The sequence below is a fragment of the Prevotella sp. khp1 genome, assembly GCF_900102205.1.
GTDB lineage: Bacteria > Bacteroidota > Bacteroidia > Bacteroidales > Bacteroidaceae > Prevotella > Prevotella ruminicola.
This window is the reverse complement of the sequence record NZ_FNJZ01000002.1, coordinates 1-57,671: the sequence shown is the minus strand read 5'-3', so window position 1 is coordinate 57,671 and position 57,671 is coordinate 1. Positions and strand designations below refer to the sequence as shown.

40 protein-coding genes, 1 tRNA gene and 1 pseudogene (1 of these 42 running past the window's edge) are annotated in these 57,671 nt (G+C 49.2%); 34 read left to right on the top strand and 8 right to left on the bottom strand.

Annotation, left to right across the window (positions count from 1 at the left end):
- The 14 genes and pseudogenes from BLR73_RS06315 to BLR73_RS06255 all read left to right on the top strand — a co-directional run.
- Positions 1–845, top strand: partial view of a SusC/RagA family TonB-linked outer membrane protein gene (locus tag BLR73_RS06315; RefSeq protein ID WP_091860261.1) — the final stretch only. The gene continues 1,957 nt to the left of window position 1, outside the view; the window shows 845 of its 2,802 coding nt (coding positions 1,958–2,802); its start codon lies beyond the left edge, outside the window; the stop codon is at positions 843–845.
- A 13-nt stretch (positions 846–858) separates the two neighbouring features.
- Entirely contained in the window at positions 859–2,628 is a 1,770-nt protein-coding gene (locus BLR73_RS06310) for a RagB/SusD family nutrient uptake outer membrane protein (RefSeq protein ID WP_091860257.1), read from the top strand.
- A gap of 33 nt (positions 2,629–2,661) precedes the next feature.
- Entirely contained in the window at positions 2,662–3,696 is a 1,035-nt protein-coding gene (locus BLR73_RS06305) for a DUF5627 domain-containing protein (RefSeq protein WP_013065175.1), read from the top strand.
- A gap of 19 nt (positions 3,697–3,715) precedes the next feature.
- Positions 3,716–5,839, top strand: coding sequence for an endo-1,4-beta-xylanase (locus BLR73_RS06300; RefSeq protein WP_091860254.1), 2,124 nt, complete (start codon positions 3,716–3,718; stop codon positions 5,837–5,839).
- 137 nt (positions 5,840–5,976) lie between these two features.
- A complete protein-coding gene (locus BLR73_RS06295; RefSeq protein ID WP_233456480.1) occupies positions 5,977–7,635 on the top strand; it encodes a DUF6057 family protein in 1,659 nt (552 codons plus the stop codon).
- Entirely contained in the window at positions 7,619–9,103 is a 1,485-nt protein-coding gene (locus BLR73_RS06290; protein WP_091860248.1) for a TolB family protein, read from the top strand. Before BLR73_RS06295 ends, BLR73_RS06290 begins: the two co-directional genes overlap by 17 nt.
- 9 nt (positions 9,104–9,112) lie before the next feature.
- On the top strand, positions 9,113–10,336 hold the full coding sequence (locus BLR73_RS06285; protein WP_143010894.1) for a DUF6057 family protein: 1,224 nt from the start codon (positions 9,113–9,115) through the stop codon (positions 10,334–10,336).
- 11 nt (positions 10,337–10,347) lie between these two features.
- The gene (locus tag BLR73_RS06280; RefSeq protein ID WP_091860242.1) at positions 10,348–11,799 is read left to right on the top strand and encodes a TolB family protein; all 1,452 of its coding nucleotides are present in this window, start codon (positions 10,348–10,350) and stop codon (positions 11,797–11,799) included.
- Between the two features lie 116 nt (positions 11,800–11,915).
- Positions 11,916–13,271: pseudogene (locus tag BLR73_RS06275) on the top strand (glycoside hydrolase family 43 protein); the annotation flags it as partial.
- Positions 13,272–13,328: 57 nt separating this feature from the next.
- A complete protein-coding gene (locus BLR73_RS14345) occupies positions 13,329–14,678 on the top strand; it encodes a family 43 glycosylhydrolase (RefSeq protein ID WP_176763656.1) in 1,350 nt (449 codons plus the stop codon).
- A 9-nt stretch (positions 14,679–14,687) separates the two neighbouring features.
- On the top strand, positions 14,688–16,835 hold the full coding sequence (locus BLR73_RS06270) for a glycoside hydrolase family 31 protein (protein WP_091860239.1): 2,148 nt from the start codon (positions 14,688–14,690) through the stop codon (positions 16,833–16,835).
- Positions 16,836–16,854: 19 nt separating this feature from the next.
- On the top strand, positions 16,855–18,783 hold the full coding sequence (locus BLR73_RS06265) for an alpha/beta hydrolase-fold protein (RefSeq protein WP_091860236.1): 1,929 nt from the start codon (positions 16,855–16,857) through the stop codon (positions 18,781–18,783).
- 17 nt (positions 18,784–18,800) lie between these two features.
- Positions 18,801–19,985, top strand: coding sequence for a glucuronyl esterase domain-containing protein (locus BLR73_RS06260; protein WP_143010893.1), 1,185 nt, complete (start codon positions 18,801–18,803; stop codon positions 19,983–19,985).
- Positions 19,982–20,926 (top strand): alpha/beta hydrolase, encoded by a 945-nt coding sequence (locus tag BLR73_RS06255; protein ID WP_233456479.1) that lies wholly within the window; start codon positions 19,982–19,984, stop codon positions 20,924–20,926. The genes BLR73_RS06260 and BLR73_RS06255 overlap by 4 nt, the downstream gene beginning before the upstream one ends.
- 102 nt (positions 20,927–21,028) lie before the next feature.
- On the opposite strand, the gene pulA is transcribed toward BLR73_RS06255, so the two are convergent.
- From pulA to rnr, 5 genes are all read right to left on the bottom strand, one after another.
- On the bottom strand, positions 21,029–22,900 hold the full coding sequence (gene pulA, locus BLR73_RS06250; RefSeq protein WP_176763655.1) for a type I pullulanase: 1,872 nt from the start codon (positions 22,898–22,900) through the stop codon (positions 21,029–21,031).
- A 36-nt stretch (positions 22,901–22,936) separates the two neighbouring features.
- Positions 22,937–25,150 (bottom strand): glycoside hydrolase family 97 protein, encoded by a 2,214-nt coding sequence (locus BLR73_RS06245; RefSeq protein ID WP_091860228.1) that lies wholly within the window; start codon positions 25,148–25,150, stop codon positions 22,937–22,939.
- Positions 25,151–27,829 (bottom strand): 4-alpha-glucanotransferase, encoded by a 2,679-nt coding sequence (locus BLR73_RS06240; RefSeq protein WP_091860226.1) that lies wholly within the window; start codon positions 27,827–27,829, stop codon positions 25,151–25,153. It lies immediately after the preceding gene.
- A 117-nt stretch (positions 27,830–27,946) separates the two neighbouring features.
- Positions 27,947–29,530 carry an ATP-binding protein gene (locus tag BLR73_RS06235; RefSeq protein WP_091860223.1) on the bottom strand — a complete coding sequence of 528 codons (1,584 nt, stop codon included), beginning with the start codon at positions 29,528–29,530 and terminating at the stop codon, positions 27,947–27,949.
- 105 nt (positions 29,531–29,635) lie between these two features.
- Positions 29,636–31,777 carry a ribonuclease R gene (gene rnr / locus BLR73_RS06230; RefSeq protein ID WP_013064580.1) on the bottom strand — a complete coding sequence of 714 codons (2,142 nt, stop codon included), beginning with the start codon at positions 31,775–31,777 and terminating at the stop codon, positions 29,636–29,638.
- A gap of 159 nt (positions 31,778–31,936) precedes the next feature.
- Between rnr and BLR73_RS06225 the strand changes: the two genes are divergently transcribed.
- The 4 genes from BLR73_RS06225 to BLR73_RS06210 all read left to right on the top strand — a co-directional run bounded on the left by BLR73_RS06225 (position 31,937) and on the right by BLR73_RS06210 (position 34,907).
- Positions 31,937–32,932: an NAD-dependent epimerase/dehydratase family protein gene (locus BLR73_RS06225; RefSeq protein ID WP_013063410.1), complete on the top strand. Its 996-nt coding sequence runs from the start codon at positions 31,937–31,939 to the stop codon at positions 32,930–32,932.
- On the top strand, positions 32,923–33,879 hold the full coding sequence (locus BLR73_RS06220) for a phosphatase PAP2 family protein (RefSeq protein WP_091860220.1): 957 nt from the start codon (positions 32,923–32,925) through the stop codon (positions 33,877–33,879). The genes BLR73_RS06225 and BLR73_RS06220 overlap by 10 nt, the downstream gene beginning before the upstream one ends.
- Positions 33,880–34,023: 144 nt before the next feature.
- Positions 34,024–34,491 carry a transcription elongation factor GreA gene (greA, locus tag BLR73_RS06215; RefSeq protein WP_013064600.1) on the top strand — a complete coding sequence of 156 codons (468 nt, stop codon included), beginning with the start codon at positions 34,024–34,026 and terminating at the stop codon, positions 34,489–34,491.
- Positions 34,492–34,514: 23 nt separating this feature from the next.
- The gene (locus tag BLR73_RS06210; RefSeq protein ID WP_013064248.1) at positions 34,515–34,907 is read left to right on the top strand and encodes an HIT family protein; all 393 of its coding nucleotides are present in this window, start codon (positions 34,515–34,517) and stop codon (positions 34,905–34,907) included.
- Here BLR73_RS06210 and BLR73_RS06205 read toward each other — a convergent pair whose 3' ends face one another.
- Positions 34,908–36,005 carry a mannose-1-phosphate guanylyltransferase gene (locus BLR73_RS06205; RefSeq protein ID WP_091861228.1) on the bottom strand — a complete coding sequence of 366 codons (1,098 nt, stop codon included), beginning with the start codon at positions 36,003–36,005 and terminating at the stop codon, positions 34,908–34,910.
- A 156-nt stretch (positions 36,006–36,161) separates the two neighbouring features.
- Here BLR73_RS06205 and BLR73_RS06200 point away from each other — a divergent pair.
- From BLR73_RS06200 to pdxT, 10 genes are all read left to right on the top strand, one after another.
- Positions 36,162–36,246: transfer RNA gene (locus BLR73_RS06200), tRNA-Leu, on the top strand.
- A 149-nt stretch (positions 36,247–36,395) separates the two neighbouring features.
- Positions 36,396–37,775 carry a glycoside hydrolase family 28 protein gene (locus BLR73_RS06195; protein ID WP_233456478.1) on the top strand — a complete coding sequence of 460 codons (1,380 nt, stop codon included), beginning with the start codon at positions 36,396–36,398 and terminating at the stop codon, positions 37,773–37,775.
- A 47-nt stretch (positions 37,776–37,822) separates the two neighbouring features.
- Positions 37,823–38,470, top strand: coding sequence for a PAQR family membrane homeostasis protein TrhA (locus BLR73_RS06190; protein ID WP_028906842.1), 648 nt, complete (start codon positions 37,823–37,825; stop codon positions 38,468–38,470).
- Positions 38,471–38,552: 82 nt separating this feature from the next.
- Positions 38,553–40,058: a succinate CoA transferase gene (locus tag BLR73_RS06185; protein ID WP_091860216.1), complete on the top strand. Its 1,506-nt coding sequence runs from the start codon at positions 38,553–38,555 to the stop codon at positions 40,056–40,058.
- A gap of 25 nt (positions 40,059–40,083) precedes the next feature.
- Entirely contained in the window at positions 40,084–42,177 is a 2,094-nt protein-coding gene (locus BLR73_RS06180) for a PP2C family protein-serine/threonine phosphatase (RefSeq protein ID WP_143010892.1), read from the top strand.
- A gap of 341 nt (positions 42,178–42,518) precedes the next feature.
- Positions 42,519–43,517: a LacI family DNA-binding transcriptional regulator gene (locus BLR73_RS06175; protein ID WP_091860213.1), complete on the top strand. Its 999-nt coding sequence runs from the start codon at positions 42,519–42,521 to the stop codon at positions 43,515–43,517.
- A gap of 27 nt (positions 43,518–43,544) precedes the next feature.
- Positions 43,545–46,448, top strand: coding sequence for a TonB-dependent receptor (locus BLR73_RS06170; RefSeq protein ID WP_091860210.1), 2,904 nt, complete (start codon positions 43,545–43,547; stop codon positions 46,446–46,448).
- Positions 46,449–46,548: 100 nt separating this feature from the next.
- Positions 46,549–47,439 carry a bifunctional hydroxymethylpyrimidine kinase/phosphomethylpyrimidine kinase gene (locus BLR73_RS06165; RefSeq protein WP_091860207.1) on the top strand — a complete coding sequence of 297 codons (891 nt, stop codon included), beginning with the start codon at positions 46,549–46,551 and terminating at the stop codon, positions 47,437–47,439.
- Between the two features lie 7 nt (positions 47,440–47,446).
- On the top strand, positions 47,447–48,322 hold the full coding sequence (gene pdxS / locus BLR73_RS06160) for a pyridoxal 5'-phosphate synthase lyase subunit PdxS (RefSeq protein ID WP_073045808.1): 876 nt from the start codon (positions 47,447–47,449) through the stop codon (positions 48,320–48,322).
- Positions 48,323–48,344: 22 nt separating this feature from the next.
- The gene (gene pdxT, locus BLR73_RS06155; protein WP_091860204.1) at positions 48,345–48,905 is read left to right on the top strand and encodes a pyridoxal 5'-phosphate synthase glutaminase subunit PdxT; all 561 of its coding nucleotides are present in this window, start codon (positions 48,345–48,347) and stop codon (positions 48,903–48,905) included.
- Here pdxT and galA read toward each other — a convergent pair.
- Together galA and BLR73_RS06145 are read right to left on the bottom strand one after the other, a co-directional pair.
- Positions 48,889–51,336 (bottom strand): beta-galactosidase GalA, encoded by a 2,448-nt coding sequence (galA, locus tag BLR73_RS06150; protein WP_176763636.1) that lies wholly within the window; start codon positions 51,334–51,336, stop codon positions 48,889–48,891. The two genes, pdxT and galA, sit on opposite strands and share 17 nt — an antisense overlap.
- 122 nt (positions 51,337–51,458) lie before the next feature.
- A complete protein-coding gene (locus BLR73_RS06145) occupies positions 51,459–52,589 on the bottom strand; it encodes a DUF4421 family protein (protein ID WP_091860201.1) in 1,131 nt (376 codons plus the stop codon).
- 259 nt (positions 52,590–52,848) lie between these two features.
- On the opposite strand from BLR73_RS06145, the gene BLR73_RS06140 reads away from it, so the two are divergent.
- The 6 genes from BLR73_RS06140 to BLR73_RS06120 all read left to right on the top strand — a co-directional run bounded on the left by BLR73_RS06140 (position 52,849) and on the right by BLR73_RS06120 (position 57,587).
- Positions 52,849–53,178, top strand: a complete 330-nt coding sequence (locus BLR73_RS06140; RefSeq protein ID WP_091860198.1) for a hypothetical protein — start codon at positions 52,849–52,851, stop codon at positions 53,176–53,178.
- Positions 53,179–53,444: 266 nt separating this feature from the next.
- Complete coding sequence (locus BLR73_RS06135; protein ID WP_233456477.1) at positions 53,445–53,915, top strand: D-Ala-D-Ala carboxypeptidase family metallohydrolase; 471 nt, start codon at positions 53,445–53,447, stop codon at positions 53,913–53,915.
- A 91-nt stretch (positions 53,916–54,006) separates the two neighbouring features.
- Positions 54,007–54,672, top strand: a complete 666-nt coding sequence (locus BLR73_RS06130) for a hypothetical protein (protein WP_091860192.1) — start codon at positions 54,007–54,009, stop codon at positions 54,670–54,672.
- The gene (locus tag BLR73_RS06125; protein ID WP_091860189.1) at positions 54,648–56,528 is read left to right on the top strand and encodes a bifunctional DNA primase/helicase; all 1,881 of its coding nucleotides are present in this window, start codon (positions 54,648–54,650) and stop codon (positions 56,526–56,528) included. The genes BLR73_RS06130 and BLR73_RS06125 overlap by 25 nt, the downstream gene beginning before the upstream one ends.
- Positions 56,529–56,541: 13 nt before the next feature.
- A complete protein-coding gene (locus tag BLR73_RS14145; protein WP_143010891.1) occupies positions 56,542–56,724 on the top strand; it encodes a hypothetical protein in 183 nt (60 codons plus the stop codon).
- Positions 56,725–56,951: 227 nt separating this feature from the next.
- Positions 56,952–57,587: a type IV toxin-antitoxin system AbiEi family antitoxin domain-containing protein gene (locus BLR73_RS06120; protein WP_091860186.1), complete on the top strand. Its 636-nt coding sequence runs from the start codon at positions 56,952–56,954 to the stop codon at positions 57,585–57,587.
- The last annotated feature ends 84 nt before the right edge of the window (positions 57,588–57,671 follow it).

The following is a 57,671-nucleotide window of genomic DNA, read 5'->3' as shown; positions in this document are numbered from 1 at the left end:
ACTTCCAGACTTACTGGCCTGTATCTACTTTCCTGGCTAACACCAACTACAACAATCAGCGTCGTACTGGTGTTGACCTGACCTTGAACGTACATCAGAAGTTTGGTGAGTTTGATACTAACTTCGGTGTTTCGGCTATGTACTATACTTCGAAGAACACTAAGTGGGACGAGAACGTAGAGTACGACTGGTTGAAGGCTGAGGGACAGAGCATCGAGGCTATGCGTGGTTACGAGTGCCTTGGCTTCTTCAAGGATGCCGACGATGTAGCTAACTCTGCAAAGATTAATAACAACACCAAGCCTGGCGACCTGAAGTATAAGGACCAGAATGGTGATGGTATCATCGACTCTAAGGACCAGGTGGTAATCGGTAAGTGGACTGCTCCATTCCAGATGGGTGTACACTTCACTGTAAAGTATAAGGACTTTACCCTCTTTGCTCAGGGTTCTGGCACCTTTGGTGGCAATGGCCTGAAGAATGGCAAGGATACGTGGGTATATGGCGACGGCAAATACTCGGATGTAGTGCTGAACCGTTGGACTCCAGAGACAGCCTCTACGGCTACTTATCCTCGTCTGACCACAGAGAGTGGCGACCTGAACTTCGTCGCTTCTGACTTCTGGAAGTACTCTACTTCTGCATTCCGTCTGAACAAGGTTCAGCTCACTTATGATCTGCCTCAGTCAATCTTCGCTGGCGATTCATTCGTGAAGGGTGTTTCTGTATATGTAAGTGGCAGCAATCTGCTGACTATTGCCAAAGAGCGCAAGTATATGGAACTGAACGTAGGTACTGCTCCTCAGACACGTATGTATAATCTTGGTGTGAAGGTAAATCTCTAAAGATAAGATAAATATGAAAAAGATTATTAATATATTGACTCTGGCCGCAGTATCGGTAGCATTCACATCATGTGATGACCTGTTTGAGCCTGCTATTGAAAACAACCTCGGTCTGGACTATATGTATGAAAACCCACAGTACGCTGAAGGCGTATTGGGTAATGCTTATACACGTATCCCCTGCGCTGACTTCCCATTCAGCGAGGTGGCTACCGACGATGCTGTGAGCAATGACGCTACAAACGACTGGCGTAAGATTGCTTCAGGTACATGGACTTCGAACGAGAACCCATCAGAGCGTTGGCGTAACTGCCGTGCTGCCATCATGTATCTCAACCTGTTCCTGGCTAATGCCGACAAGGTGAACTGGGCTAATGACGAGATGGCTTCGCGTATGTTTAACGACCGTGAGAAGGGTGAGGCCTATGGTATGCGTGCTATGTATATGTACTATCTGTTGCAGGCTCATGGTGGTATGACTGCCGATGGTCAGTTGCTGGGTGTGCCCATCGTAACTGAGCCAGAGGATGCAAGTAGCGAGTTCAATCTGCCACGTAACACATTTGCAGAGTGCCTGCAGGCCATCTATGATGACTGCGACCGTGCTTTGGAATTGTTGCCTACTAATTATAAGGATATTAAGAATGCCAGTGAGATACCTTCAAAGTATCAGGGTGCAAACGTTGGTCAGTACAACCGTGTGTTCGGTGCTAACTTCCAGCTCCGTATGTCGGGTGCCATCGTTGAGGCTTTCCGTTCTAAGGCTGCTCTGCTGGCTGCCAGCCCTGCTTTCGAAAAGTCGGGCGCTACCATGGCTCAGGCTGCCGATTATGCTGCAGTAGTTCTGGACCGCATTGGTGGTGTAGCTGGTATGGATCCTAATGGTTGGACCTGGTACTGCAACAATGAGATCGACGCCCTCTCGGCTGGTCAGCTGCCAAAGGAAATCCTTTGGAGAGGTGAGGTAGAGAAGAGCGGTAGCAACGACCGCGAGGCTGATATGTTCCCTCCATCACTCTATGGTAAGGGTCGTATCAATCCTACTCAGAACTTCGTCAATGCCTTCCCAATGGCCAACGGTTATCCTATCGACAACGAAAAGAGTGGATTCAATGCTGCTAATCCTTATGCTGATCGTGATCCTCGTCTGACTGCGTACGTTGTTTATGATGGCAACGGTGCAGGTAAGGATAACACAGCTATCAACACTACAGTGGATGATTCACAGAACCGTGATGGTTTGAACAACGAGGTTGGTTCTTCTACCCGTACAGGTTACTATATGCGTAAGCTGTTGCGTCAGGAGATTAACCTTGATCCCTCGGCAAAAACCACACAGAAGCACTACAATGCTCGTATCCGCTTCACCGAGATCTTTCTGAACTATGCTGAAGCTGCGAACGAGGCTTGGGGCCCAACAGGTAAGGGTAACCACAGCTATAGTGCTTACGACATCATCAAGGCTCTGCACGAGCGTGCTGGTGTAGGTAACGACTATCTGGAGAGCATTAAGAACGACAAGGATAAGATGCGCGAGATGATCCGTAATGAGCGTCGTATTGAGCTGAGCTTCGAGGGCTTCCGTTTCTGGGATCTCCGTCGTTGGAAGGCTAACCTGACAGAGCCCGCCAAGGGTATCAGCATTAAGACCGTTGATGGTAAGAAGACCTATACCACCATCGAGGTTGATAAGCGCGACTATAAGGACTACATGATCTATGGTCCAGTACCTTACTCTGAGATGCTGAAGTTCGATGAATTGAAGCAGAACCAGGGCTGGTAATAAAACAATGTAAAACTAAAAAGAAAAAAGAAAATGAAACGAATATATGCATTCATTTGTGGAATCTGCGCGCTGAGTGCTTTCACATCTTGTGAAAACAAGGAGGTGGAGTTTGACGACTTTGACTATCAGACCGTCTACTTTGCCAAGCAGACTCCTATCAGAACGATTGTACTGGGTGACAATGTTTATCCTACAGAACTTGACAACCAGCATCAGTTCGAGGTATATGCCACTGTAGGTGGTGTATGGAAGAACCGTCAGGATCGTACCATTCAGGTGGCTGTGGATAACTCACTGGTTACCGGTAAGACCTTCGAGAATGGTTCTCCTGTCCAGGCTTTGCCCGAGGATTATTATGAGTTGCTGAGCAACACACTGACCATTCCTTATGGAAAGGTGATGGGTGCAGTGAAGGTTCAGCTCACTGACAAGTTCTTTGACGATGCTAAGGCTACAAGTCTGAATTATGTACTGCCTTTGCGTATTGTAGGCGCTAAGGACTCGGTACTGACAGGTAAGGACTATATCCTTTACGGTTTGAAGTATATCAACAAATATACAGGCGCATGGATTAGTCATGGTACTGATGAGATTGATCTGAATGGTGTGAAGTCGACCGAGACACGTGAGGCTGAGTACCTGGAGAAGAACGAGATCCGCTACCTTACTACCGAAGGACTGGCAGTAAGCAACTACTCTGTTCCTACAACAGTAGAGGCTTACAGATATGATGATGCTGCGAAAGCGTATAAGAAGACCATCGTATCACTGCCATGTAACCTCAAGTTGACCTTTGGTCAGGACGAGAGTTGCACAGTAGTTCCTACTACTGCTGGCTGCACCGGTTCTGGTTCAGGTAAGTGGACTTTGAAGGGCGCTAAGAATGCATGGGGTGGTAAGGATCGCGACGAGATCGTGCTCAACTATACCATCGATTATGAGTACACTGACTATGATCCCAATAACAATTGGGCTGCTGTTCAGCGTCATAAGATTGTGAAGAGCGCTGATACGCTGGTTATGCGTGATCGTCAGACCAAGCTCGAAACTTTCGTAGTAAAATAAAAAATAATTCTGAAAGATTATGAAACGTAATATTTCAAATATCATCTGTGGTGTTGTCGCCGTCTGTGGCCTCGCTTCATGTGCCGACACAGACATGATCAACATCTTTAAGGATAAGACTAAGAATCTGAAGGACTATGAGTACCTGAATGATTACGATGCGCTTAAAACATTTTCTAACCCTAAGGCATCTCCCAATTTCAAGTTGGGAGTGGCCTTGGAGGCAGATGACTATAATGCCAACGGTCTTGTTACACGTCTGGCTAATGCCAACTTCATGGAGCTGACAGCAGGAAATGCAATGAAAATGGCTTCGTGTGTGGATGAGAATGGTAATCTGAACTTCGAGAATGTTCAGGCATTTGTTGATAATGCTGAGGCCAATGGTGTGTCGGTTTATGGTCACACACTGGCTTGGCATGCTCAGCAGCCCCTGAAGTGGTTGGAGAAGCTGCTCAAAGATAAGGAGCTCGACATCGATCCTAATGCGAAGCTTGAGAAGGAAGACTATTCTGGTGACTTTGTGGGCATGTCAAAGTTCCCTTATTATGTGATGGGTTATGAGCCATCTATTGTTAATGGCTGTCTGCATTCAGAGAACCCTGGTTCATGGTATCAGTATTTTATTGCTGATGGTATTTCTATCCCAGCCGATGGCAATTATACTGCTATTGTAAAGGTCAAAGGTTCTGTTGCAAATGATGGTCTTACCCTGAACTGTGGCTGGGGCTGGGGCTCTGGCGAGTCAGCTTCGGGTAAACTGAAGATTACAACAGACTGGACTGAGCAGAAGGTCGACTTTACCGGAATTCCTGGTGGAAAGAAGTGTAACCTTGTACTTCAGCCTGGTAGCTATGACGGTACTCTTGATATTCAGACCGTTCGTCTGGTTCATTACGAATCACCTGCTATCGAGGTTGCAGTTAACGATTATGATTACTCGTTCAAGGATGTTAGTAAGTTCCCATATTATGTGATGGGTTACGAGCCAACAATTGTTAATGGCTGTCTGCATTCAGAGAACCCAGGTTCATGGTATCAGTACTTCATTGCTGATAACATTCCGCATCCTATCGAGGGTACTTATGTTGCAACCGTACGTGTAAAAGCTTCAAAGGCTGGCAGCATGGCTCTTAATATGGGCTGGGGCTGGGGCTCTGGCGAATCTGCATCTGGAACTTTGAAGGTTGATACTGAATGGAAGGATGTGAAGGTTACCTATGATAATATCCCTGCCAAGTCATGTAACCTGGTACTCCAGCCTGGTAGCTTCGATGGTGTTATTGACATCGCATCGGTGAAGGTTGACCACATCGTAAAGATGAACACACTGCCTCTGACAGAGAAAGAGAAGAAGGATACACTGACTTATGCTCTGGATAAGTGGATCGGTGGTATCATGACTGCTTGTGATGGTAAGGTAAAGGCTTGGGACGTAGTAAACGAGGCACTCTCAAGCGGACATGCCGATGCTGAGGGCGTATATGCTTTGCAGCACCTGAAGGATCAGGAAGATCCTGAAAAGGCTGCAACCGAGAGCTTCTTCTGGCAGGATTATCTGGGCGATATCGACTATGTTCGTACTGCCGTTAAGCTGGCTCGCAAGTATGGTCCACAGGATATGAAGCTCTTCATCAACGACTATAACCTTGAGGCTGCTTGGGATCAGAACAACAAGGCCAAGAGTCTGGTTGCTTGGATTAAGCGTTGGGAGGCTGACGGCGAGACCAAGATTGATGGTATCGGTAGTCAGATGCACGTAACCTGCAGCATGAATGCCGACAAGCAGAAGGCTAATGAAGAGGCTGTTGTGAACATGCTGAACATTCTGGCTGGTAGCAAGAAGCTGGTTAAGATCTCTGAGCTTGATATGGGCTGCGAGGATGAAGCCGGCAATGTTATTAAGACAGAGAATATGACCGAGGAGCAGCATAAGGCTATGTCTGCTTACTATAAGTTCATCATCGAGAAGTACTTTGAGATTATCCCTGCTGACCAGCAGTATGGTATCTGCCAGTGGTGCATTACCGATGCTCCAACTAACTCAGGTTGGCGCAAGGGTGAGCCTGTAGGTCTCTGGGATCTCGATTATAACCGTAAACATACCTACGGCGGATTTGCTGATGGTTTGAACGGTAAATGATATTGTTTGTCTATGAGCAGACAATTTTAGAACTTTACATTGTTTTTGGAGCCTGGGCTTGTGAAAGTCCAGGCTTTTTTCTTGGTAGATTCAATAAAAATGTGTAATTTTGCAGGGTTTTTTGAAAGATCAGATTTATGAAGCCTGAATACATCAATAGATATCTCCAGACGGCTGCCAAAAAGAATTGGATTTTGTCAGTTTTTCTTGGCGCTTTGATCTTTTTGTTTTGGGGAGGATATCTGCCGCATGCACTTTCTTACGCAGAGCAATACCAACTGTTTTTGTGGACGCCTGACTATCTGTTAGGATGTTTGGGGCATCCAGGAGGGGCTGCTGAATGGCTCGAAACATGTCTGGTGCAGTTTTATTACCTGCTGTGGTTGGGGGCAATGATTCTGGCTTTGCTTTTTATCGGCTATCAGCGGATGGTGGCAAGCTGGTTAAAAGCAGAGTCTTTTCTGCTGAGTTTGATTCCTGCTATTTTGCTCTTTTGGGCGATGGGCGATCTGGATGTGCTTCTTTCGTTTCCTATCGCTATTATGGCTTCTCTGGCGATGGCTAAGATTGGTGTTGCTAATCGTTGGTTGGATATCTGCAAGGAAATGGTTCTGACACCATTGGTATATTGGCTGATTGGTCCGATGGCTTGGCTGTATGTAGCATTACGCATTGTGGTGGATTACAAGCGCTTTATCTGGCTGCCATTATGGTTGTTGGCCATACAACTGGTGTTGTGGCATACGTTGCTGGAGCAGTTACCCTTACACTCGGTGATGTGTTCTATGGGCTATTATCGTAGTCCATCGGTGGTTCCCTTGCTATGGATAGTGCCACTATCCGTGCTGTTATGTGTGTTGGCTGACCGACTATATATAAATAAGGTATTAAAGTGGCCTGTTCAGGCGATTGCCGTTGTGGTGTTAGGTTGGCTGGCTGTGACACGTGGTTATGCCGATGAGCGCTACGAGTTGGTATGGCAAGACTATCAAATCAGAAACGAACACTGGGACGACATCATCAAACGGGCCGAACAGAAAACGGTGGAAACGGCATTCTGGTCTAACAGCGTGAATCTGGCATTGGCAGAACGTCGCCAGTTGGCTGATAGAATGTTCGACTTTTACCAGAGCGGTATCGATGCCTTGTTAATGAATATGGTACGCGATCCATTCTCGAATATACCAGCTGCCGAGGCTTTCTATCGTTTGGGTATGGTTAATTCTGCACAACGGTATATGTTTGATATGCAGGAGTCGATTAATAATGGCAGAAAGAGCGGACGTTTTACCCAGCGTATCGCTGAGTGCTATATTATCAACGGGAAATACGATTTGGCCAGGAAACATCTGGCGCTCCTGAAGAACAGTCTGTTTTATAAGAACTGGGCAGAAGAGGCAGAGCAATATCTGGGCGATGAGGCTAAGATTAATGCCCATCCTGTTTGGGGAAAGTTGCGACAATATCGACAGAAGCAGGATTTCCTGTTCTACTACCCGGAGATGGCTTCGATGCTGGGTAGCTTGTTTAATGGAAACAGATCGAACACCATGGCGTTGGATTATTTCGTGGCGCAGGTCCTGTTGAACGGCGATGCGCCCACCTTCCAGCAGGCATTGCCATGGGTAGAGCAGTGTGGAGGCTATATGCAGATGCCTCGTGGTTATCAAGATGCCTTGAACTGTATCCAGCGCCAGGGTAATGTGCCAGGTTCGCCGTATGCCGCCTTTATCAGTAGGATGTTAGCGAAAGCACAGCAACAACAAAACAATCAAGTGTATGAAACAGCTCATTAATCATATTTCTATTGTCTTGACAGCGATCTTCTGTCTGGTCATGCTGGAGGGCTGTCGTCATCAGGTGGAGCATGCAACTCGTGTGCATCAGGTGCCTGCTGTCTATCCCGACTATGTAGGGGTGACTATCCCAGCGGGTATTGCTCCCTTGGATTTTAATTTCGTGGGTGGCAATGTGGATCTGTTGGATGTAACGGTGCGTGGCTCCAAGGGAGGCGAACTGCATGTACAAGGTGAATGGGCTGACTTTGATATTGAAGCATGGCAACAGCTGACCCAACAGAATGCAGGTGGTGAGTTGCTATTTACTGTTTGTGTGGAGCATGATGACCAGTGGACACAGTATGATGATTTCAAGGTGTATGTGAGCAAACTGCCCTTAGAGGATTATGGCCTGACTTATCGTAGAATTCCACCTGGTTATGAGGTGGGTGGCGCTAACATCGGTATCTATCAGCGTGATTTGCACAGTTTCGACGAGACTGCCATTTTGAAGGTGAGTGCTGTTTACGGCCATTGCATCAACTGTCATACAGCTAACCAGACCGATCCTTCTACGCTTACCATGCAGTTCCGTGGCGAAGGTGGTGGCACCCTGGTGCAGAAGAATGGCAACCAGCAATGGCTGAACACCCGTACCGATTCTACCAAGGCTGCTGGCAGCTATGCCTACTGGCATCCGTCGGGGCGTTATTGTGCTTACGCCGTGAATTCGGTGCATCAGAATTTCCATGTGGGTACCGAGAAACGTATCGAGGCTTATCACCGCTTTAGCGATCTGATTCTCTTAGATACTCAGACCAATCAACTGATACTCTCGCCATTGTTACAGACGGAGGATCAGGAGATATTCCCCGCATTCTCGCCCGATGGTAAGTATCTGTATTACAGCACTTCGAAACCATGCAATCTGCCTGCTGAGTACGAGAAGGTGAAGTGTAGCATCTGCCGGATTGCCTTTGATGGGAAGACAGGCACTTTCGGTAACGAGGTTGATACACTGGTAAATACTGCGGCTACCGGTAAGAGTTATACGTTGGTTCGTCCTTCTTACGATGGACGCTGGCTGATGTTCTGTGTGACTGATCATAGCAATTTCCCGGTGTTCCAGAATGATGCCGACTTATGGCTGATGGACTTGAAAACTGGTGAGATGCGTGAGTTGAAGGAGGTAAACAGTCGTAAGACGGAGAGCTTTCATAACTGGAGCTCAAACAGTGGATGGTTTGTGTTCTCGTCGAAACGCGAGAATGGCGAGTATGCCCAACTTTACCTGGCATCTATAGATGATAAAGGCCGTGTTACCAAGCCGTTCTTGTTGCCACAGCGTAATCCCAAGAAATACTACGGTGAATTGTTCGACTCGTATAATGTGCCCGATTTCACCAAGTCACCAGTAAGTCTGGATGTACATGAGGTTCACAGACAGGTGTTTGATGGCAAGCGACAACAGGTAACAATTAGATAACCAAACGAAATGATGAAAAAGAATTGGAAACTATATCTGACAGCCCTATTTGGTTTAGCAGTGTTCTGTTTCTGGGGGTATGTGCGGCCTGAAGTGATATTGGCGCGTGAGTCGTTTCAGCTGTTCCTCTATCAGGATGATTATCTGATGGAGCGGTTGGCTTTTCCTGGTGGCATGGCGCGCTATGTTGGAGAGTTCCTGGTACAGTTCTTTCGATTCGTGACGCTGGGAGCCTTGCTGTCTGCTATCTTGCTGGTTGCCATTCAACAGCTTTTCGGTGTGCTGCTGAAACGAGTTCTGCCTGCTGTCAGTGAGAAGATTCTTTTCCCCGTATCTTTCTTACCTTCGGTTGTGCTATGTTACCTGTTATGCGACCTGGACTTCTCAATGACTCTGCCTGTAGGTCTTCTGTTTACATTGGTGCTGATATTGCTATTGCCCCATCGGAAGATGCCTGCTTTCATCGTTTCATGTCTGCTCGTGCCAATAGGCTATTGGCAGGCAGGTCCTATCATCGTGTTATTGCCTTTATATCATCTCAGAATGCTTTCCATCCCTCGCGAAAGAATAGCTGTTGTAGCACAGACTTCGGGTATGGGCCTGCTGTTATTGGCCTGTATCATCTCCAGTTCGTATTTCGTGCCGTATTCTTTGGAGAATATATTCAAGGGTTTGGATTACCAGATGATTCAGCGTGGCAAGTATGGCACCGATGAGGAGATGGTGTATGATCGTCTTTTGCGTATGAAAGACTGGAACGAGATTGTCAGGAGGTCGAACGAGCAGGAACCGCAGTCGTTAGCTTGTAAAAACGTGGTACGTTTGGCCAAGTATTACCTGAAGCAGATTTCCGGTGATGAGTTGAAGGAGAATCTGTTGCATACTTACGAGGTGCTGACCAGTGGTATGGCGGCTATGATGATGAGCGATGTATATCTTCACATGGGTTTCCCGAACATATCGCAACGTGCTGCCTTCGAGGTGCTGGAGAGTACTTCGAATTATAATATGAGTGGTCGTGAACTGTCGCGACTGGTGGAAACAGCTCTGATTACGGGGCAATATGAGGTAGCGTTGAAATACATCTCTTTATTGGAATCTACCTTGTTCTATCGTAACTGGGCAAAACAGATGAGAGAGTTGGCTGCGCATCCTGAAACAATTAAAAGGGTGCCATTCTATGGCCCATTACAGGATATCTATGGTCAGACAGTTGATGTGAATTTCTTTTAGATGAAGGTGATATGAAGAAGATAAACAAATGGGCTTTGATAACACTGCTGTCATTTCTCGTGTCGGCATGTAGTCTGCACCCTGATCATGTGCAGATGGTGAACCAGCAGCCTGATATATATCCGGATTATATCGGTGTAACGATACCTGTGGATATCGCACCGCTGAATTTCTCAATGACTGATGATGACTTTACAGATGTCTATGTAGATGTGAAAGGCGAGAAGGGTGGTTCTATACATGCAGAGGGGACCTATGCTGATTTTGACGTAGATGAGTGGCATCAGTTATTGAAGGCTAACAAGGGAAGTCGTTTGTTGGTGTCGGTGATGGCATGCAGAGAGGGAAACTGGTATCAGTATCGCGACTTTTCTATCGAGGTTAGTCCGAATCCGCTTGACGAATGGGGCATTACCTATCGCCGTATTGCGCCCAGTTATGCGCTCTATGGTCATATGGGGCTGTATCAGCGTTGTCTCTCTGACTTTACAGAAACGTCGATGCTGGAGAATTCGCAAGTGCATGGACAATGCATGAACTGTCATACCCAGAATCGTACGAATCCTGAGCAGTATGTGTTCCATGTGAGAGGTAAGCATGGTGCTACAGTGGTACATCAACACGGAAAGGATGTACTCCTCAAAGCGCGTAACGACAGTCTGGGAGGTACAATGGTCTATCCCTACTGGCATCCGAGTGGTCGCTATTGTGCCTTTTCAACTAATAAAACAGCACAGATGTTTCATACTGGCAACAACAAACGTATTGAGGTGTTTGATACCTCATCGGATGTGTTTGTTTACGACATGGAGAAGCATGAGGTTATCAAGGATACCCTGATTATGATGACTGGTTGGGCTGAGAATACACCTGCTTTCTCGCCTGATGGTGAGTGGTTGTTTTTTACAACTGCCAGATGTGGCAACTATCCCAAAGGCTATGATCAGGTAAAGTATAGTCTTTGTAGAGTGGCATTTGATGAGAAATCGGGCAAGATTGGTACCGAGGTGGATACGTTGGTAAATGCTGGTGTAACGGGTAAAAGCGTGACTTGGCCTCGCCCTTCGTATGATGGAAAGTACTTGATGTACACGCAGTTGGATTATGGTTACTTCTCGGTTTGGCATCCGGAAGCAGATTTATATATGCTTGATCTTGAGACGGGAGTAAACAGACCATTGAACGAGGTGAATAGCACACGTTCGGAGAGTTTGCATAACTGGACGCGTAATAGTCGTTGGTTCCTGTTTACCAGTCGTCGTGAGGATGGTTTGTACACACGTCTTTATTTCTCGTCTGTTGATGAACACGGGAAGGCCACCAAGCCGTTCCTGCTTCCACAACAAAATCCTAAGGAGTATTATCAGCGCTTAATGTATTCGTATAACACCCCCGATTTTACATCTGTACCAGTTAAAACGAATGCTCGCGAAATGGGTAGGAAAATAGAGCGTTTCTTATGATATCTATCTTGCTTTAAGTTATCTGTTACGTTTCACAAAGTAAATGATACATATAGGAAATCTAATATCGTTATTTTGTGCTACCTTTGCAGCAGTAAACTAATAAGCGAGAAAGAATGATTAATAAATCAGCAGCCATAGCAGCACTCATGTTGCTAGCTACAGGTGCGAAGGCACAGAACCCCTTCGTACAGACTTGGTGTACCAGCGACCCTGCACCGATGGTACATAACGGAACAATGTATGTTTATACTGGTCATGACGAAGATGGCGCCGACTTCTTTTGGATGCAGGAGTGGCGTGTATATTCAACTCAGGATATGGTGAACTGGCAGGACCATGGTTCGCCATTGGCCTTGGAGACTTTCTCGTGGGCCGATGACCGTGCTTGGGCCGGACAGACTATCGAACGTGACGGAAAATTCTACTGGTATATCTGTGCTCATTCAAAGATTTCGAATGGTATGGCCATTGGTGTGGCTGTGAGCGATAGTCCTACAGGTCCGTTTAAGGATGCACTTGGAAAACCTTTGTTTGAGAATGGCAGCTGGGATCATATCGATCCAACCGTGATGATTGATGACGATGGGCAGGCTTGGCTGATGTGGGGTAATCCACAGTGCTACTACCTGAAGCTGAACCGTGATATGATTTCGTACGAAGGTGAACTGGGAAAGCTGCCTATGACCGAAGAGGCTTTTGGCGGTCCGATGATGAAGGAGCGCGAGAAGGGCAAGACCTATAAAGATTCGTATGTTGAAGGTCCTTGGTTAACCAAGCGCAATGGTACATATCAGTTGTTGTATGCCGCTGGTGGTGTGCCCGAACATATCTCGTATAGCACGGCACCATCGCCAACAGGTCCCTGGAAGTATGCTGGCGAGATTATGCCGCTGTGCGATACCAACTCGTTTACCAACCACTGTGGTGTGGCCGATTATAAAGGTCATAGCTATTTCTTCTACCATACAGGTAAACTGCCAAATGGTGGCGGTTTCGGTCGTAGTGTAGCTGTTGAGGAGTTTAAGTACAATGCGGATGGCAGTTTTCCCAAGATTCTGCCTACTGATGCCGGTGTGAAGCCTGTTGGCACGTTTAACCCTTATCGTAAGGTTGAGGCCGAGACGATGGCTTTCTCGAAAGGCGTGAAGACCGAGCAAAATGATGAGGTAGGGGTTTATGTCAGTGACATCCACAATGGCGACTATATCAAACTTCAGAATGTGGCCTTTGCCCACAAGTATCCACGTACGTTCACAGCCCGTGTGGCCAGTGGTTTGCGTGGTGGCAGAATTGAGATTCATCTCGACAGTATCGGTGGCAGATGTTTGGGCACCCTGAACGTGCCTGGTACAGGTGGCTGGGAGAAGTGGCAGACCATTACCGTTGATCTGGATTACTCTACCATCACCGATATCGATGCACCAACCCGAACCATTTCGGGTTTGAACCTGCCTGCTACAGCCGACGTTTATCTGGTGTTCAAAGGTCGTAAGGGACCAAAACTGTTTAACTTCGACTGGTGGGAGATGCGTGGACTGGAGCAGGTGAACATGCCTTTGTTCCAAACCAAATATACTGCCGACCCATCGCCACTGGTAGTAGGTGATACCCTGTTCCTCTATACTTCGCATGATGCCTCGCCCGAGGATATCCCCGATGTGAACGAGAAGAGTTCGGCAGGTTTCTTTATGTACGACTGGCTGTTGTGGAGCACTACCGATATGGTGAACTGGACCGAGCATGGTGCAGTGGCTTCGTTGAAAGACTTCGCTTGGCGCAGTCGCGAGAACGGTGGCTGGGCTATCCAGACCGTAGAGCGTAATGGTAAGTACTATCTTTATGCCCCATTGCATGGTCATGGTATTGGTGTGTTAGAGGCTGATTCGCCTTACGGACCTTTCAAGGATCCACTTGGAAAACCATTGGTATGGGATCAGAGCAACTGGTATGATATCGATCCATCGGTTTATACCGATGACGATGGTCAGGCTTATATGTACTGGGGAAACCCACATACCTTCTGGGCTAAGTTAGGTGAGGATATGACATCGCTGACCAGCGGTGTAACCAAACTGCCACATATTCCCAACTATCAGGAGGGACCTTGGTTCTACAAGCGCAATGGTCATTACTATTTAGGTTTCGCATCAACCTGTTGCCCTGAGGCTTTAGGCTATGCCATGAGCGACAGTCCTACCGGACCTTGGGAATGGAAAGGCTATATTATGAAGCCTACCCAGCGCGACCGTGGTAACCATCCCGGTATCTGCGATTTCAAGGGACATTCGTATGTGTTCGGTCAGAACTACGACCTGATGCACTTGGAGACTTTTGTGCACCATGAGCGTCGCAGTGTGTCGGCTCAGGAGATTACCTATAATGGCGATGGCACCATCCAGGAGATTCCTTATTGGTTGGACCAGCAGCCCATGAAACAGTTGCACTGGCTGAACCCCTACCAGCGAGTAGAGGCTGAGACCATGGCTTGGGGCTTTGGACTGAAGAGTGCCAAGATGGGTATCGAGAATACCGGTGTGGTAGCTGATATGCCGACCTCTACGGGTAAGAAGAACATGTATATCTTTGATGTCAATGATGGCGAATATATCAAACTGCGTGGTGTTGACTTCGGTAAGGGTGCCAAGCAGTTTAATATCACCGCAGCCGCTACTGGTGGATGCACCATCAGTCTGCGTTTAGATAGTGCCGATGGTCCTGTAGTAGGTACCGTTACTATCGGTAAGACTGGTGGCGTAGAGAAATATCGCTCATTCGGTGGCAAAGTGAAGAATGCTGCTGGTGTGCATGATCTTTATATATGTTTCGACAAAGCATCAGGTGATGTTCGTCTGGATTGGTGGCAGTTTAAAAAATAAATAACGATAATGAAGAAACTAATATCAACTATTCTGTTCTGTGTAGTGGCAGTGTCGGCCACTGCGCAGAACCTTTCTGTAACTTATGTGGCTAAGAATGCCGTGAGAGTGAGATACGCCAATCCGGCTACAAAGAGTGATTTGCCCGACTGGTTGTATGTGAGTCACGATGAACTGAAACATGCAGATATTACTGCCGAGGTGGAAGGTCGTACCTTGACGGTGAAAGATAAGACCGGCAAAGCTGTTTTTAAAGCCACTGACCATCAGTTGGTTGGTAGCGAGGCTACGCTGACTTTCGACTCGCCTAAGGATGAATACCTCTTTGGTCTGGGACAGTTCCAGGATGGCTACAGCAATGTGCGTGGACTGTCGCGCCGACTCACGCAGGTAAACACCCAGATCAGTATCCCCATGCTGATTTCGAGTAAGGGCTATGGCGTGTTGTGGAACAACTACGGCCTGACCGACTTTAACCCTTGCAGCAATAGTGTGAAGCTGACGAAGCGTGCTGGTGCTGGTGAGCGTGAGGTGGTGGATGTCACCTCTACCGAAGGTGGCAAGCGTGAGGTCCGCGAACGCCATATCTTCGAGGCCACGATTGATATTGATGAAACCGGCGATTATGCGCTGCTGCTCGATGTGGGGCAGAAGATGGCGCGCCGCCATAACCTGACCATAGATGGCGAGCAGGTGATAGAGATGCAGAACGTATGGCTGCCACCTACGGCCTCTAAGATAGTACATCTGACCAAAGGTCGTCACCAGCTGTCGGCAGAACTAACCAAGATTGATCAGCCTGTCGTATATTATAATAAGGTGAAAGACGAGACCGTGTTCCGTTCGCCAGTAGCCGATGGTGTTGACTATACGGTGTTTGTGGGTTCGCCTGATGAGATTATTGCGACCTATCGCGAGCTGACCGGTGAGTGCCCTCAGATGCCAGAGTGGGCTTTGGGGTATATCCACTGTCGCGAGCGTTTCCACTCGTCGGATGAGATTCTGCAGACCGCCAACCGCTTCCGTAGCGAGAACCTGCCCGTGAGTATGCTGGTTCAGGACTGGCAGTATTGGGGCAAATACGGTTGGAACTCGATGCGTTTCGATGAGGCGTTCTATCCCGATCCCAAGGCGCTGACCGACAGTCTGCACCAGATGGGCATGAAACTGATGCTGAGTGTGTGGTCGAAGATCGACAAGAACTCAGAAGTGGGTCAGCAGATGCTAGCCGCCAACTATTATATCCCTGAAACTGATTGGATTGACTTTTTTAATCCTGAGGCTGCCGCTGCCTATTGGAAGAACTTCAAAGAGCGCCTGTTGCCTTTGGGTATCGATGCCTGGTGGCAGGATGCTACCGAACCTGAGAACGACGACCTGTTGGGCCGTAAGGTGAACAACGGTCGATGGAATGGTGAACAGGTGCGTAATGTCTATCCGCTACTGGTGAACAAGACGGTGTATGAAGGTCTTGTGGCAGCTGGTAAGGAACCGATGATACTCACCCGTTGCGGTTTTGCTGGTATCCAGCGCTATGGCTCGGCCATGTGGAGTGGTGATGTGGGTAACGATTGGGAGACTTTCCGCCGCCAGATTACAGCAGGTCTTGGCATGCAGGCTGCTGGCATCCCCTGGTGGACCTACGATGCCGGCGGCTTCTTCCGTCCGCAGAATCAATATACCGACAGTGCCTATATCGAGCGTATGCTGCGCTGGATAGAGACCGCAGTTTATCTGCCACTGATGCGTGTGCATGGTTATATGAGTAATACCGAACCCTGGAACTATGGTCAGGAGGCGCAGACAATCATTGCTAACTGTCTGAAAGAGCGCTATCAGCTTCTGCCTTATATCAAGCGTTGCGCCAAGGCTGTCTCTGAACAGGGTAGTACACTGATGCGCCCATTGGTGTTCGACTTCGCACATGATGCCGAGGCTCTGAAGCAAAAGTATGAATACATGTTTGGTCCGGCACTGCTCATCAGTCCGGTTACCGAGCCAGGTGTGACCACATGGCGCACCTATCTGCCCAAGCATCCTGGCGGTTGGACCGACTATCATACAGGAAAATACTACGATGGCGGACAGTATGTTGAAACGCCAGTAACTAAGGCCTATATCCCTGTGTTTATCAGAGTTGGATATTCTATAGAATAATTACATAAACTTTAAACTTATGAGCAAAAAACTATTATTAACTCTACTCATGGCCTGCGCTATGCAGGCAAAGGCCGGCACCATCACCAATGCTGATGGTACGGTAACATTCCAGTATAAGAACGACCAGGCCAAAGAGGTGCTGGTTGATGTGCAGTTTGCAGGGCGTAAAGCCATGCAGAAAGATGCCAAGACAGGCTTCTGGACCGTAACGCTGGGTCCGGCTGCCCCCGACATGTATCCCTATTGCTTCGTGGTTGACGGTGTGAGCATCATGGACCCCGACAACCCACAGTACTTCCCCAACGAGGGCTTTAAGAACAGTCTGTTGGAGATCAAATCGAAAGATGGACTTCCCCACGACATCAAGAATGTGCCCCATGGCACCATGGAGTATATCCATTATTACTCTAAGAGTCTGGGCGGCACCAATACCGCCATCGTGTATTTGCCACCCAACTACATGATGAGTCGTGATAAGAAATACCCTGTATTCTATCTGATTAGTGGTACTACTGATACCGAAGAGGTTTATTATAAGGTGGGTCGTGTGAACTATATCCTCGACAATCTGCTGGCACAGAAGGCTGCCAAGGAGATGATTATCGTGCTGCCTTATGGCAATCCCACCAAACTGTTGGCAGCGCCTGCTGCTAACGGTGCTCCACAAACCCGTTTTGGTGGCGACGTGTTCAGTAAGGACCTGATCAACGACCTGATGCCTTATATCGAGAAAAACTACCGTACCATCAACAATAAGGATCATCGTGCCATCGGTGGTTTCTCGCGTGGTGGAAACCAGGCTTTGTTCAATGGCTTGAGCAACCTGGATAAGTTCTCGTATCTGTGCAGCTACAGTTCGTTTACATCAACCGATATTGCAGGTGTTTACGATAATGCTGAGGATACGAATAAGAAGATACGCCTGTTCTGGTTGGGTGTTGGTACCGACGATTTCCTGTATGGCAATGCCCGCGACTATATGGAGTTCCTCGACACCAAGGGTATCCGCAGTGTGAAGGAGTTTACCAACGATAAGTTCGGACATACCTGGATGAACGCCAAGTATTTCCTGACCAAGACCCTGCCACTGCTCTTCAATAAGAAAGCTGCCGAAGCAGCCATGGCTACCGGTGAGCCAGCCCCTGCCAAGACCGGAAAGGAGCAGCAGTTCACTCCTGGTGTTATGGCCCGACTCTTCCCACGTCCTATCATCTCGCCCGAATATACCGAGGATGGTGTCATCTTCCGTTTCAAGGCGCCTGAGGCTAAGAAGGTGGAGCTGGAGTGCGAGATGCTGCCCGAGAATGTGGCTATGGAGCGCGACAGCGATGGCGTGTGGAGCGTGAAGCTGAACGAGTATCTGTTTGAGACCTTTAAGTATTGCTTTGTGGTTGACAGCATGCAGGTTACCGACCCCAGCAACATGTATATCTCGCCCGATGCCGGCTTTAAGTACAGTGTGGCCGACAATCCCAAGTCGCCATTCAACTTTGCCTCGCAAGGTGAAATGGATCACGGTCGTGTCAGCTACGACTTGGAGCGTAATACCGCTTTCTATATCTCTGGCAATATGCGTATGGGCGTGATGCCTGCCTTTATCCAGCTGATTCCTGTCGAAGGCGAATCGGTAGAAAGCTGGTTTAAGGTAGGTGGTGCCGATGCCATTACCGACCGTTTGATTGCCGATGGCAATGCCAAGCCCTGTATGATCACCGTGAGCGCTCAGGATCTGAGTCAGCAGCAGGGTGGTATGCAGATGCCTGGCTTTAAGATGAATAAGCTGGACGCCAACGATTATCCTACATGGAGCTTGCGTCGCAGAGCCTTAGTAAAACTGTTGCTCGAAATTAAGAAGCAGCCCGATCCTGAGTTCCCCGCTATGGGCGGCTTTGGCGGTGGCGGCTTTAATGGAGGCGGTGGCTTTGGCGGCGGCTTCGGTATGTAAATCAAGAGAAAAGAACTATGAGACTTATATCAACTATTGTACTGTGTTGTGCTGCCCTCTGCGCTCAGGCGCAGCAGGGTGGCCAACTTCCTTTGCGTTATCAAGTAGAAAACACAGGTGCTGCTTTTGCTAAGCCTGCCATGCCCGAGGCCAGTCAGTTGCCGGTCATCAAGGACCTGCCCGACCCACTGAAAGGCGTGAATGGTTTCAGCGACTGGGCGCGTCGCCGCAGTGAGATAGCTGCCCTGATACAGCATTACGGCATTGGCGAGAAGCCGGCTGTGAAGAAAGAGAATATCAAGGCCCGCATGAGTGGCGACACCCTCATTGTGGATGTGACCGTGAATGGACAGACACTCACTCTGACCTCTGAAATCAGATATCCCAAAACGGGCAAGGCGCCTTATCCCCTGATGATTGGCTCGAGCATGATTGCGCTGCCACGCCAGTTGTTCGAGGACCGTCCCATTGCCACCATGAACTTCCACGAGAAGCAGGTGAACGACTACGGACAGTGGGGCAAGCACCATGAGCGTGGTGAGCACAACTTCGACCGTCTCTATCCCGACTTGAAGGACAACGGAGCCTACAGCGAATGGGCTTGGGGCTTCAGTCGTTTGATAGATGGACTGGAACTGTTAGGTCCTGAGATTACCAAGATTGACACCAAGCATATCGGCGTTACGGGCTGCTCGTATGCTGGTAAGATGGCACTCTATTGCGGTGCCTTTGATGAGCGTGTGGCACTCACCATCGCTCAGGAGCCTGGTGGTGGCGGTGCTGCTGCCTGGCGCTACTCGCATCTGCAGGACAGCGTAGAGAATCTGGATAAGACCGACTATCACTGGTTCTTGGAGAGTCAGCTCACTAACTTCCATGGCGACAGTGTGTATCAGCTGCCTTACGACCAGCACGAGCTGTGTGCATTGGTGTGCCCACGCGCCCTGTTGCTGTTGGGCAATCCCGACTACAAGTGGTTGGCCGACGATGCCATGTTGGTATCAGCCAAGGCAGCCAAGAAGGTATGGGAGCGTTTCGGTATTGCCGATCGTATGGGTTGGAGTATCGTTGGTGGTCACGGCCACTGTCAGTTGCCTGAGTGCCAATGGCCCGAAGTTTTGGCCTTTATTGATAAATTTTTGTTAGGCAAAGATACTAAAACGAGTGATATTCGCGTTTATTCTAAAACATTAATCAAATGAAGAAGACTATATTATCAGTATGTATGTGTTGCCTCTCGGCTGTGGCCATGGCTCAGCCAGCAGGCGGATTCGGAGGTTTTCAGGCACCTCAGGTGAAGCTGGAAACCTCGCAGGAATGGAAGGATGTGAATTATGCTGGCGACGACCAGGCTTATCACACCTGCGACATTTATCTGCCTAAGCAGGAAAAGGCTTCTTATCCTGTGGTGATTCATATCTATGGCAGTGCCTGGTTCAGCAACAACAGTAAGGGTATGGCCGATCTGGGTACCATCGTAAAGAGTTTGCTAGATGCCGGTTTTGCTGTGGTTTGTCCTAACCACCGTTCGAGCATGGACGCCAAGTGGCCTGCTCAGATTCATGATATCCGTGCCGTGATTCGTTTTGTACGTGGTGAGGCTAAGAAGTATAAGTTTGATACCAAGTTCATCGCTACCAGCGGCTTCTCATCAGGTGGTCATCTGGCTTCTACTGCTGCTACTACCAGTGGTACCAAGCAGACTAAGGTGGGCACCGTGGATATCGACCTGGAGGGCAACGTAGGTAACTATCTGAACGAGTGCAGTTCTGTAAATGCTGCTTGCGACTGGTCGGGGCCTATCGACCTGACTGCGATGGACTGTGGTGAGTCGATGAAGATGGGCGAGAACAGTCCTGAGGATGTGCTGTTGAACTCAAAGTTGGCTAAGGAACCTGATAAGTATCTCAGTCTGAGTGCCAATACCTATGTGGATAAGAACGATCCTCCTATCATCATCTTCCACGGTGAGAAGGATAACGTTGTGCCCTGCTGCCAGGGAAAGGCTTTCTTCGAGACGTTGAAGGCTGCAGGAGTAAAGACCGAGGCCACCTTCGTTCCCGAAGGCAGTCATGGCGGACCAGCTATGTATGTAGAAGAAAACCTTCAGAAGATGGTGAATTTCCTGAAGGCTCTCCTGTAAAATGACTATTCTTATAACAAGAAGTAGCTTTTCGCCATGCGAAAAGCTACTTCTTGTTGGGTGATAAGCTACTTTTCGATTAGCGAAAAGTTACTTTTTGATTTAGTCGTGGAGAATTAATGCCGACTGGGCATCTACGATGGCCTTGGAGCCTTTGAGGGTGCCGAGCCCATTCTCATTGATGGTGCCATCGCAGCATACGATGGTGTAGTGGCCATCAGGGATGGTGAGCTCCATGGGCTCCTTGTTGGCATTGAGCACCACGATGATGTTGCGCCAGTCGTCGCGTCCTGCATAGTTCTTCAGACGGAAGGCTACCACACTCTCTGGAGCATCGATAAACTCCAGATGCTTGCGCACCAAGTCGGCATTGCCCAAACGGAAAGCAGGATGATTCTTGCGCAACTGAATCAGGTTCTTATAATAATTGAACACCTGTGGATATTGCTTCAGGTTGTCCCAGTTGAGCTGATTGATGCTGTCGGGCGACTCAAAGCTGTTGTGCACACCTTTCTTATTGCGCAGCAGCTCCTCGCCACTGAGCATGAAAGGCACGCCCTGTGAGGTGAACACGGCTGTCTGTGCCAGCAGGTCGAGCTTGATCAGTTCCTCGGTGGTGATGCCAGGGATGCTGCTCTGCAAGCGGTCCACCAGGCACATGTCGTCGTGACAGCTCACATAGCTGATCATCTGCGTGGGCTCTGTGGCCCAAGGCTCCTTGCTATAGTTCACCTTGGTCATATCCACCTGCGGATGACTGATGGCACCAGCGATACCGAACTTGATGCTCTCCTTATGGCCTGCCAAGCCAGCTAAGAATGCGGGCTGCTTATCGTCGCTGAACGGACCGCGCAGCGCATCGCGAATCTCATCGCTAAAGGCTGCAATAGTTGGCATCTGTGGGATATTGGCCTTCATACCGAGCTTTTCCTGCGGATAGGCACAGCTGCCTGCACTCCAACCCTCGCCATAAATGAAGATGGTGGGATCGATGTCGTTAACAGCCTTTCGGATGGCGTTCATCGTCTCGATGTCGTGAACGCCCATCAGATCGAAACGGAATCCATCGATATGGAATTCGTTAATCCAGTACTTCACGCTCTCAATCATGAACTGGCGCATCATGGGCTTTTCGGATGCAGTCTCGTTGCCACAGCCACTGCCGTTGCTGTACTGGCCATCGGCTGTTTTGCGATAGAAATAGTCGGGATAGGTGCGCTGAAAGTTGGAGTGCTCGATGTCGTAGGTGTGGTTATACACCACGTCGAGAATCACGCGGATGCCAGCCTTGTGCAGCGCCTGCACCATCTGCTTGAACTCGCGGATGCGTACCTCGGGCTTGTAAGGATTGGTGGAATAGCCACCCTCGGGCACATTGTAGTTCACTGGATCGTAGCCCCAGTTGTACTTGTTGTCGCTCAGTCGTGTCTCATCCACCGAACCGTAGTCGTAGCTGGGCAGAATGTGGATGGCATTCACACCTAACGACTTCAGATGGTCGATAGCCCAGGGCTCAGTCAAAGCCATGAACTTGCCTGGATACTGCGCATCCTGACGATTGATAGAGAAGTCGCGATGGTGCATCTCGTAGATAATCAGATCTGCAGGCGATTTTGTGACAGGACGCTCATCACAGCACCAGTGCTCAGGATCGGTGCTGGCCATATTGATGATGGCGCCACGCTTACCGTTGGCACCTACGGCCTTGGCAAAGACACCAGGGCACTCGCCCTTACCCATGTCGAAGGTGTAGAACTTTCCCATCAGGTCGCCCTTGATGGTGGCTGTCCAGCATTCGTTGCCAGTCTTCTGCATTTTTACGCGTTTGATGGCCTTGCCGCCTAGTCCGTCTTTATAGACACGGACAGTAATCTGCTTGGCATCATTGGGTGCAAACAACTGGAACTTGGTTGCTTGAGGTGCATAGCTCACCTCTTTAAACGTCTGTGCTACTACCTGATGGGGTAGTAGCATAGACAACAATCCTGCAAAAATCAATTTCTTCATGCTTTATTTTGCAATAAGTGATACGGCGAAACCTCCACCAGGAGCCTCTGTGAGTTTCAGCACATCCTTGGCTGTTACCACCTTCTTGGTGATGACATAAGCCTGAGGATTCTTCTCGTAGTGAGCATCCTTGGCATCGGCATAGATGGTACAGTCGTATTTACGACCTTTGTCTAAGAAGTTGAGCTTGATGGTGCTCTTGTGTCCGTTCTCATCACATTTGCCACCGATAAACCAGTTGTCGGTGCCCTTGGCCTTGCGGGCTACGGTGATATAGTCGGCAGGCTCGGCCTCCAGGTAGATGCTCTCGTCCCAGTCGCAAGCCACATCACGGATGAACTGGAAGGCATCGTCGAACTTCTCGTAGTTCTCTGGCAGGTCGGCAGCCATCTGCAATGGTGAGTACATGGTGAGATAGAGAGCCAGCGAACCAGCGATGGTGATGCGTGCCCAAGAGTCGTTGTCGCTCCACTCCTTCAGCTTGGTGACGAAGATACCTGGGGTGTAGTCCATCGGACCGCCCTGCAAACGGGTGAATGGCAGAATACAGGTGTGATCGGGGTTAGAACCGCCGAAGGCCTCGTACTCTGTGCCGCGAGCCGACTCGTTACCAACGAGGTTAGGCCATGTACGGCAGATACCGGTGGGGCGTGTTGCCTCGTGGGCGTTGACCATGATATGGTGCTTGGCAGCCTCTTTCACTACATAGAGATAGTGGTTGTTCATCGACTGCGAGTAGTGGTGGTCGCCACGTGGGATGATGTCGCCCACGTAACCGGTCTTCACAGCGTCGTAGCCGTATTTGTTCATCAAGTTGAAAGCCTGCTCCATGTGGCGCTCGTAGTTCTGAGTAGAACTTGAGGTCTCGTGGTGCATCAGCAGTTTCACACCCTTAGAGTGGGCATAGTCGTTGAGCATCTTGATGTCGAAATCAGGATAGGGGGTCACGAAGTCAAACACGTCGCGCTTCCACAGGTTGGCCCAGTCTTCCCAACCAACGTTCCAACCTTCAACCAATACCTCGTCGAGGCCGTTCTTGGCTGCAAAGTCGATATAACGCTTCACCTTCTCGTTGTTGGCACCATGACGACCGTTAGGCTTCACCTTGTTCCAGTCGATCTGGTCGAGCTTGATGCTGGGATATTCGTCGGTATAGTTCCATGAGCTCTTGCCTACGATCATCTCCCACCATACACCGCAGTACTTGGTGGGGTGGATCCATGAGGTGTCCTCAATCTTACAAGGCTCGTTCAGGTTCAGGATGAGGTTGTTCGACAGCATGTCGCGTGCATCGTCTGATACCATCACGGTGCGCCAAGGGGTGTTGCAAGGTGTCTGCATGGCACCCTTCAAGCCTGTAGCATCGGGAGTAAGGTGGCTCACGAAGGTGAAAGGCTGTGGCAAAGGATAGCGTGAAGGAGCCGGATTTGGGGTATAGGCATTAGTAAAGCCTTTCAGCTCCTGTGAGAGGTGCTTGGTCTGAGCATCCACCAGCTCCAGATGCATGGTGGCATAGTCCAGACAGGCTGCCTCATGGATATTGATGTAAAGACCATCGTCGCTCTTCATCTGCAGCGATGTCTGCACGCCCGTCTCTGAGAATACGGCTACCGAGGAGTTGTACCAGTTGACAGCCTCGTTGAAACGTCCACGAATGCCTGAGAGCTTGGTCTCCTGTGTCACCTGCTCCTGGGTGTCGTAATCGCCAGGCAGCCACCAGGCAGTGTGATCGCCTGCCATGGCAAACTCTGTGCGCTCCTCTTCAATCAGGAAGTAGTTGAGCTCTTTCTGCTGAGGGAACTCGTAACGGAATCCGATACCATCGTCATAGACACGGAAACGGATGAGCATCTGGCGCTTAGCTGATGGCTGATCCAACGTTACTGCCAGTTCGTTGTAATGGTTGCGAATGTTCTTGGTTTCGCCCCATACTGGCTGCCAGGTCTCGTCGAAGGTAGAGGTTTCTTCCTTGGCGATAGCGAAGCCGTCCATCAGGTCGGTCTCGTTGGTCCACTTGGATGAGTGGCGGTCCTTAGCCAGCTCCAGTCCGAGATGAGAAGGCTTGATGACGGCACATCCCTTGTAGGTCATCTCATAGACAGGGCGACCAGTGTTGTCAACAGAAAACTTTAATTCAATGTTGCCGTTAGGCGATTTTACATTGCCGGCGATGGCCATCAGTGGCAGCAAAGCCAGCGATAAGAGTAACTTTTTCATTTATTTTCTTCCGCTTTGAATAATTAATGTGCTGATTTCGTTATTGAAGTCGTCGGCTTGCAGCAACTGCTCGATGGTGAGGTGCATGCGGTAACGCCAGTAGTGGCGTGGATTGGCCGGGATGTTGATGCGCTCGGCATTCTGGTCGGGTAGGCGAAGGCCCTCGTCGATGCTCAGCCAATCCTGCAAAGACAGCAGACAGAGCATTGAAGGCGATGTGAGGTGACGGCTCACAATGTCCTTGGCCAACCAACCTGGCAGTGGGTGAGGGGCTGCACCACCACGACGAAGTGTGGTGTTGTAGTAGCTCTGTGTCTGCTCCTCGTCCTCGTCCCACCATTGGCGCAATGTTGACATATCGTGGGTAGAGATGGTATCTACTGAGCGATAGGGGTTATGCGACAGTTTGCCGAAGCGTGTAGTCGGATCCTTTGGCATCGACTGGATTTCGAGGCTCAGGATGCGCAGTTCGTTCATCACCCAGGGTACGCAATCGGGCACCATACCCAGGTCTTCGGCACATACCAGCATGCGTGTGGCCTGTGTCAAACGTGGCATCTTCTTCATCGCTTCGGTGTACCAGAACTGGTTGTTGCGGCGATAGAAGTAGTCGTTGTACAAACGATTGAACACGAACTTATCGTTGTCCCAAAGGGCTTCGTAGATAAAGTCGTTCTGAACGCCGATACGGGGATGGAACTTGTCCTTGTTCTTGCGATCGCGCACAAAGAGCACATCGCTGATGAGGGCATACAGACCATCACGGAGATTCAAATCTGCCTCGCCGGTCTTACCCCTAAAGGCAGCCTCTACCTTGCGCTGGGTGTCGTATTCGGGCTTCATCTGCCAGATATCATCATGTGCATGATCCAGGAATGTGTCTTTGACGTACTGAGCACGCTCGCCAAAGATGCGCTCCAGTGTCCAGTCGGCAATGAATGGCTTGGTGAACAACTCCTCCTGGAAGTGCAGACCATAGGCCTCAATCTCCTCGCGGGTCATACCCAATGAAGGCGAGAACTGACCTAACAGACCGTGAACGGCATCGATAGGAATCTCCCAGATACGGAAGAAGCCTAATACGTGGTCGATGCGATAAGCATCGAAGTACTCTGCCATCTTGCGGAAACGGCGAACCCACCAAGAGCAGCCGTCTTCGAGCATAGCATCCCAGTTGTAGGTGGGGAATCCCCAGTTCTGACCGTTGGCTGAGAAAGCATCAGGTGGTGCACCTGCCTGACCGTTCAGGTTGAAGTACTTTGGTTCTACCCATGCCTCTACACCATCGCGACTGATGCCGATGGGGATATCGCCCTTCAGCACCACGCGCTTCTTGCGGGCATAAGCATGGGCGGCACGCATCTGCTGATCGAGGTTGAACTGTACATAGTACCAGAAGGCCACCTCTTTATATAACTTAGTTGTTGACTTGCTCATGGCCTCGCGCTCGCTGTCGGGCAACTCATGATGGTCGGGCCAGTCCTGGAATGTGGCTGTGCCGTATAGATCACGGTAATGACAGAAAGCGGCATAAGGTACCAGCCACTCCTTGTTCTGCTCGAAGAACTGCTTAAAGGCTGCCGTCTTCATCGTCTTGGCACCTTCCTGAGCAAAGATGGCATGCAGATAGTCCATCTTAGCGTTGTTCACACGCTCATAGTCGATTTGTGGCAGGGCGTTCAGCGATTTACGCAGAACCTCGTACTCCTGGCGCAGCTTCTCGTCCTTAAGCTGAGGCAGCTGGCGCAAATCGGTGTATTGCGGATGCAGTGCATAGATGCTGATAGAGTTGTAGGGATATGAATCCTGCCAGGTGTGGGTGATATTGGTATCGTTGATGGGCAGCACCTGCAGTACGCGCTGCTTGGTCTTGTCGCACCAGTCAATCATCAGCTTCAGGTCGCCGAAGTCGCCAACACCAAAGCTGCCCTCACTGCGTAAAGAGAAGATAGGGATAACGGTACCGGCACCCTTCCAAGGATAGACAGGGAAGTAGGCCTGCGACAGTTCATAGACAACGACCTCGCCATCTGCCATCTGGGGCAGCTCTACAGTACGGTTCATACCGTTCTCCCACAGTGGGGTAACATCTACTTTCTCGTCGAGGGCAACGAATTTGAACTCGATGGTACGAGGGAGTTTGTCGGCGTCAAGACTGATAACCCATTCGTTGTTTTCGTGTTCTGCCATATCAATGGCACGCTTAGCCTCCCAGTTGCCTAAGGTCTCGCCGCCACCAATCAGTGCCAGGCGCTCGTTGTTGCGCAGCTGTGGGGCACGAACCTTCAGACGTACGGTCTTGCCATAGGATGTCAGGTTGCTCATTTTTTGTGTACGGGCGGCCACACATTCGGTAAAAGCAGTCGAGTACATATACGAATCCTCTGGGATATCAATCCAGTGGTCGTAAACCATATAACGGGCTCCCTTGGCTGCAGCAAACTCCAAACGGTGTGGAATAACCAGCCACTCGTGACGCTGCTCATGGTCGCCGCGCATCACGGTATAATAATAGTCGATGTGGGCAGCCGATTTCTCTGCCTTATTCATTTCGCACATCCAGTGCAGCCCATCCTGGGTTGTCATCTTGTGCTCTTCCGTCTTGCCATCCGTTAGGATGTTCAGTGCCAGCTCTTCGCCGAAGATAGTCTGGTACTCCAGGTTGAAAGTGATCTTCATACCAACTTGCTTTTAGTTATTTTTGGCAAAAGTACAAAAATAACCCGTTCGGTGTTTCCAAACGGGCTTGTAATTGATAGTTTCTCGATGCAAACGATTGCATGCAAGAAACTCTGCTTATCGGGGGAGTGTCATGACGAATCTGGCGCCAGGATTAAAGTCGGTATCCAGTTGTATATCGCCTCCCATTCGGCGGGCCATACTACGTGCTACGGTTAGTCCGATACCAGTGCCTTCGTAATAGGCGTCGAGCTGTACAAACTCGTCGAAGATGTGCTCAGCTTCCTTGGCTGGAACGCCTATACCATTGTCTTCGATTGCGAACTGTACACTGCTGGGCAGGGCCTCTATATGCAGTTTTACATGTTGATCGGCACTTTTTGCACTGAATTTGCGCGCATTGTCGAGTAACAAAGTCAGGGCACGAACAGCTGCCTGCATATTTGTCTTCAGTAGAATCTTCTCTACCTCAGGCTGTATCTCCAGATCAAACGTCAGTGAGGGATTATCGGCAATCATACTTTGGGCGATGGCCTCGCTGGCAATCTTGTTAGGCGATACCTTATCGGTTCGATCAATCACGTTACGACTGTTGGCATCGCTCAGTTCCAACATCTTGTTAACCAGACCGGTAATACGTTCGGTATTGGTTACAATGTCGTTGGCAATCTGCTTCTTCTCGTCCTCGCCTAACTCTAAGTCTGGAGTGGTGAGTATCTGTGTAAAGCCACTCAGGATATTCAATGGGGTACGTATCTCGTGCGAAATCTGTTGGATAAAGTGGGTCTTCATCTTCGATGATTCCTCAGCTCTGGCTGTGGCCTCTATCAGCTGGTGGTTGGTTTGCTCCAACTCCATGTGGCTCATTTCCAAGATGTTGTAGTTGGTTTCTAACATAGCGTTAGTGAACTGCAACTTGCGGCGAGAGCGATAGAGGGTAAAGATATAAAGTGAGATGAGTGCCAGGATGATTATAACACTTAGATACCAGATCCACATGGGCACACCATGATGACTAACGCCTTCCTTGATTTCCGAGCCATATATCTTGTCAACCAGTCCTTCGCTGTCCATCTTGGCTATCTCCAGACTGATGGCGTCGATCAGCTCCTTGTTGTGGCCTACATAGCAGTATTCGCGTGGCTGTAGCGAAATCTCCTCTCGAGCCAGACTCTCGAGGCCGTAATGATCGATAAAGTATTTGGCCTGATAACGGTAGCAGATAATGGCATCGTAACGGCCGTTTGCCAGTTCGCGGAACGACTGGTCGAGATCGTTAACTTTTACGCAAGTACCACCTTCGCGCTCCACCAGTTCGGAAATATGGCGTGAGTTCAGGAAGGCAAATGTCTTACCTTTCAGGTTACGGAAGTCAAACGCCTTGTAGTCGCTTTTACGATACACCACCTGGTAGTACAGACGGAAGATAGGACGCGAATAATAGATGGTATCCTTGCGATAGGATGAGTAAACCATCATCGCCAGATCGGTATCGCCGTTAAGCACCGAGGTGGCCACCTTGTTCCACAGGTTGGGCACATAATAGTATTTGATACCCATACGCTTCATCAACTCGCGTGTAAAGTCGATGTCGTAACCATGGGGAAGTCCGTCTTTATCTACCGATTGCAGTGGGGCATAGTTGGCATCCAGACCAATGGTAATCTGGTCTGTAGGTGGCACGAATGCTATTGCTCGCATAGATATACTGCATAGAGTTGTTATCAACAACCCTACAATCCAGTATCTGTCTAGTCTCAATTTAATCACGTGTATTTGTTTTATTAATATAAGTTCTTAATCTTCTTAATCATCAGCCAGCGTAAAGTCTAACTGCTTGCGCTCCAGATTGGCACGGGCTACCTGAATACGTATGGGGTCGCCCAACTGGTACTTGGTGTGATGACGACGACCTACAATCATGTAGTTCTTCTCGTCGAAGTCGTAGTAGTCGTTACCCAGGTCGCGAATAGGTATCATTCCTTCACAGTGGGTCTCGTCAATCTGGGCATAGATACCGTACGACTGGATGCCGCTGATATGTGCATCGTAGGTATTACCAATCTTGTCGGCCATAAACTCTACCATCTTGTACTTGATAGAGTCGCGCTCAGCATTCATGGATATCTGCTCCATGTCGCTGCAGTGCTCGCAGAACTCCTCGTACTTATCCTTGTTGGCCGAACGGGCACCATCCTGATACTTGGTAAGCAGACGGTGAACCATCATGTCAGGATAACGACGGATGGGTGAAGTGAAGTGCGTGTAGTAGTCAAATGCAAGTCCATAGTGACCGATATTGTGTACGCTATACTTGGCTTTCATCATGGCACGCAAAGCAACAGTCTCAATGGCATTCTGCTCGCGTGTACCTTCGGCCTGCGACATCAGGGCGTTAAGCGACTTGGTGATAGCACCCTTGGTACCGGCAGTTTTTACCTTATAGCCGAACTTAGCCACAAACTCGCGCAGATTCTCCAACTTCTGTGGATCTGGTTGGTCGTGAATACGGTAAGGCAGCGTCTTTGCTTTAACACCCTTCTTCACGCGACCGATACTTTCGGCCACCGTTTTATTGGCCAGCAGCATGAATTCCTCAATCAGCTTGTTGGCATCTTTCGACACCTTGAAGTAGGCGCGGATAGGTTTGCCAGTCTCGTCGATATCAAAGTGCAACTCCTCGCGGTCGAACTTTACACTACCGTTCTTGAATCGGGCTTCGCGCAGTTTCTTGGCCAGCGCATCAAGCTTCAACAGGAATTCGGCGTTTTCGCCTTTTCCCTCTTCAATAATCTGTTGAACCTCTTCGTAGGCATAGCGACGGTCGCTCTTAATCACGGTGTGTGCCAGATGCCAATCCTTGATGTTTGCCTCGTCGTCCATCTTGAAGATAACGCTGTAGCACAGTTTTTCCTCGTCGGGGCGCAGCGAACAGATAAAGTTACACAAACGCTCGGGCAGCATAGGGATGGTACGATCCACCAGATAGATACTGGTGGCACGTGCATATGCTTCCTTGTCGATGGTTGAACCCTCTTTTACGTAGTGTGATACATCGGCGATGTGTACGCCAACCTCCCAAAGACCTTTGTCTGTCTTCCTGATACTCAGGGCATCGTCGAAGTCCTTGGCATCCTTGGGGTCGATGGTGCATGTGAATACATCGCGGAAGTCCTCACGGCGAGCAATCTCCTCTGGGGTGATAGCTGCGTCGATCTTCTCGGCAGCCTCTTCTACGTTCTTGGGATACTTATAAGGCAGATTATACTGTGCCAGGATGGCGTGCATCTCAGCATTGTTTTCACCTGTCTTACCCAGAATATCGATGACCTGACCGATGATGTTCTTATGGTCCTGATCGGGCCACTGGATAATCTTTACTACAGCCTTGTCGTCGGTCTTACCTCCCTTCAGCTTACGCTTAGGAATGATGATATCGTGAACAATCGTAGAGTCAGCTGTTACCAGGAAGGCTATATCCTTTTCAACGCGCAGCTTACCAACGATCGTGTCGTGGGCTCGCTTCACAATCTCGATAACCATTGCCTCTTTGATATGCTTATCGCGGCGCGCCATAAGTGATACCTTTACATGGTCGCCATCCATAGCCGACATCGAGTTACGTTCGGCCACAAACACAGGTGTACCACCATCATCAGGCACAAACGAGTTACGTCCGTTAGCTTTTCTGTGGAAGATACCTTCCTGTACCTGAGTCTTCAGGTTTAGTTTATAGGAGTTGTCACTCACTTTCAGCAGGAAATCATCCCACGCCATCTCCTCCATCACATCGATGGCCAGCATCTTGAGAGGATGAGTGTCGAGTTTCAACACCTTGAATATTTGTTTGAACGAGAATGTTTCGTTAGGATTATGTTGAAACAGGTTCTGTAGTAGTTCGCTTACCTGCTTCTTTCCTAAACGTTTTCCACCTTTCTTCTTACCCATAGCTTGTTTTCTTTTTTCTTTCTGCCTGCAAAGATAAGAAAAAAAAGGCACGGATTACACGGATTGACACAGATTTTTTCGTAAAATAGTTAAAATCCGTGTAATCCGTGTAATCCGTGCCTAAAAAATTGTAACTTTGCACGAAAATTTTTAAGATGTATGAAGATATTAGTAACTGGTGCGAGTGGTTTTATCGGCTCGTTTATTGTTGAGGAGGCACTCCGTCGCGGCTTTGATACATGGGCTGCGGTACGTGGCAGTAGCTCTAAGGCTTATCTGCAGGATGAGCGCATCAACTTTATCGAACTGAACCTTTCGTCGAAGGCTCAACTGGTGGAGCAGCTACGTGGTCAGGCATTCGATTATGTGGTACATGCTGCAGGTGTAACTAAGTGCTTGGATAAACAGGATTTCTTCCGTATAAACACCGAGGGAACTAAGAATCTGGTAGATGCACTCGTCGAGGTAGGTATGCCGCTGAAGCGATTGGTGTTTGTAAGCAGCTTGAGCATTTTTGGTGCTATCCGTGAACAGCAGCCTTATCAGGAGATTAAGGAAACCGATACGCCCCAGCCTAATACCGCTTATGGTCGCAGTAAACTGGCCGCTGAGCAGTATCTGGAACAGATGGCCTCGCGCGTACCTTATATAATAGTACGTCCAACTGGTGTTTATGGTCCTCGTGAGAAAGACTATTTTATTATGGCCAAGAGCATTAAGCAGCACTCTGATTTTGCTGTAGGCTACAAGCGTCAGGATATCACCTTTGTATATGTAAAGGATGTGGTTCAGGCCATCTTCCTGGCTTTGGATAAGGGCGAGAACGGTAGAAAGTACTTCTTGAGTGATGGTAAGGTATATCAGAGCGAGACGTTCAGCAATCTGATTCATCAGGAACTGGGATGCCCATGGTGGATTCGAATCAAGGCGCCTATCTGGGTACTGCGTGTGGTAACCTTCTTTGGTGAGTATATCGGACGACTGACAGGTAAGGTAACCGCGCTTAATAACGATAAATATAATATTCTTCGTCAGCGTAATTGGCGTTGTGATATACAGCCCGCTATCAGTGAACTGGGCTATAAGCCTGAGTACGATCTGGAACGTGGCGTGAAAGAAACAATTAAATGGTATCAGGATAACAAATGGTTATAAAAAAGATATTCGAGATAGAAAAGAAACCCCGTAAGGGATTAATGGCATTCGAGTGGGCAGTGATGGCTTATTTGCTGTTTACGTTGCTGCTTATTATGATTACCTTTACCAAATTGCAGAATCCAGGCGAAATGCTTTGGGGACGTGCGCAGGTGGTTATTTCTACTCTGGCACTCTGGTGGGTGTATCGTATGATTCCCTGCCGCCTCACGATGATGTTCCGTGTGGCATTGCAGCTGATACTGCTGTCGTGGTGGTATCCTGATACCTATGATATCAATCAGGTATTCCCTAATCTCGACCATGTGTTTGCCGGTTACGAGCAGCAGCTGTTCCACTTCCAGCCGGCTCTGGTCTTTTCGCAGGTTGTTTCTAATCCGGTGTTCAGCGAGCTGATGCATCTGGGCTATGCCTCGTATTATCCGCTCATAGCCTTGGTAACGCTTTACTATTTCCTGTATCGTTATCAGGAGTTTTCGCGTGTGGTGTTTATCATCTTGGCATCATTCATGCTCTATTATGTCATCTTTGTACTGATGCCCGTTACCGGTCCGCAGTATTACTACTTGGCAGCAGGCGTAGATCAGATAGCACAGGGCAACTTCCCCAATGTGGGCGATTATTTCGCTACCCACACTGAGGCGTTAACCATACCAGGTTGGAAGGATGGCTTCTTCTACCAGTGTGTGGCCAGTGCGCACGCAGCAGGCGAACGTCCTACGGCAGCTTTCCCCAGCAGTCATGTGGGTGTAACCACCATTCTGTTGTTGTTGGCTTGGCATGCCCGTAATCGTAAACTGCTGTGCACATTGTTGCCCTTTTACGTGCTGATGTGTTTCGCAACTGTTTACATTCAGGCGCACTATGCAGTAGATGTGATTGGTGGTTGGATTTCGGCCCTCGTCATCTATGCGTTTTTGTTTTTTTTATCAAAAAAATTTGTTTGATTCGAAAATAATGCTTATCTTTGCAACCGAATAAGTAAGGATAAGACATAATACAACATAGGGATTCCGACACAAGGCGAGTCGGGATTCTTTTCTTTTTTGTCCATCCGAGTAATTAAGAAAATCTTTAAAAATTGAATAGTTATGGCATACATGTCACAAGAAGGCTACGATAAACTGATAGCCGAACTGCAGCGTTTAGAAGGTGTTGAGCGTCCAAAGGCCTCAGCCGCTATTGCCGAGGCCCGTGAAAAGGGTGATTTGAGTGAGAACTCTGAGTACGATGCCGCTAAGGAGGCACAGGCTCACCTTGAGGATAAGATCAATCAGCTGAAGATGACTATCGCCGAAGCAAAGGTGATAGATACCAGCCGTTTGAGCACCGATTCTGTACAGATTCTCTCGAAAGTAGAGATGACTAACCTGACCAATAAGGCCAAGATGACTTACACTATTGTAAGCGAGAGCGAGGCTAACCTGCGTGAGGGTAAGATCTCTATCCAGACTCCTATTGCCCAGGGCTTGCTGAACCATAAGGTGGGTGATGAGGTTGAGGTGAAGATTCCTCGTGGTACTATCAAACTGCGTATCGACAAGATCACTGTTGGTTAATTGATAATTGAAAATTGAAAGGCATGGATATCTTTAGCAAAATCGCAGCTGGCGAGATTCCCAGCTATAAGTGCGCTGAGAACGAGGAGTTCTACGCATTTCTTGATATTAATCCGTTGGTAGAGGGACATACACTGGTTATCCCCCGCCGCGAAGTAGATTACATCTTTGATATGGACGACGACGAGTTGGCTCGCTATCAGGTGTTTGCTAAGCGCGTTGCTCTGGCCATCAAGAAGGCCTTCCCATGCAAAAAGGTAGCACAGGTAGTGCTGGGCCTCGAAGTGCCCCACGCACATATCCACCTCATCCCTATGCAGAGTGAGGCCGATGTTGACTTCCGCCGTGAAAAGCTGAAGCTTACAGAAGATCAGTTTAAGGCTATTGCCGAAAAAATACGTGGTGAGTTTGTGTGATTACACAAACTCATCACCGTATTTAATCCTTACCTCGTTTACATATTTCTTTACCATCGACGAGTTGTCGCTCTTCTTGCAGATGAGTAGCACTCCGTCTTCTTCGGCTACGATATATCCCTCCAGACCGTTGAACACACCCAGTTTTCCTTTAGGTAGCTTGATGATGTTGTTCTTGCAGTCCTCTAGTATCACCTCCGAGTCCATCACCACATTGTCGTCGGGCACTTTGTGCATCACCTCGTAGATGGCATGCCAGGTACCCAGGTCGGCCCATCCAAAGTCGCACTTCATCACATACACGTTGTTGTTGCTCTGCTCCAGAATAGCGTAGTCGAGTGATAGGTTGGGATAGCGTGGATAGTTATCGGCCACAAACTTGGCTTCCTCCTCCTCAGTGTAGTCCGGGTTGTCGTAGCGTAACTCACGCAGTACCGGGGGAAATACATGCTCGAACGTGTCGAGCAAGTGGTAGGCGTTCGAAATGAAGATGCCTGTGTTCCAGTAGAACTCGCCGCTCTCCATAAACATGCGTGCAAACTCGCGTTCGGGCTTCTCGGTGAATGATTTAACCTCGAACACATCAGGCTTGCAGCTCAGGTCGCCCAGCTGTATGTAACCATAGCCAGGCTCGGCACGTGTGGGTTTAACGCCCATAGCCAGCAGCACGTTGTTTCTGGTAACGTAACTGATGCCTACCTCCATGCTGTGTTCAAATGATGACTCGTTCAATATCAGCTGATCGCTGGGCGATACGATGATATTGGCATCTGGTGTATGATGGTGAATACGCATGGCAGCCCAAGCTACACTGGGGGCTGTGTTGCGATGAATAGGCTCTACGATGATGTTCTTTGTACCAACCTCAGGTAGTTGTTCTTTCACCAGTTCCAGATATCCCGCGCATGTACATATTAATATATTATCTTTGGGTAACAATCGGGCAAAACGGTCGTAAGTCGTTTGTAACAAAGTGCGGCCAGTGCCAAAAAGGTCCAAAAACTGTTTAGGGTACTGCTCTCGGCTGACGGGCCATAATCGCTGACCGCGACCCCCTGCCAGAATCACGCAGTAATTTTTATTATTATTTATTTCCATCATTAGGATTTTAGCATTATATTCTACCTGCAAACATACAAATATTTTGCGAAACAAACAAGAAAATCCAAGTTTTTTTTCATTTTCTTTTGGTAATTCAAATAAAAGTCGTATCTTTGCACCCGCTTTAGGAGATTAAGCAGCTAAAACTGTTAAGCCCAGATGGCGGAATCGGTAGACGCGCTGGTCTCAAACACCAGTGGAGCAATCCATCCCGGTTCGATCCCGGGTCTGGGTACCAAGTCCTAAGGCAAGGGAATCTTCGGATTCCCTTTTTTTGTGCCAAAAAGTTAGTAGTTTTTCAGGAAAATGATTACCTTTGCAGCCATGAGAAAGTGTTTTGCGTTTTTTCTGTTGCTGTTGTTGGCTGTTTTGCCTTGCTCTGCTAAGGTGAAAACAACGATAAGTACCCGCGATTTGCAGGTAGATACTACAGGCCAGTCGCTGTGTACCAACCAGTTGCAACAAGCCATCGATCGTTTGGCTAAGAAAGGTGGTGGCACATTGTTGCTGGCGCCAGGACACTATCTTACAGGTGGCTTGATGCTGCGTTCAGGCATTACACTGCAGTTTGATGAGGGTGCTGTGTTGCTTGGTAGCACCAATCCTTACCACTATCAGTCGATGGCTGTTGAAGATACCGACGACCAACGGGGTGATAATGCCTCGATGGCCTTGTTGATGGCAGATGGAGCTGAACACGTTTCTATTTGCGGAAAGGGTGTGATTGATGGGCAGGGCCTGCAGTTGGCCCTGAATATCGATAGTCTGCACCATACAGGCGAACGGGTTGATGCACATTACAACCAGCGTCGCCAACGTCCCGGCGAACTGGCGCGTCCCAAACTCTTTTTCTTTTACCGCTGTAAGAATATTGAGGTCAATGACGTGACATTGAAAAGCAGTGCCAACTGGGGTTTGTCGTTCGATTTATGTCAGCACCTGAAGCTTACCAACCTGACTATCGAGAACCGTGCTTATTGGAATAATGATGGTATCGACTTTACGGATTGCCAGCATGTACTGGTAGCCGATTGCCGTATCAACTCGGCCGATGATGGTGTTTGCTTGAAGTCGTATCACACCCAGAGCGAGTGCCGTGATATAGAGTTGGCTCGTTTGGATATCCGTAGCAGTGCTTCGGCCATCAAGTTCGGTACTGCTTCGTGGGGTGGATTTCGTCAGGTGTATATCCACGATATCAAGGTTCGCGATACGTTCCGTTCGGCCATCGCTATCGAGAGTGTTGATGGTGCTCAGATAGATAGCATCCTTGTGGAGCGTGTTGATGCACGGAACACCGGCAATCCTGTATTTATGCGTTTAGGACAGCGTGCAGGTCAGCGTAAAGGCTCGCTTAAGCATGTTACTATTCGCGATTTTAAGTGTGAGGTTCCTTTCGGTCGTCCCGATGAGGCTTACGACTTGCGAGGCCCTGAAGTGGATTTCTTTCACAATCCCTTCCCCAGTAGCATCTGCGGTATCCCTGGCAATAAAATCCAGGACGTTCTGCTTCAGAATGTCAGCATCCTTTATCCTGGTCGGGCCACCAAAGGTATGGCCTATATTCCCCTTTGGCGTAAAGGCGATGTGCCCGAACAGATACAGAAATATCCGGAGTTTACCATGTTTGGCGAACTCCCGTCATGGGGCTTCTATCTTCGTCATATCGATGGTATAACGCTCCAAAATGTGCAACTGAAGTTAGCGGCCGATGATTTCCGTCCTGCCATTGTTGATGAGGATGTGGACAGGCTGTTGATTGAATAAGAAAATGTCAAAAACTCTACAAAAGATTTTAATTAAATAGATTCGTTATGATTAGGTATACCAAGAAGGAGGAGATATGGAATGCAGCATCACACGGTGGAGGTGTTCTGTTGGGTGTGGTGTTTGGCATTATTTTCCTGATATGGTGCTTCCAGGCCGATAATAACTGGGCCCGAATTGGCGTGATTCTTTACCTGTTTGGTATGCTAGGCTCGTATGCAGCTTCTACCATCTATCACTCCATCAAGCACCACTCAAAATGGAAGGAACGATTACGCAAATGGGACCATGCTGCCATCTACTGGCATATAGCTGGTTCGTACTCGCCTTTAACGTTGGTGGCCCTGCGCGAACAAGGTTATTGGGGATGGAGCCTTTTCTGCTTTGTGTGGGCTTGTGCTATTGCAGGAACCATTATCAGCTTTATCCATTTAAAAGAGCATTCCAACGTCGAAACGTTCTGTTTCGTCGGTATGGGTCTGAGTGTTCTGGTGGCCTTCAAACCCCTGATCGATTCGGTATCAACAGCGGCTGTTGTATGGATTATTGCCGAGGGTGTGAGCTACATCACTGGTGCCGTTTTTTATTCTTTGAATAAGACCAAGTATATGCACTCCGTTTTCCACTTTTTTGTGCTTGCTGGTAGCATTTGTCACATCATTGCCGTGTGGGATGTGCTGATGGAGTACTTATAATGGTTAAAAGTTCGGGGTTTTTTTGGTCGTTTCGCTAAAAAGTAGTAATTTTGCACGCAAATTTGCAAATTTAATCTATCATATGGCATATACACGTATCACAGCTGCCGAGGCTGCAGCATTGATTAAGAATGGCGAGAACATCGCCATGAGTGGTTTTACACCCGCAGGTGTAGCCAAGGCAACAACAAAAGAGTTGGCTAAAATTGCTGTAGCTGAGCATGAGGCTGGTCGCGAGTTTAAGGTAGGTATCTTTACCGGTGCTTCTACTGGTCAGAGTACCGATGGCGACTTGGCAAATGCGCAGGCCATTAAGTATCGTGCCCCTTATACCACTAATCCCGATTTCCGTAAGCATGTTAATTTGGGTGAGATTCCCTATAACGACCTGCACCTGAGTCATATGGCACAGGAGCTGCGTTACGGTTTCTATGGCGATGTGGATTGGGCTATCCTCGAGGTGTGCGACATCGAAGAGGTTGGCAACGACTATCACGTGTATCTCACTGCTGCAGGTGGTATCTCACCCACAGCAGCCCGTTTGGCTAAGAAGGTTATTCTCGAGCTCAACTCGTTCCACAATCCCAACGCCAAGTTTATTCACGACGTGTATGAGCCACTTGATCCTCCTTACCGCAAGGCTATCCCCATTGAGCACGTAGGCGACCGTATTGGTAAGCCCTATGTAAGCATTCCTAAGGACAAGGTGGTAGGAGTTGTAGAGTGCAACATTCCCGACGAGGCCCGTGCCTTTAAGGATAGCGATCCTGTAACCGAAAAGATTGGTTTCCTGACTGCCGAGTTCCTGGTAGAGGAGATGCACAAAGGTCGTATCCCTCAGGAGTTCCTGCCATTGCAGAGTGGTGTAGGTTCAACAGCCAACGCTATTCTTGGTGCACTCGGTGAGGACAAGCACGTGCCTAACTTCAATATCTATACCGAGGTGATTCAGAACTCAGTAATCGATATGATGTTGAACGGACGTGTAAAAGATGCATCGGCTTGCTCGCTCACTGTATCTAACGATTGCCTGATGCAGGTTTACGACAATATGGACTACATGAAGCAGCACCTGACACTGCGCCAGAGCGAGATCAGTAACTCGCCTGAGCTTATCCGTAGATTAGGTGTGATTGCTATTAATACGGCTATCGAGGCCGACCTTTATGGTAACGTAAACTCTACCCACATCAGTGGTGTGAAGATGATGAACGGTATTGGTGGTAGCGGCGACTTTATCCGCAATGCCTACCTCTCTATCTTCACCTGTCCTTCGATTGCTAAGGGTGGTGTCATCAGTTCTATCGTGCCATTCGTTAGTCACCAGGACTCTTCGGAGCACGATGTTAATATCATCGTAACCGAGCAGGGTGTGGCCGACTTGCGTGGTAAGAGCCCTGCCCAGCGTGCAGAGTGTATTATCGAGAACTGCGCACATCCCGACTATAAGCAGCTGTTGTGGGATTACCTGAAGATTGCTAAGATGGGACAGACCCGTCATTGCCTCACTGCTGCATTTGCCATGCACGACACACTGGCTCGTAAGGGCGACATGAAACTGACTGACTTTGCTGAATATGTGAAATAAAAAACAATGGACTAATTATTAATATATGAGAGATTTTAAAAAATGGCAATTTAGGATTACCTTAATCCTTACTGCTGCAATCCTGATGTCGTGTGGCGGCAATTCGCGCTCATGGAAGGGAAACAGTAAGTCGGCTAAGGATTCGCTGAAGGTAAGTGCCATAGACAGTATGATTGTAGCTGTTGAGGAAGCAAAGGATTATGAACGTAAGTTTGCTTTGGCCGACAGTTTAGAAAAGACAGGCGACATCAGTCCTGTAAAGGCAAATTATTGGCGTGGTACTGCTTTGCGCAGCCTGAAGAAAAAAGCAGCCTCTGAGGCATACTTCAAGAAAGCCTTGGAAGTAGAGGATTTACAGGAAAAGGATGTGCTCTATTATAGCCGTTCGGCTCGCGTGCTGGCGCAGATGCTTTCGGTTAAGAACGACTACGAGGCAACGCTTCGTGTAGCAACACCTGCCGTACAGAAACTGGCAGGACATCCCAAGGCACAGTCGGGCGATCTGGCTGTTCTCTATTATGTAATCGGTTCGGCCCAGATGTATCTTGGTCACGTCGAGGATGCTTCTGAGAGTTACGAGAAATCCTTCGAGCAGTATATGAAATCTATCTCGAAGAAAGATACCAACGGTTCACGTATCCGTTCGGCCATTACCGGTATTAACAATATTACCGTGGCCTGTCTGAATACCCAGCACTATAAGGAGGGTAAGAAGTGGAACGACCGTACCGACTCTCTGCTGTATGTGTATCGCTTGCGTCCGGATGCCGACTCTGAGGTTTGCGACCACTATCGCGCTCGTATCCGTTTGTTCAACGCTTTGACTGCCTATGAGTTCGGTCATCGTGCCGAGGCAGATGCCAGCTTTGCTGCCTTCCAGAAAACTGATTATGCAGCTACCGAGCAGGGAAAGTTGGATGCTAACGACTATCTGATGAAGGCTCATCGTTTCGAGGAGGCTGCTAAGAACTTCCGTACGCTCGATCACTGGGTTGATGTCCGTGACATGAAGATGAATCTTGATAATATCTCGATGTATCTCATTCCTAAGTATCGTGCCAATATCGGTGCTGGCCGTAAGGATTCGGCTATTTACGTAGCCAATCAGATTGTAAACGCATACGATTCGGCCCTTGTATGGTCAAAGCGTGATGATACAGCCGAGATGGCAACCATCTACGAAACCCATCAGAAGGAAGAAGAACTGGCTCGCAGTCAGTGGGAGCTTGAGAAGCGTGGACATGATATTGCCCGTCAGCGTATGATCAGCTTCGGTATTGGAATCCTGCTGCTCACAGGCTTCCTGGGCTTCTATACACTTAACAAGCGTAAGGCCTTTAAGCTGTTGCAGGATGCCTACGATCAGCTTGAGGAGGCTACTTCGGCCCGTGAGCGTATCGAGAGTGAGTTGCGTATTGCGCGCGATATCCAGATGTCGATGATTCCGGCCTCTAACCTTGAGAGCGAGGGTTTGGATCTGTTTGCATCGATGACGCCTGCCAAGGAGGTTGGTGGTGACCTTTACGACTACTTCCTTGAGAAGGATCACCTTTACATTGCTATCGGCGACGTATCTGGTAAGGGTGTGCCTGCCTCGCTGTTCATGGCTCAGGTTATCCGCCTGTTCCGTGCCATGGCTAAGCAGCACTACACGCCTGCTGATATTTGTACCCGCATCAACAACGAGTTGACCGAGAATAACGAGAACGGTATGTTCATCACCATGTTCATTGGTTTGATCGACCTGAATAGCGGTCGTCTCGACTTCTGTAACGCAGGTCATAATCCTCCCGTACTGGGTGGCGATGCTGATGGTGGTAACTTCCTGAAGATGGTTCCAAACGCACCTATCGGTTTGTGGCAGGGCCTCGAGTTCGAGGGTGAGTATATCGATAGCATCAAGGGTAAGCCTCTCTTCATCTATACCGATGGTTTGAACGAGGCCGAGAACCCCGATCTGGTTCGCTTTGGCGATGATCACATGCTGGATGTTCTCCGTCATACCGAGTTTGCTAACGCCATGCAGGTGGTTGAGAGCTTGAAGCGTCAGGTAGAGGAGCACCGTCAGGGTGCCGATCCTAACGACGACCTCACTATGATGTGCCTGAAGGTAGGATAATCCGTAAAATTATATACCGATATCATCAAAAGTACCGCAACGCGTTGCGGTACTTTTTTGCGTATATGCGCTTGCATTTTTAGCAAAAAATGTTCATATTTGCAATACCAAAACAACACAAATATTCATATAATAGGTCATTTGATGGTATCACAATAGGGTTGTCTTGTTGCACATATCATTAAATTTAATTAGTTAGATAAGGTCACCGGCTTGTGAAAGTCGGTGACCCATCTAACTGGGGAAAGCAACGCGTTGCGCAAATTTTTTTGATGTGTTGCGCCTATTATTTACGCAAAAATATGTATTTTTGTGCTGACTAACATTATACAACGACTTAGATGAAAAGAATTTCGCAGCGAGAAATCGCTAACTTATTGGGTGTCAACGTCTCTACCGTATCTCGTGCTTTGCGAGGTCTCGAAGGCGTTAGCCAGGAATTACGTCAGAAAATTCTTAGTCTTGCCAAGGAGCAGGGCTACCGTCCCAATCCCTTTGCCGTGAGTTTGCGTTACGATACAACCCGTACCATAGGTGTTGTGGTGCCCGATGTGTCGTTTAACCATTATGCCCAGATCGTCAAGCGTATTGAGGCCGAAGCCCGAAAGATAGGTTATATGTGTATCATCACCGATTCGAACGACAAATACGAGAATGAGAAGAACTGTCTCGAGCTGTTGGTGAATATGCATGTAGAGGGTATTATCTTATGCCTGGCTCAGGAAACCACCGACTTCTCTCATATTCAGCATCTAAAGAAGATTCATATGCCTGTAGTGCTGTTTGACAGAGATGCTGATATCGATATCTCGTCGGTAGTTATCAACGATGTTGAATCAGCTCGTGAAGTTACTTGCAGGTTGATTGACGGTGGTGCCAAGCGTATTGCTTTCCTGGGTGGTCCTAACCGCCTGAAGCAGACGGCCGATCGCAAGCATGGCTATCTTGAGGCTCTGCGCGAACGTGGAATACCTATCCGCAAGGAGTTGGTAAAGTGTGATTTTCTAAGCTTCAGTTCTGGTTTCTCGAATACTACCGAGTTGCTTGATATGCACGACCGTCCTGATGCCATTGTTGCCAGTCATGGTTTGCTGACCCTTTCGTCAATGAAGGCCATCGAGGCTCGTGGGATGAATGTTCCCAATGATATCTCAGTTGTGGGTTATATGAGCGATTGGATTTCGGAGGTATTAACCCCTCGTGTATCGTTTGTTAAGCAGAACCAGAAAGAGATGGGCATCAAGGCCTTTAAACTGCTGCACGACCAGATGGATGGCGACACCTGTGTGCAGCATGTCATCGTAAAAGCCCGACTGGAGTTGCGCGACAGTACCCGATGACAACCAACATAAAATTTAATTAGTAATATGTACAATTTAATTAGGTCTTTTTTAGTTTTAACTTTATTATTTGTAACCTTTACAGCTGCGGCGCAGCCCGACCCCGAGGACAGAAAGCTTACTATCCGCGGACAGGTGCGCGATGCCGAGCTGAAGGAACCGATGGTACAGGCTACCATCCAGTTGTTTGCCGCCTCCGACAGCACTTTTGTAGGCGGCACCGTTAGTAACGAGCGAGGTAATTTTTATCTTACCGCCCCATCCAGTGGCACCTATCGCATTAAAATCTCGTCGGTAGGCTACCAGACCATCGAACGCGAGATAACGCTGCGTCGTAACGCTAATCAGGATTTGGGCAACCTGCTCATGGAGACCGAGAGTATCATGCTGCAGGAGGCTGTTATCACCGGTCGTGCCGCACAAGTCATCGTTAAAAAGGATACCATCCTGTATAACCCTGAGGCCTACCGTACTCCCGAGGGCTCGCCTATCGAGGAGCTCATCAAGCGTATTCCTGGTGCCGAGGTAGATGAGGATGGCAACATCACCATCAACGGTAAGCAGGTTAAGAAGATTCTGCTGGATGGTAAGGAGTTTATGCTGGGCGATGTCGAGACGGCACTCAAGAATATCCCCGTGAGCATCATCCAGAACATGAAGTTCTACGATCAGCAGAGCGATGAGTCGCGTATCACTGGTATCGAGGATGGCGAGAAGGAAACCGTGCTCGACTTCTCTATTAAGAAAGGTATGAACCGCGGCTACATGACCAACCTCGACCTGGGTGGCGGCACCAAGCATCGCTATGCCTCGCGTGGTATGGGTAGCAGCTTTACCGATAAAACACGCTTTGTGCTGTTGGGTAACTTTAATAATAAGGAGGAGAATGCCGGCTGGTGGAACCGTCGTGGCTTGAACTCGCGCAAGATGTTAGGCACCAACTTCAACTTTGATGATAACGATAAGCTCAAGATTGATGCCAGCGTGCGTTGGAACCACCGTGGTGGCGACAACCAGACCGAGAATGCCAAGGAGGATTTTTACAGCGAAGGCAGCACCTTCTCTAACACCCTTACGGCCAACTATACCCGTAGCGATAACTGGTGGGGTAACCTGCGCTTTGAGTGGAAGCCCGACAGTCTTACTAACATCCTGGTACGTGCCAACGGTAGCTATGGCACCAGCGATGGCACTACCCAGTCGATGGCTGCCACCTACGATGCCGACCCTTATCTGTATGCCACCGACCCGCTCAACCAGCTCTCGGTGCTCAAGCCCTATGCCATTAACCAGAACTTGAATGCCAACCTGACGTATGGCGAGAACAAGAATGCCTGGGCCATGCTGCAGCTGTATCGCCGCTTAAACCCTCGCGGTCGTAACATCATTCTGCGTGTTGAGGGTAGTGCCGGCAACAGCGAGAACCAGAGCGTATCCGATAACGAGGTGCTGCTGTTCCGCAAGCAGGATCAGTATGGTAACGATTCTACCTACTATACCGCCCGTTACAGCACCACGCCTGCCGATAACTGGGGCTATGTGCTGCGTACATCCTACAGCGAGCCCCTGTGGAAAGGTGCCCACCTGCAGCTCAGCTACGAGTTGCGCTATAACCAGAATAAGAGCGACCGTCTGACTTACGACTTCAGTCACATGTCTACGAACATCTTCGAGGGCATCACCCCCGAGTACCGCACCTGGGATCCCTGGCTGCACAGTGTGTACGATAAACTCGACGATTACCTGGAGCGCGACCTGAGCCGCTATTCCGAGTATAAGAACTATACCCACAACGTGCGCCTGAACCTGCGCCACCGTGTCGAGAAGTACGATTACAACATCGGTTTCCTGGTTCAGCCCCAGCACTCTAACTTTATCCAGAACTACCGTGGTGTGTATGTAGATACCGTGCGTAATGTAACCAACCTTACGCCTACATTCGATTTCCACTATAAGTTCAGCGATCAGAGCAACCTGTGGCTGCACTACCGTGGCGATACCCGTCAGCCTGAGATGACCCAGCTGCTCGATATCACCGACGACTCTAATCCGCTTTACGTCACCATGGGTAACCCTGGTCTGAAGCCTCAGTTCACCAGTTCGCTCAATGGTTATTACAACAACTATATTGTGCGTTACAAGCGTAGTATCGTGGTTTATGCCAACTACCGCCACATCCGCAACTCCATCTCAAACCTGGTGCGTTACAACCCCGAAACAGGTGGTAGCATCACCCGTCCCGAGAATATCAACGGCAACTGGAACGTTAATGCCGGCTTTACCTTTAATACGGCGCTCGACAGCACTGCACATTGGAATGTAGGTACCGATACCCGTGTGCGCTATAACAATCTGGTAAGCTATGTGGCACAGGATAAGGCCGATGCCGCCAAGAACACCACCCGTACCACTAACCTGAACGAGCGCATCACCATGGGCTACCGTAACGATTGGGTCGAGGTGTCGCTCGATGGCCAGCTCAACTACCAGCACACCCGCAACGAGCTGCAGCCCACAGCCAACCTCGATACCTGGCAGTTTAACTACGGTGGACAGTTCCTGGTGCGCCTGCCGCTCGACTTCGAGTTGAGCATGAACCTGCACGAGCGCAGTCGTCGTGGCTATAACGATGCCTCGATGAACACCAACGAGCTGATATGGAATGGTCAGGTATCCAAGCCGTTCCTCAAGAATAAGTCGCTCATCGTGGCCCTTAACTTCTACGATCTGTTGGGGCAGCAGAGCAATTACGAGCGATGGGTAAACGCCACTGGTCGTAGCGATACCCGCTTCAACAGCGTTAACTCTTACGCCATGCTGCATGTGCGTTACCGCCTGAATATGTTCGGTGGCAAGATCGACACCGAGGGCCGTTACGACAAGAAGTGGGGCGGCCGCGACAACCGTGGTCGTGGTGGATGGCGCCGATAAACACTAAAAAGAACTGCAATTTTTTTCCAAATTGCAGTTTTTTTTATCAATGTGCGAATAAATTTTGGCTAATTCAGTGTTTTTTGTTTCCTTTGCACCCATGAATACGATACTCACGATAACAGGTAGCGACGGTACAGGTGGTTCTGGTGTTCAGGCCGACATCCAGCTCATCAGTGCGTTAGGCGGTGCTGCAGCATCGGCTATCACGTCGATTACCGTGCAGAACACCCTGGGTATCCAGGAGTTCCACGATCTGCCTGCCTCAGTGGTTCGTCAACAGGTCGAGGCTATCATCAACGACCTCCAGCCGCAAGTCATCAAGATTGGTCTGGTGCGCCGTATCGATGTGGTCGAGATGCTGGCCGATGTGCTCAAGCGCTATCAGCCCAAGCACATTATCTATGCCCCCGTGCTCACATCTACCAAGGGCGAACAACTGGTTCTGCCCCGTGTTTACGAGGCCATCCAGCGCCTGCTCATACCGCTGTGTACCGTGGTTCTGGCGCCATCCGATCTGCCTGGCGGTCCCCGTCGCCATGGTCTTGCCAACCAGTTGGGATCGGCATTGGCCTATTATCTCAGTCTCGACGAGAAGGTGAGCGATGCTATGCTGCATGCGCAAACCTATCTCAAGCAGCTGCCTGCCGTTTATGCCGATGGTAACACCCGTAGCGAGGAGCTTTACAATCAGTTCCTGGATGCTGTTGAGCATTACTACAACCGCTATGCCGATGTGGCTTTCTATGCCGAACAGCTCAATGTTAGTGCGCGCTATCTGGCACAGGTAACCCGTCAGATTGCCGGTCGTTCGCCCAAGGCCATCATCGACGAGCGTATCACTGCCGAGATTGCCAAACTTATCACCACAACCAACAAGCCACTCAAGGACGTAGCCCTGTGTCTGGGCTTCTCGTCGCAGGCCCACCTGTCGCGTTTCTTCAAAAAGCGCAAAGGTGTTTCGCCCACCGAATTTCAACATAAACAATAAATACAAAATGACAAACGAAAGACAAGCGTTAAACCGCCAGTTAGCTCAGATGCTGAAGGGTGGTGTTATCATGGACGTGACTACTCCCGAGCAGGCCAAGATAGCCGAAGAGGCTGGTGCCTGCGCTGTAATGGCCCTCGAACGTATTCCTGCCGACATCCGTGCAGCAGGAGGTGTTAGCCGTATGAGCGACCCTAAGATGATTCGTGGCATTCAGGAGGCTGTAACTATTCCCGTGATGGCCAAGTGCCGTATCGGTCATATTGCCGAGGCTCAGATCCTGCAGGCCATCGAGATTGATTATATCGACGAGAGCGAGGTGCTCAGCCCAGCCGATAACATCTATCATATCGATAAGACCAAGTTCGATGTGCCCTTTGTGTGTGGTGCCAAGAACCTTGGCGAGGCCCTGCGCCGTATTGCCGAGGGGGCTACCATGATTCGTACCAAGGGCGAACCAGGTACCGGCGATGTAGTACAGGCTGTGAGTCACATGCGCCTGATGCAGAGCGAGATCCGCCGATTGGTATCTATGAGCGAGGATGAGCTTTACGAGGCAGCCAAGCAGTTGCAGGCCCCTTACGAGCTGGTACGCTACGTACACGATAATGGCAAGCTGCCTGTGGTTAACTTTGCTGCTGGTGGTGTGGCTACCCCTGCCGATGCTGCGCTCATGATGCAACTTGGTGCCGAGGGTGTGTTTGTAGGTAGCGGTATCTTTAAGAGTGGCAACCCCCGCAAGCGTGCTGCCGCCATCGTACAGGCCGTAACCAACTATCAGGATGCCAAGCTGCTGGCCCAGCTCTCCGAGGATCTTGGCGAGGCTATGGTAGGTATCAACGAGCAGGAAATCCAGCTCTTAATGGCCGAGAGAGGTAAGTGAATAGTGAAGAGTGAATAGTGAAATGAAAGCAGCAGTGTTGGCCCTGCAAGGGGCATTTATCGAGCACGAGCAGATACTGCAGCGCTTAGGCGTTGAAACGGTGGAAATCCGCCAGTTAAGGGATTGGACCGAGTTTATCTCAGAGGTTAGGGGTAGGCTCCTCATCCTGCCTGGTGGCGAAAGCACCGTGCAGATGCGCCTGCTGAAAGAGTTGGGGCTTTTCGAACCCATCCGCCAGGCCATTGCCGATGGCATGCCTGTGCTAGGCACCTGTGCAGGCATGATTCTGCTCTCACAGGGTTATCTGGGCACTATGGACATCCGTGTGCGTCGCAACGCCTACGGGCGCCAGTTGGGCAGTTTCCATACCACAGGCACTGTACAGGGTATAGGTACCGATGTGCCCATGACCTTTATCCGTGCACCGTATATCGAAGAGGTGCTATCGGCCGATTGTCAGCCGATAGCACAGGTCGACGGCCATATCGTCGCCGCTCGTCAGGGTAACCAGATTGCCACGGCATTCCACCCCGAACTCGACGACGATACCCGTCTGCACCAATTGCTTATTTCGTTACAATAATAACTACTCCGTTCTTTAGGCCGCCACTCTCACATGTCAGGGTGGCGGTTGTTTTTTGTGTGGTGCTCTGCACCAGCACCTGTGCCAGACCGTTAAAGGCTGGCACGCTGAATGTCTTACAGTTCAGTTCCTTGGGATGGTCGATGCCTGCATACATCGGGTCGCCGTTGCCCACACCTAATATGCGGGCATCACCCTCTAATCGCAGGCTCAACATCGGACAGGCATCAGGCACTACGCGCCCTTTCTTGTCCTGCACCTCGATGGTCACCACTGCCAGGTCCTGTCCGTCGGCCGTAATCGTCTGTCGGTCGGCCTTCAGCACTGTCTTATAGGCAGGCTTGGTGGTCTCTATGGTCTGTGTCAGTGTGCGCTTGCCGTTCTTGTAGCCTATGGCCACCACCTTACCTGGCTGGTAGTTGACTTTCCACTTCAGGTGCCCGTTCTTTGGCATCGTCTGTCGTCCCAGTTTCTTCCCGTTCACAATAAGTTCCACCTCGTCGCAGTTGCTGTAGGCCCAAAGCTCTATCTCCTCGCCCTCGTGGCCCTGCAGGTTCCAGTGTGGCAGCAGGTGCAGCGTAGGCTCATCCGTCCACCATGCTTTCAGGTAGTAAGCTTCGTCTTTCCAGAATCCGCAGTAGTCCAGGATACCGAATTCCGAGTCGTGCGCAGGATAGGACAGGGGATTGGGCTCGCCGCGATAGTCAAAGCCCGTCCAGTAGAACAGCCCTGCAGCCCATGGGCGCTCGTCGTAGAACTTCCAGCCGCGCTCAATGATGTTCTCGTAGTTCTGCTCCATGGTGCGGTTCATACTCACCATGCGCCCCTTGCAGTCGGGATCATTAAAATAGATGCCGCGTGTGCCGCAGCCCGTTGTCTCTTCGGTGCCCACAATCTTCCAGTTGGGGTTGGCCTTCTTACGGTTATCCACATCGTTCTGGATGATGTAGTTAAAGCCCTTTACATCCAGTCCCTTTATCAGCTCGGTACCGCCAGCATTAGCCACCGTACTGGGACGTGTAGGGTCGTAAAGCCTGGTGTATTCGCGCATGGCTTCGGCCAGTCGTGTGCCCTGTATGTTGTTTTCCAAGCCCCATTCCTCGTTGCCGTCGCTCCACAGGATAATGCTGGGGTGATTACGGTCGCGCTTAATCATCCGCTCCAGCAGTCGCAGATGCTCGTCGTTGATGCCCATCAGTCGGTTCTCGTCGATGACTAAGATGCCCTCGCGGTCGCAGATGTCCAGCAGTGCTGGCGTCATGGGGTTGTGCGATGCGCGATAGGCATTGCAGCCAAAGGCCTTCAGCTGCTTAATTCGCCATGCCTGCAATGCATCGGGAATGGCAGCGCCCACACCCGCATGGTCCTGATGCAGGTTCACGCCCTTCAGCTTCAGGGGCTGGCCGTTCAGCAAAAAACCACGGTCGGCTGTAAACTGTATATCACGCAAACCTGTCGTTGTTTCGTACACATCCGTTACTTTACCATCTACCTTTACCGTCGTCTCCACCTTATACAGATAGGGGTCGGTGGTGCTCCACAGGTGCGGATTAGAAATCTTTATCCGATGATCGGTTGTTCGCGTTTCTTTGGCGAGTATAGGGTACGTGAATCCGCTGACGTGTGCCACCTCTCTGCCTTCGGCATCCAGCATTCGCTGCTCAACCTCATATAGCTGGGTTTTCAAGCTGCTGTTGGTCACCTCTGTCTTTACATGTACCACAGCCTCGTTGTAAGGCTGCTGCAGTTCGGCGTACACAAACGTACCGAAAGGTGCCACGCTTACCTGTGCTGCTTTCTCCAGCCACACGTCGCGATAGATGCCGGCGCCCTCGTAAAACCACCCCTCCTCCAGGGTGGCATCGGCGCGCACGCATATCAGGTTGTCGTCGCCGTATTTGATATAGGGTGTGATGTCGTAGGTCTGTGTGGCGTAACCGCTGGGTTCGGTGCCCATATAAAAGCCGTTGAACCATACACGGGCATTGCGGAAGATGCCGTCGAAGCGCAAATAGTACTTATACGGCAATTCGTTTTCATTTTCTAATTTTTCAATTTTTACATTTTTCCTGTACCATCCCACGCTGGTTTCAGGGTATTTGTAGCCCACCGTCTTATAGCCGTGCGAGTGACTGGCTTCGGCCGCATAGGGCAGTGTGGTCACCCAGTCGTGCGGCAACTGCACCTCGTGCCAACGGTTGTCCTCCACAAATTTCTGCGCGTACGGTCCCTCGTTGTGTATCGAGTTGGCCTTTGTCAGATAGTTAAAATACTCCGTGCCGCAACCGAAGTCCTTTTGAGGGTCGGCAGCGTTTCCCAGTGCAAATCGCCATCCCTTGTCAAGTCGGATGGTTTCGCGTACGCTCTGTGCATTCAAGTTGGCAGTTAGCAGGCAGCCTATCGCTGCTACAATCATCGTTTTAAGTTTCATTGTTTGCTGTTTATAGTTATTTTTTTGCAAAGATAGTGCAAATCGCGCGAAATACAAAATTATTTTTCGCAAAGTCGTTCTATAATACTAACAATCAGCAAAATAGTACAAACGATCATCGGTTATAATCTTATGCCGATGGCGGTGTTGATAAACCAGTCGTTCAGATAGCCATGCGTGCTTTGGTGGCGATAGCGTATGTTGTTAAACTGTCCGTAGGCACTGATAAAGTAGCGTCCGAAGTTGTAGGTGACCGACATGCGTGTGTCGAATCCCAGACTGATACCGCTGTTGATGGTTTTGTCGCCCATGGGTGTGATGTGCACATTGCTATAGAACCACTCGTCCCATTCCTCGTTGCTGATGTCGTCGCCCCAGAATCTTTCGTCGGTCATCAGTTCGGGCACGTTGGTGGCGTAGGCAAACACCTTCAGTTTGTTCACGAAGGTCACCATGGGCATCAGCATCACGTTAACCAGCAGTCCGCGTGCTGGCACCCAGTTGTAGGCATATCCCACGCCAGCGCTGCCCTGCCACAGTTTCACCTTGCCCAGTCCGTGCATCAGATACACCAGGTCGCCATTCAAGTCGGTGGCATAGTCGATATGCGTATAGTTGTACATCAGTCCGGCCATGAGCGATCCAGCCGACCGTTTCTGTATCACCGACTGGTCGTAGGCTGCTGCATACGAGAATTTCTTGCCGTTGAACATGTAGTAGCCATCTGCAATCACGGTTCGCACGTGTATGGGGTCTATCAGCTGTACGTCGTCCCAGGTTTCCTGTTCTTCCTCGCTCAGCAGTTCGCTGTTCAGGTTGATGCTGGGGTTGCTGTTGTCGAACGAGTGTATGCGCACGTTCACGCCGTAGGCGCCTCCTGTGGCACCAAACACCAGGTTGCTACCTTTATCGCCGCCCACGTTCACGGTGTAGCCGATGCCATAGCCTCGGTAGCCAGCCCAGAAACCGACGTACTGTGAGGGCTGCGTTTTAAGATAGGGTCGGGCACTGTAGTCCACGCCTAATATGTTTCCATCGGCGTTCATGCTCACAATCGTCTGGTTCACGTTGCCTTTGGCAATGAGTTGCCATGGTTTTTCTGGTGCATCGATATAGTTTCGGTCGAGGCCTCTCACCGACATCGAGTCGATCATCGTGCCCACCTTCTTCATGAAAGTAGTCAAGCCCCCTTGTGCCGTCGCCGTCCCGCAACAGCCGATACCTATCGCTATAAGGATGTGTTTCACTGTCATTGTATATTAATAATTAGATTGTTTGCTTGCAAATATACGAATAAGTATTTAAAGTTCCAAATATTTTGGGTACTTTTGCATTCCGGTATGACCGAAGTAGCTAACACAACAACTAATTATCTAAGCCCAGGATCAATTTGTTGGGCTGCTTTCCTGGCTATGGGCGCTCGTTTGGAAAACTCACCCAATACATCTTTGGCCAACGTCTAATCTATTAATCATTTGGTGTTTAACTCTAAATTAATGATGATTATAGATTATGAAGAAATTAAATATTTCTGCCGACACACCGCTGTCGGCGCTTTTTCATGATGGATGTCATGATCAGCTAAAGAATGATATCAAGTACTTGTGTGACTTTCTGATTGATTGTCAATCGGATGTTGATGTGCTTAAGGTGAGTAGTTTTGATTTTGATTTCAGCTCCCCCAAGTTTCGTCCATGCAAGGTGTATCAGAAACTGGCTAACATGGTTAACCGTCATCTGCTGATTGTATCGTTCAGAGAGTTGAGCCGCTATATGGCTGAACACTCTAATCTGCATGCCAGTGCCGAATCGATATATCGTTCGATATATAAGTATATGTAAGCATTGTTGCTAATGATCTCTGATGGGAAGAAACTTGTCCTAATATAGGACTGGTTTCTTCCTTTTGCTATTGGAATAGCCTGAAAAAAGCATTATCTTTGCAGGTGGTTATAGGAACCAATATAATTCACTTAAAACTGTAAAAGTATGAATCAACAACCACTGGCAAACAGATTATTACGGTTGGGCGTCACCTTCAGGGGTGGCGCCCTTCTTAGGGTTTCTTTTTTCTTGAATTATTATCAATTAAATAACTTAACGAGATTATGAAAACTATTTTTGATGCAACCATGCGTCTATCAGAACACTTTACGCTCGGCGAGATGTGCTACTCGGCAACAGCCGAAGCTAAAAAGATTCCTAACATTCCACTGAAGCAGCACATCACGGCGATGCAGAACCTTTGCGAGCGCTGTCTGGAGCCCGTGCGCTGCCAGTTGGGACTGCCCATTAAGGTGAACAGCGGTTACCGCTGCCAGCTGCTGAATCAGATGGTGGGCGGTGTGTCCACCTCGCAGCACCTGAAGGGTGAGGCTGCCGACATCACCATCCCCCGTAAGCACCGTCCGTTCGGGCATCCTACGGATGAGCAGACGGCACGGCTTATACTGAAGTATGCCGAGCAGTTTGCCGACTTTGATCAGCTCATCCTGGAGCACAGCGCCACCACGTGGTGGATACACATCAGCTGCCGAATTGACTTCCGTAAAAACCGCAAACAGGTTTTGAAATCGTAATGTTTTAGCAACGGATAACAGGACTTTAGGATTTAATATCGCGATAATCAACCCTGTTAGTCCTGTAGTCCGTTGCAAAAAAAAGAATAAAATGATTGCAAGTATAAAGTTGGAACTCTGGTATCTGAAGACGCCAGAGATGAATAAACTGGCAGAAAGAGAGGGCGCCCTTGTTGCCAAAGGTGCCTTGCTTACGCTATTTGAGTGCCTGCGACTAAGTCATAATGCCGTGGGCCACCGTAGTATGCTCAAGAATATAGCACTGGTAAACCATTGTGATGCCGATTGGTTGTGGCGTGTTGTGACCGAATCGGGACTATTTGAATATAATGCCGATGAAACTTTTACCAGTCCTTATCTCTCGGATACGCTTGGCTTAGGGCATAACAGCCGCTCTTCGCGTGCACGCACGCGTTATAAAGCGCGTTATAATGATGATAATAATGATAACAATCATAATGAGAATAAAGAAAAAACGCCGCCTGCCTGCGTGTGTCGTAACGACACGCAGCATGAGGCTCTCGACTCCCCTCAGCCCCCTCAGTATCTGGGTTACGATAAGGTAGTTGACGGCTGCCGATATGGTTATCGTGGAGAGCCGATACCTGATGATGCACCCGAACAAACCAGTCAGGACACCCGATGGTCGTGGCGGCTGGGGCGATGGATACCCAGGGCGCAGTGGCACGAGAAACAGGAAAAGAAACAGTATGAACTAACAACCAAACAACAATGGCAAACGATAAATGGACAATAGTTGACCTGAAGGCGGTAAAAGACACCCGCACCTATGGCAATTACATGCGCTTTAGCTGTCCCGTGTGTGGGCATAAGGATGGGCATAAAGGTCGTCGCGATGCGTGTATCAATCTCAAAACGGGCTTCGGTCATTGCTTCTCGGGGTCGTGCGATGCCATATTCATCACTCAGGATAAGCACAACGAGCTGGAGAAGGCACGCCGTGAGAATCGTGAGGAGTGGCGCCGGCTGAATGCGCGCAAACGAGTGTATTACCATCAGGTAGATACGTCGAAAATCTGTATGGGCGATTATCCGATGGCCGTCATGAGCTATCTGAAAGCGCGCTGCATATCGGCCGAAACGGCCCACAATGCCCACGTGGGATATTGCACACGAAAGAGTAAGGAGAAGGCTACCGAGGGGCAGGAAGTGCTGTTTCTGGCTTTCCAGTTTATCGAGGAGGGCGAGGTTAAGAACTGCCAGTACAAGAGTCTGAACAAGGAGTTCCAGTTTGAGGCCGACTGCAAGGTGCTGCCCTGGAACATTACGGCTGCTCTGGGTGCCGACACCCTGATAGTTACCGAGGGTATGATGGATGCGCTGGCACTGATGGAGTGCGGTTACCAGAATGTGATATCGGTACCCAATGGTGCAGGCACTAACCTCAGTGTGTTCGACGAGTATCTCGACTTTGAGATGAAGGGCGTAGAAACCATCCTGTTTGCGGGCGACATGGACAAGGCGGGCATCAAACTGCGCGAAGAGTTTGTGCGTAAGTTCGGTCAGTATCAGGTAAAGATAGTAGAGTGGATATACGATGGCCAAACGCTGAAGGATGCCAACGATATGCTGATACAGCATGGCAAGGAGGCGGTAACGTGGTGCATAGAGCATGCCAACGATGTGCCGATGGATGGTATTGCATGCCTGTCGGATTGCGAGGCACAGCTGGACGATTTCTATCAGAACGGATTGCCCCAGGGCAAAACCATCAACATCTACGGTCTGGATCATCTGATGCACTTTGAGCTGGGCCGTTTCATTCCTTTTACCGGACTGCCAGGCAGTGGAAAATCTACGTTTGTGGATAACATCGTAGTGCGCCTGTGTTGTCAGTACGACTGGCGGGCGGCGGTGTTCTCGCCCGAAAAATGGCCGATGGCACGCCACTATAGCGAGTACATATCGCTGATAACGGGTAAGAGTGCCTTCGAGTCGACGCTGCGTAAACCCAGTTACGAGCGGGCCAAACGCTATCTCGAGGACCGCATCATCCACATCGAGAGCGGCAATCGCAACACCATCTGGAATATCCTTCGGCGTGCCCGCTATCTGGTCAGGAACAAAGGCGTAAAGCAGGTGGTTATCGATCCCTTTAACTATATTCTGCTCGAGGGGCATAAGGGCGAAATCGAATCGACGATTATTTCGCAGGTAGTGCAGCAGTGTGTGAATTTTGCTCACGACGAGCATGTGCTGGTAATGCTGGTGGCGCACCCCAAAAAGCTCTCGAACGATGGTGTACAGAAAAAGCTTACACTGGCCGATATCTATGGTTCGATGGCATTCTACAATCAGGCCGACATCGGTGTGGTGCTGTATAGCGATGAGATAACCTGGACCGACCGAAACCGCAGTATGCACTCGATGCGTGCCACGTGGGTGGATGTGCAGAAGATGCGTTGGAAGGAGCTGGGCCAGCTAGGTAAGCGCCCCATTGTGCTGTGTACCAAGAACAACCGTTTTTACGGTTGTACCGAGGTGTCGCACGATCCCTTAATGTATAAACCGCTGGAGTTTGATGAGTTCGACTGGCTTTCGGCCGATGGCGAACAAACCGAAATCCCCTGGCACAATGGCGATCCCTTTTAATGTTTAATGTTTAATGGAAATAACTTGTACGCGTTGCGGGCAAACACTGCCGCGCAGCAAATTAGAACGCATGAAGACGGGCACCTACCGCCGGGTGTGCAACCACTGCAAGTGGCTCTACTACGTAAAGCCCAGTCGTGATCGCCGCATCCTTCGCGACCTTGAGGCCCGCCACCACCATCCCAACGAAAAGTAGCTTTTCGCCCTCCGAAAAGTAACTTTTCACCCATCAAAAAGTAGCTTTTCGATGCATGAAAAGCTACTTTTTATTTTTGCCACTGCAAGGGCTGATTCTTAGGGAATCAGCCTTTTTTTTGAAATAAAGTTAAAATAGTAATATTTTGTACAGAAAACAAAGAAAATATTTGTTTTGTGTACGAAATATAACTATATTTGCACCGTTCAAGCACTAATTGTATATAGATGACACCGTTTGAGAACATAGGCAATATCCCCTTTGATGTTAATGTGCTAAGTGCGTTTTTCCCGAACCATAAGCATATTAACGAAAAAGCGCGCGCGCTCGAAAAGAATGGTCAGATTATACGCTTAAAGAAGGGTATGTACGTGGCCAGCAAGATGGAAACCGGTAAGGAACTGTCGAAGGAACTGATAGCCAATCACATTTACGGGCCATCGTATGTGGGTTGCGAATATGCCTTGCGCTATTATGGTTTGATACCTGAACGTGTGTATCAGGTAACATCAGTTACCACCAAGCACTCCAGAGATTTTGAGAACGCTGTAGGCCGTTTCAGTTATCAGAACTGCTCGCCAGAATATTTCGCTGTTGGCGTTAGAATAGAGCAGGCCGATGGTGTTAGTTTCTTGATAGCTACCCCCGAGAAGGCTCTTTGCGATGTGATTAACTTTAGCAAGTGTCTGAATCTACGTTTCATGAAGGATGTAGAGAGTTATCTTGAGGAAGACATTCGTTTTGACACTGACGCACTTGAGAACTTTGATATCGAACTTCTTGAACGATGTGCATTAGCAAGCCGCAAGCAATCGAGTATAAACACGTTAATAAAGTATATAAAGCATGTCAGACATCTTTGAACAAATGATAGCGCAGCACACTATCACAGGCGATAACGATAGGAAGAATGCACTCTACGAGGTAATGCAGCAGGTGGTGCTGAG

Coding starts and splice junctions, on each gene's coding strand:
- BLR73_RS06130 (WP_091860192.1), top strand. CDS start 54,007: ATGATTGCAAGTATAAAGTTGGAACTCTGGTATCTGAAGACGCCAGAG.
- BLR73_RS06290 (WP_091860248.1), top strand. CDS start 7,619: ATGAAACAGCTCATTAATCATATTTCTATTGTCTTGACAGCGATCTTC.
- pdxS (WP_073045808.1), top strand. CDS start 47,447: ATGACAAACGAAAGACAAGCGTTAAACCGCCAGTTAGCTCAGATGCTG.
- BLR73_RS06300 (WP_091860254.1), top strand. CDS start 3,716: ATGAAACGTAATATTTCAAATATCATCTGTGGTGTTGTCGCCGTCTGT.
- pulA (WP_176763655.1), bottom strand. CDS start 22,900: ATGCTACTACCCCATCAGGTAGTAGCACAGACGTTTAAAGAGGTGAGC.
- BLR73_RS06165 (WP_091860207.1), top strand. CDS start 46,549: ATGAATACGATACTCACGATAACAGGTAGCGACGGTACAGGTGGTTCT.
- BLR73_RS06125 (WP_091860189.1), top strand. CDS start 54,648: ATGGCAAACGATAAATGGACAATAGTTGACCTGAAGGCGGTAAAAGAC.
- BLR73_RS06265 (WP_091860236.1), top strand. CDS start 16,855: ATGAGCAAAAAACTATTATTAACTCTACTCATGGCCTGCGCTATGCAG.
- BLR73_RS06185 (WP_091860216.1), top strand. CDS start 38,553: ATGGCATATACACGTATCACAGCTGCCGAGGCTGCAGCATTGATTAAG.
- BLR73_RS06135 (WP_233456477.1), top strand. CDS start 53,445: ATGAAAACTATTTTTGATGCAACCATGCGTCTATCAGAACACTTTACG.
- BLR73_RS14145 (WP_143010891.1), top strand. CDS start 56,542: ATGGAAATAACTTGTACGCGTTGCGGGCAAACACTGCCGCGCAGCAAA.
- greA (WP_013064600.1), top strand. CDS start 34,024: ATGGCATACATGTCACAAGAAGGCTACGATAAACTGATAGCCGAACTG.
- BLR73_RS06310 (WP_091860257.1), top strand. CDS start 859: ATGAAAAAGATTATTAATATATTGACTCTGGCCGCAGTATCGGTAGCA.
- BLR73_RS06170 (WP_091860210.1), top strand. CDS start 43,545: ATGTACAATTTAATTAGGTCTTTTTTAGTTTTAACTTTATTATTTGTA.
- BLR73_RS06205 (WP_091861228.1), bottom strand. CDS start 36,005: ATGGAAATAAATAATAATAAAAATTACTGCGTGATTCTGGCAGGGGGT.
- BLR73_RS06285 (WP_143010894.1), top strand. CDS start 9,113: ATGATGAAAAAGAATTGGAAACTATATCTGACAGCCCTATTTGGTTTA.
- BLR73_RS06120 (WP_091860186.1), top strand. CDS start 56,952: ATGACACCGTTTGAGAACATAGGCAATATCCCCTTTGATGTTAATGTG.
- BLR73_RS06145 (WP_091860201.1), bottom strand. CDS start 52,589: ATGACAGTGAAACACATCCTTATAGCGATAGGTATCGGCTGTTGCGGG.
- galA (WP_176763636.1), bottom strand. CDS start 51,336: ATGAAACTTAAAACGATGATTGTAGCAGCGATAGGCTGCCTGCTAACT.
- BLR73_RS14345 (WP_176763656.1), top strand. CDS start 13,329: ATGCGTGGACTGGAGCAGGTGAACATGCCTTTGTTCCAAACCAAATAT.
- rnr (WP_013064580.1), bottom strand. CDS start 31,777: ATGGGTAAGAAGAAAGGTGGAAAACGTTTAGGAAAGAAGCAGGTAAGC.
- BLR73_RS06245 (WP_091860228.1), bottom strand. CDS start 25,150: ATGAAAAAGTTACTCTTATCGCTGGCTTTGCTGCCACTGATGGCCATC.
- BLR73_RS06190 (WP_028906842.1), top strand. CDS start 37,823: ATGATTAGGTATACCAAGAAGGAGGAGATATGGAATGCAGCATCACAC.
- BLR73_RS06270 (WP_091860239.1), top strand. CDS start 14,688: ATGAAGAAACTAATATCAACTATTCTGTTCTGTGTAGTGGCAGTGTCG.
- BLR73_RS06180 (WP_143010892.1), top strand. CDS start 40,084: ATGAGAGATTTTAAAAAATGGCAATTTAGGATTACCTTAATCCTTACT.
- BLR73_RS06260 (WP_143010893.1), top strand. CDS start 18,801: ATGAGACTTATATCAACTATTGTACTGTGTTGTGCTGCCCTCTGCGCT.
- BLR73_RS06220 (WP_091860220.1), top strand. CDS start 32,923: ATGGTTATAAAAAAGATATTCGAGATAGAAAAGAAACCCCGTAAGGGA.
- BLR73_RS06280 (WP_091860242.1), top strand. CDS start 10,348: ATGAAGAAGATAAACAAATGGGCTTTGATAACACTGCTGTCATTTCTC.
- BLR73_RS06255 (WP_233456479.1), top strand. CDS start 19,982: ATGAAGAAGACTATATTATCAGTATGTATGTGTTGCCTCTCGGCTGTG.
- BLR73_RS06240 (WP_091860226.1), bottom strand. CDS start 27,829: ATGAAGATCACTTTCAACCTGGAGTACCAGACTATCTTCGGCGAAGAG.
- BLR73_RS06175 (WP_091860213.1), top strand. CDS start 42,519: ATGAAAAGAATTTCGCAGCGAGAAATCGCTAACTTATTGGGTGTCAAC.
- BLR73_RS06210 (WP_013064248.1), top strand. CDS start 34,515: ATGGATATCTTTAGCAAAATCGCAGCTGGCGAGATTCCCAGCTATAAG.
- pdxT (WP_091860204.1), top strand. CDS start 48,345: ATGAAAGCAGCAGTGTTGGCCCTGCAAGGGGCATTTATCGAGCACGAG.
- BLR73_RS06225 (WP_013063410.1), top strand. CDS start 31,937: ATGAAGATATTAGTAACTGGTGCGAGTGGTTTTATCGGCTCGTTTATT.
- BLR73_RS06305 (WP_013065175.1), top strand. CDS start 2,662: ATGAAACGAATATATGCATTCATTTGTGGAATCTGCGCGCTGAGTGCT.
- BLR73_RS06235 (WP_091860223.1), bottom strand. CDS start 29,530: ATGCGAGCAATAGCATTCGTGCCACCTACAGACCAGATTACCATTGGT.
- BLR73_RS06140 (WP_091860198.1), top strand. CDS start 52,849: ATGAAGAAATTAAATATTTCTGCCGACACACCGCTGTCGGCGCTTTTT.
- BLR73_RS06295 (WP_233456480.1), top strand. CDS start 5,977: ATGAAGCCTGAATACATCAATAGATATCTCCAGACGGCTGCCAAAAAG.